Below are 55929 nucleotides of genomic sequence, written 5' to 3'. Positions count from 1 at the left end.
CTCGCGTCCTGCTGGAACCAGCCGATCACCAATCCGGGCCTGATTCCGCTGCAGGACACCAACGACACCTTCATGGCCAACATGCAGAAGAATGGCACCTACTCGATTGTGCCGCGCATCGCCGGGGGGGAGATCACGCCGGAGAAGTTGATCGTGCTGGGGCAGGTTGCCAAGAAATATGACCTCTACACCAAGATCACCGGCGGTCAGCGTATCGACCTGTTTGGCGCCGAACTGCACCAGCTGCCGGACATCTGGGGTGAGCTGATCGAAGCGGGCTTCGAGACCGGTCACGCCTACGGCAAGTCGCTGCGTACGGTGAAGTCCTGTGTCGGCAGCACCTGGTGCCGCTACGGTGTGCAGGACAGCGTAGGTATGGCGCTGACTCTGGAAGACCGCTACAAGGGCCTGCGTTCACCGCACAAGATCAAGTTCGCCGTGTCCGGTTGCACCCGCGAATGCGCCGAGGCGCAGAGCAAAGATGTGGGCGTGATCGCTACCGAGAAGGGCTGGAACCTCTACGTGGCTGGCAACGGCGGCATGCGTCCGCGCCACGCCGAACTGTTCGCGACCGACCTCGACGACGCGACGCTGATCAAGTACATCGACCGTTTCCTGATGTTCTACGTGCGCACGGCGGATCGCCTGCAACGTACCTCGGTCTGGCGCGAGAGCCTGGAAGGCGGCCTGGAGTACCTGCAGGACGTGGTCATCAACGACAGCCTGGGCCTCGGCGCCGAGCTGGAGAGCCAGATGCAACTGGTGGTTGACCGCTACGAGTGTGAGTGGGCAAACGCCATCAGTGATCCGGAGAAACTCAAGCGCTTCCGCACCTTCGTCAACGACGAGCGTAATGATCCGGATATTCACTTCGTCAGGGAGCGCGGCCAGCGTCGCCCGGTCAAGGCTTCCGAACTGCACCTGATTCCCGTTGCCGAGGAGGCCGCGCAATGACCCGTTCCAGCACATCTTCGCAAACCGCTCTGCAGTGGCGCCCGCTGTGCGCCCGTGACGACCTGGTTACCAACTCAGGCGTGGTGGCCTGGCTCGATGGTGAGCAGGTAGCGCTGTTCCACTTGCCGAGCGAGAACCAGCTGTTTGCCATTGCCAACCGTGACCCCAAATCCGGCGCCAACGTGATCGGCCGAGGCATCGTCGGTCAGCTCAAGGGTGAGCTGGTGATTGCTTCGCCGCTGTACAAGCAGCACTTCCGTCTGACCGATGGCCAGTGCATCGAATACCCCGACCAGCGACTGCAAGTGTGGCCCGCCCGCCTGCACGGTGACCGGGTCGAGATTGGGTTGGCGGTCTGAAGCCGTCGGCCAAACTGCGTTTTACCAACTGGAGAGTTGAATCATGTCCTACCTGATCCCAAATGAGTTCGTGACCAAGATGGTCGACTCCGGCGAGTCGAAAATCTTCATGTCGACCCGCGATACCCTGATCCGCGCGTATATGGCCGGGGCGATTCTGGCCCTGGCGGCGGTGTTTGCTGTCACCATCACGGTGCAGACCGGATCGCCGCTAGTGGGCGCCATGCTGTTCCCGGTCGGCTTTGTGATGCTCTATCTGATGGGCTTCGACCTGCTCACGGGGGTGTTTGTCCTGGCGCCGCTGGCGTTGCTGGACAAGCGACCGGGCGTGACGGTCAATGGCGTACTACGCAACTGGGGGCTGGTGTTTGTCGGCAACTTTGCCGGAGCGTTGACCGTGGCATTGATGATGGCGTTTGTCTTCACCATGGGTTTTTCTACCGAACCAGGGCCGATTGGTGAAAAGATCTCGCACATCGGGGAAGCGCGCACCTTGGGCTATGCCGAGTACGGTCTGGCCGGCTGGCTGACCATTTTCATTCGCGGCATGTTGTGCAACTGGATGGTATCGATGGGCGTGGTTGGCGCAATGATCTCGACGTCGGTCAGCGGCAAGGTTATCGCCATGTGGATGCCAATCATGCTGTTCTTTTTCATGGGCTTTGAGCACTCGGTGGTGAACATGTTCCTGTTCCCGTCGGCGATGATCATGGGCGGCGATTTCTCGGTGATGGATTACATGATCTGGAACGAAATCCCCACGGCGCTGGGCAACCTGGTGGGTGGCCTGGCGTTTACCGGTCTGACCCTGTACACGACCCATGTCCGCACCGCACCGACCCGCGCGCTCTGAAGCGGTGTTGCGAGAGTCGATTGCAGATCGTGCCGGCCCGGTGGTGACAACGTTGCGGTTGACGCTGGGGCAGTGCTCCCGCGCTGGCCGCAAGGCGGTCAATCAGGATCATTGTGCAGCGCGGATTCCTGACGGGCCGCAATTGGCCGCCAAGGGCGCAGTGCTGGCGCTGGCCGACGGGATCAGCTCCAGTGCGGTCAGCCAGGAAGCAGCGCAGGCCGCGGTCAATGGATTTGTGCAGGATTACTATTGCACCGCAGACCCCTGGTCGGTAAAGCAGGCCGGCGAGCGGGTGATTAGTGCGCTCAATTCATGGCTGCATGCGCAAGGCAGGCGTAGCCAGTATCGCTATGACCGTGACCGCGGCTATGTCTGCACTTTCAGCGCGCTGGTAATCAAGTCGACCACCGCGCACCTGTTTCATGTCGGCGACGCACGCATCTATCGGGTTCACCGGCGCAGCCTCGAACAGCTCACGGTCGATCACCGCGTCTGGCTCGGCGAGCAGAGTCAGCTGACCCGGGCGCTGGGTATCAGTGACGGGGTGGATATCGACTATCAGACACTGGCGCTGGAGCCGGATGAAGTGTTGCTCATGGCGACTGACGGGGTCTACGAGTTCATCGACCCGGCGCGGGTAAGTGAGTTGGTCGAGGCCTGTAACGGTGACCTGCAGCAGGCCGCCGATGCGCTGGTAGCCGAAGCGCTGGCCAACGGCAGCGACGATAACCTGACTGTGCAATTGCTGCGTATCGACAGCTTGCCTAATGGGCAGGCGGCGGAACTGCACCGCCAGTTTGCCGATCTGCCGCTGCCACCGGTGCTGGAACCGGGCAAGGTGATCGATGGCCTGCGGGTGATCCGTCAGTTGCACGTCAGCGCCCGCAGTCATGTCTATCTGGTGCAGGAGCAGGTCAGCGGTACCCAACTAGTACTCAAGGCGCTGTCGGTCGAGCAGCAGCATGATCGCGCCCAGCTGGAGCGGCTGCTGACCGAGGAATGGATTGCCCGGCGCATCGACAGTCCCCATGTGATGAAAGCGGCGTTGGCGGGCCGACCGCGCACCTGCCTCTATTGCCTGTGCGAATACATCGAAGGCCAGACCTTGGCCCAGTGGATGCGCGACAATCCGCAACCACCGCTGGAGCGGGTGCGCGACATTGTCGAGCAAATTGCCCGCGGGCTGCGCGCCTTTCACCGGCTAGAGATGCTGCATCAGGATCTGCGTCCGGCGAATGTGATGATCGACCCCAATGGCTGTGTGCGGCTGATCGACTTTGGCGCGGTGCGGGTTGCCGGTCTGCTGGAGGCTGGTGTGCAGCACCCGTGTGAGCGTCTCGGCACCGCCCAATACAGCGCACCGGAATATTTTCTGGGCGAGCAGGGTAGTGTGCGCTCCGACCAGTTTTCACTGGCTGTCATTGCCTATCAACTGCTTTGCGGTGGACTGCCCTATGGTGCTGAACTGGCTCGTGCGCAAAGCCGCGCCGCGCAGCATCGGCTGCGTTACCGCTCGGTGCTGGGGCCCCAGCGCAGCCTGCCAGCCTGGCTTGACCCGGTGTTACGCCGTGCCCTGAGCCTGGACCCGTACAAGCGTTTTGACGACCTCTCGGAATTGGTCTTCGAACTGCGTCAGCCCAGCGCTGCCATGCTTGCTGTGGGACGCGCTCCCCTGCTGGAGCGCAACCCGGTGCTGTTCTGGCAGCTCACCTCACTGGGGTTGGGGCTGGCATTGCTGTTCAGTCTGTTGCGCTGAGTCTGCTCGCTTGAGGCTCTGGTCCCATGCCAGCACTGCCTGTGCAACTACTCCGAAGCCGACGCCGACCGCGCAGGTGCCGGCCCATCCGGCGTGGCTCCAGGCACTAACGCCCAGTGCCGAGCCGCTGGACGCTCCGATAAAGTAGCAGGTCATATACACGGCGTTGACGCGCGCCCGCGCTTGCGGCGCCAGCTTGTAAATCACGCTCTGGTTGCTGATATGCACGGCGGGCAGGGCAACATCGAGTACCAGCAGCGCGAGCAGAAAGGTCAGCAGACTACCGCTGCCGAGATACAGACCTATCCAGCCAAGCAGCAATATGCCGATGGCAATCAGGGTGACAGGTTGGCCTAGCCCGCGATCAGACAAGCGCCCGGCCAGGCTCGCTGTGACAACGCCGGCCACGCCAATCAACCCGATCAGGCCGATCTGACTATCGCTCAGGCCGAACGGCGGCGCGGAGAGCAGCAGCGCCATAGTCGAGAACAGGGCACTGACCGAACCAAAGACCAGGCCGCCGAGTACGGAGCGGGTGCGTAGGCGTGGGTGTTCGGCTGCCAGCTTGAGCAGCGAGCGCATCGTCGCGCCGTAGCTCTGAGGGGCGGGATTGCGCGCCTGCGGCAGCACCCGCAACAAAGCGCCGGCCAGCAGCACCATCAGCACCGCGCTGACCTGATACACCGTCTCCCAGCCGCCGATCTCCGACAGCAAACCGGCAGCCGTTCGCGCCAACAGAATCCCGGCCAGCAGACCGCTCATTACCAGGCCGACCGCGCGCCCGCTGCGCAGCGGGTCAGACAGGTTGGCGGCCATCGGCACCAGCGTTTGCGCGGCAACCGAGAACACGCCAGTGATCAGCGTGCCGACAACCAACAGCGAAAAGCTGCCACCCCAGCCACTGATCGCCAGCCCGCTGGCAGCCAATAACATCAGGCCGACGGCCAGTGCGCGCTGCTCCAGTTTGTCGCCCAGCGGCACCAGAAACAGCAGGCCAAGGGCGTAGGCTACCTGGGATAGCGTCACGGTTGTAGCGGCCATCTCCTCACTGATATTCAGTGCATGGGCCATTGAGGAGAGCAGCGGCTGATTGAAGTAGTTGGCGCCTGCGCACAGGCCGGTGGCGGTGGCCATCATCAAGAGGGTTGCGGTCGAGAGGTAGCCGTTTTCGCTGGCGTTTGCCCTAGTGCTCATGCGGCCTGCTCCGGGCTTGCCGGCAGGCAAGCGGTGGCGTCGATCTCGATCAGCATGCCATCCAGTGCCAGTCGCGGCACCGGGATCAGGGTGCAGGCCGGGGCCATATCAGCGCCCGCCGCACTGGCCAGGGCTTCACTGATCAACGCCAATCTGGCTTCGCTGTGGTCAACCACCAGCACTGTCAGCTTGGCGATCTGAGCAAAACGGGCACCGCCGGCCGTCAGTGCCCGCTGTAGGTTGTCCAGACATTGCTGCAGTTGCTCGGCAAAGTCGTCTGACAACGTACCATTGACGTCTTCGCCCCCTTGACCAGCAACGAACAGCCAGCGCGCGTTGGCTGGTGCCAGCATCAGGTGTGAATAACCATTGGCTGAGGGGTCGTACAGACCGATCGGATTGATCGCCTGTAGGCGAGGCATGGTGCGCGTTTGCGGCATGGCAGAGATTCCTTGGAGAGCATCAGTGGAGGAGACCGGCGCACTGTAAAACCTCAGGTTGACTTGATGTCAAGCGCGGTATACTGCAATCGGCTGTCTGCTTTGCAGCTGCGCAGCTGGCTGGTTACACTCGCCGCATACTTACAAGAACACACGCGATCGCAGCTATCTCCGCTGTGGGGCAAGGAATGCCATGGCTCAAGAGCTATTTTTGTATGAAACCCTGTGCGAACAGCTGGCTGCCCGCATCCGCCGGGGCGGCTTTGCGCCGGGCGAACGCCTGCCATCGGTGCGGGTGCTGAGTAAGACCTTCGGCGTCAGTGTCAATACCACCATTCAGTCGCTGCACAAGTTGGAGATGGATGGCTACATCGAAGTGCGGGAACGCTCCGGGGCCTATGTCCGTGAGCAACTGCCCGCGATAGGCCTGAGCGCCAATCTGAGCCATTTCCCGGTGTTGCCGGTCGAGGTGTCGCTCAGCGACGAGATTCTCCACTACATGGAGCCCTATGCACTGTCACAGGCACTGCACCTGGGGATTGCCTTGCCGGATGCCAGTCTGATGCCGGTGGAGAAAGTCATGCGGTTGTGGCGCGATGCCAGCCGGCGTCACACTCGAACCCTATGGGACTATAGTCACCCCAATGGCCTGCCGTTACTGACCCGCCAGTTGGCGTTGCGGAGTATGGGGCACGAAGTGGCAATCGCCGACAACGATATCCTGGTCACCAACGGCTGCATGGAAGCGATTGAACTGGCTCTGCGCGCCGTGACCCGGCCAGGTGACGTGGTCGCGGTAGAGTCGCCAACCTATTACGGCAGCCTGCTGGCTCTGGAAGTGCTGGGGCGCAGGGCGCTTGAGGTGCCGACCCATTACCGCGACGGCATTTGCCTTTACTCGCTGGAGCAGGCCTTCAGGCGCGGGCAGGTCAAGGCCTGCATTGTGTCCTGCAATGTGCAGAATCCGCTGGGATATGTCATGTCCACTGAGCGCAAGCGGCGGCTTGTGCAACTGTCCAGCCAATATCAGGTGCCTCTGATCGAGAATGATATTTGGGGCGACACGGCCTACGGTGGCGACACGCCGCCGGCCAAGGCGTTTGATCACAGCGGGATGGTGATCTACTGCAACTCCTTTTCCAAATCACTGATGCCAGGTCTGCGACTGGGTTGGGTCGCAGGCGGTCGCTTTCACGACCGGCTGCGCGAACTCAAGCAGATCAGTAGTATTACCACAGCTGCCGGTCCGCAACTGGTCATGGCGCGCTTCCTCGAGAGCGGCGGATATGCCCAGCATCTGGTCCAGCTCCGGGCGGCGCTTCACCGGCAGGTTGGCGAGGCGCTGGAACTGGTGCGACAGGCCTTTCCGCCGGGCACCTGGGTACACCCGCCGGAAGGCGGATGCGTGCTCTGGGTGAGGCTGCCCGAGCACCGGGATTCGCGCAAACTGTTCCAGCAGGCGCTCGATGACGGCATTCATATCTTTCCCGGTAGTGTGTTTTCGGTCGGCCCGCGGCATGTTGACTTCATGCGTCTGAACGTCGGCAGCGCCCTGACGCCTGAGGTTCGAGAAAAGATCCGGCGGCTGGGGGGGCTCGCGGCTGAATTGCAGTGAGTGGCAACATCTGTATCAGTGGGATTGACAGATCTGTACCTGTTTGCGACAAACCGGGCTGCCCTAGGATGGGGCGCGCTATATCAACAACAAAAAGCCCATTGTCGGAGAGGGATGATCCATGGCACATCTGCGTACACTTGCACCCATCTTTTCACTCAGTTTATTGACGTTAGCCCTGTCTGGTTGTTTGAGCAGCGGCGGCGGCTCTGACTCCAATGACACAAGCCGTCCTGATCTGTCGCTCGGCGTGCTGTCCAGCGCGGTTGATCAGGTCACCGGTGACGACGTTCTGATTACTATCGAAGGTGATCTTGCACTGGTTGATGCCGAGCTCGATAACCTGGAGCTATGGCTAAACGACACCGAGATCGAGCCCAGCCGGATGGTTGAGCGTAACGGTCGACTGGAAGTTCTGGTTGAAGGTCTCACGTTGGGCGAGAACCGCCTGGAGCTGCACCACAGCAAGCATGGTCAGCTCTACAGTATGACGCTGACGGCTTACCCCGAGACCGGTCCGGTATTTTCCGGACCGCAGCAATACCCCTTCGTCTGCAGTGTGGTACAGCAGGTCGGAGTTCAACCGCTGGTTGATAACCAGGAAGGTGGGTACCCGGTCTATGAAGGCGAAACAGTGGTTGGTTATAGCCGCGACTGCACCATCGAGCCGAAGGTTGAGTTTCTGTATATGAACACCGAAGGCGATTACGCGCCGTTGCCGGAGGACCGCAGCCGTCCGGCGGATATGGCAACGACCACGCTTACCGATGGCCGTACGGTTGACTTCGTCGTGCGCCGTGAAGTTGGCACGTTGAACCGTTTCATCTACAGCTTTGCGACCCTGGCTGATCGGAGCGACGCCGATGATGCCGCTAGCACCGACCTGTGGAATGGCCGCTTGCTGTATCACTTCGAAGGTGGTGTTGGTATCGGCCACAGCCAGGGCCGGATGAGTGATGATGCGCTAACCCCGGAGGTTCTGGGGCTGGGCTACGCGGTGATTTACTCGACCGGCACGCGTGCCGATACGCATTACAACCTGCAGGTGGGCGGTGAGACCGCACTGATGACCAAGGAGCACTTTGTCAAACGCTTCGGCGTGCCCGAATACACGGTCGCTATTGGTGGCTCGGGTGGTGCGATCCAGCAATATGTCTACTCGCAGAATCATCCGGGTCTGATTGACGCTGGGGTGCCGCAGTACTCTTATCCGGATATGGTGACCCAGACCATTCACGTGGGCGACTGCGAGTTGCTCGAGTACTACATGGACGCGACCGACCGTACCAACACGCGCTGGCAGACCACGGAGAACCGCAGCCTGCTGGTGGGGCTGAACGCGACGGATGACTACCCTGATCCGCTTTATGACACCAAGACGCAGCTAGGCTTCGCCAGTGCGCCGGGCTCGACCGAGTGCATCCCGGCCTGGCGCGGGCTGACGCCGCTGACCATGAATCCGCACTTTGGCCAGGCTCCCTATCAGGATCAGATGCAGCCGCCGGAAATCATGGCTGATGTGCACTGGACGCACTTCGATGACCTGCGCAACGTCTATGGCGTTGACGAGCAGGGTGAGCCGCGCACGCTGTTTGACAACGTCGGTGTGCAGTACGGTTTGGAGCCACTGCGCAAGGGGCAGATCACTCCTGCCGAGTTCCTGCGTCTCAATACCCTGATTGGTGGCTGGAAGCAGCCAAGCGAGATGGTGCAGGAGGGCTCACCGTTTCTGCCGCCAAATACGGCGGCTAACTTCGATCCGTGGAGCAGTCGCAACATGAACCTGAGCGCTGATGGCACGACGCCGGCTCCGCGCACCGAGGGTGACCCGCTGGCGATGAATGCTGCGTATGAGCAGGGCATTGTGTTCGATGGTCAGCTCAATATCCCGGTGATCGACTGGCGGCATTACCTGGAGGAAGTGCTGGATATGCATAACAGTCATCAGTCCTTCTCTTCGCGTCAGCGCATCATCAATCGCATGGGGAATGCTGATAATCAGGTGATCTGGTTTACCGACACTAGACCGACTGATACTTCAGACCCTTCCCGTCCGCGCCCGCAGCGCAACTTTGATCAGACCTGGATGGCGCTGGAGGTGCTGGATCAGTGGCTGACCAACATCCGCGAGAACCCGGAACTGAGTATCGGTGAGAATCGACCGGCAACCGCCGTTGACAGCTGCTTCAATACCGATGGCAGCCTGATCGCCCAAGGTGACAGCGTCTGGGATGGCATCATCAATGAGCAGCCGGCCGGGACCTGCACCCAGCAGTTCCCGACGTACACGACGTCGCGCATGCAGGCCGGTGGCCCGATTGAGGGCAGCGTCTTCAAGTGCGCGCTGAAGCCGCTCAGTACAGCGTTGGTTGACGGTACTTATGGCAGCTGGGTCCCTGATACCGATGAGGTGGCGCAACTCAATGCCATCTTCCCGCAGGGCGTATGCGACTACAGTCAGCCTGATCAGGGGCGGCCGGACAGTTGAGGTGATGTGGCGGTCGGGCCTTGGCCCGACCTGGCAAAAAGGGTGCCGTAAGGCGCCTTTTTTGTACGCGCAATTTCCTTCAATACACATCCGGCTATTTGCCGCAGCATGCCCCGATTGACGTAATGAGGGTGCATGATGCTGTCGCTGTGGTTATCGATGTTGGCCTTTACTCTGGTGGGCTCCGTTGCGCCGGGCCCGGTTTGTGTGGTGACGGTCAGCAGCGCGGCGCGCGCCGGCATGCTGCGCGCCATGCCTTATGTGCTGGGTGCGTCGCTTGGCTACGCGCTGATGGTATTGCTGTTGGGGCTTGGCTTGCTCGGCAGCCTGGCGCAGAGCCCGGCGGTGCTGCAGGGGCTGGCCTGGGTCGGCGCGGTGTACCTGTTGTATCTGGCTTGGCGTATTGCCCGTGCTGAACCGGGGCTGCCGAGGATGGCAGATGTCACGGTGCCGGGCTTCTGGGCGGGTGCGCTGGCGCAGTGGCTAAACCCCAAGGCCTGGTTGTTTTCGTTGTCGGGCCTGAGCATGTTCGTCAGCAACCAGGCGCAGCCGCTGGCGATCTTCTGTATCCTGTCACTGTTTGTCTGCCTGTTCGGGGTCGGCTGCTGGGCGCTGTTAGGGCATCTGCTTGGTGGGCGTTTACCGGGTGCGCGGGCAATGCGAGTATTCAATCTGTTGATGGCATTGCTGCTGATCCTTAGTGTGGTGCTGATTCTGTTGCCGTAACCGGTTTGAGGTGAGCATGTTGCAAGAGCAGTTTCTCCAGCGTAGCCCGGCGCTGCCGCTGATTGAGCTGCGGCAGGCCAGCCGCTCCAGCGCCTGTTATCAGGCCCATACTCACGATGAGTTTTCCTTCGGCGTCATTGACCATGGCCATACGGCATATCGTAACCGTCAACGCCTTGAACGCATTGGCGTCGGCAGTATGGTGACGGTTAATCCGGGTGAGGTGCATTCCTGTAATCCGGCGGCAGGCAAATGGTCGTATCGGATGTTGTTTGTTGATGCCAACTGGCTGGGCGCGCTGCAGCGCGAGGCGTTCGGCGGCAGCGCTGACTATCGCTGCTTTCCAGATGTTTGTAGCGCCACCGCGCGTGCCGAGTTTGATGAATTATTTGCCAGCTTGCAGCGCAGTGATGGTGCTTTGGAGGCAGAAGGGCGACTGATCGAGCTGTTGCAGCCCCTGTTTGCTTACCCGCAGGAAAACGCGAATACCCTACACCAGAACGGGCTGCTGCGGGCGAGGGAGCTGATCATGGATCGGCTTGGTTGCAACCTGCAGCTTGATGAACTGGCCGAGGCGGCGGAGCTCAACCGTTATCAACTGATTCGCGGTTTCAAGCGTCTGTACGGGCAGGCACCCCATGCCTTCCAGCTGGATGAACGAATCAAGCAGGCGCGGGCGCGGTTACGGGCCGAACCGGTGAGCCTCAACCATCTGGCGCTGGATCTTGGGTTTGCCGATCAGGCGCATTTTCAGCGCCACTTCAAGCTGCGCACGGCGCTGACGCCGGGGCAGTACCGGGCGTTCCATCAGGCGGCTTGAATGCGTTAGCGCTGCACCAGGACAGGCGGCCGGGCAGGCCGCTGTCCTGTGTACATATCAAATCCGTGGTTCAATCGACCGACAGATCCGCTTCACGAATGTACAGACGACCTGCATCTATGGTCGCTGCATCCAGCATCTTCTGCTCCAGCACACCGCCGGTGGACCAGGTGGCAAAGTCATCGTCGTTGAGAATACCCAGATGACCTTCATCAATGCGCCACAGGCCTTCCATCTTGTCGTGCGGGTAGTTGGCTTCGACAACCATGTCCAATAGCAGGGTCTTGTTTACCGGGTAGATACCGACAGTGGCCAGGGCGTCCCAGCCGCCATCGAGGACGACTTGTTCCAGCGTCTTGCCGTTGATGGTCAGCCCCAGATCCGGGTCCTGCACCATGCCGGCCTGCAGCGTGACAGTTTCCAGGTTGGTGCCGGTGGACAGATCGATGCGGTATACCTGTTTCTGCGCATTCGGGGTGACGCCAGCAGCACCCTTAGGTCCACCGTAGAGGAAACTGCCATCGCGCTCGAGCACCAGAAAGTCGGTATTGCTGAGGCCGACCATTTCCGAGTTTGAGTTGGCGGCTTTCTCTTGCTGATACAGATACTGGCCGATCTCGCCGGTCTCAAGATTCACCGTGACAATGCGGGTGATGGTCTGCGCGCGCACGGCCTTGGTTGGCAGATCCATGGTGGACTGCATCAGGCCGACCAGGGTCTTTTCGTCCGGGGTGATCGCAAGACCTTCCATGCCGCGGTTGGCGCGGCGATAGGCATACTCTGCCGGCAGGTTGATGCGGGTGCGCGTATCTGCCGTAAACGGGTTGATGCGGTCGATTTCGCGGCCTTCGGCATCGAAGTGAACCATGTGTGGGCCGTATTCGTCACTGGCCCAGAAGCTGCCGTCGCGCAGTGCCACCAGCCCTTCGCCATCGAGGCCGTAGTCGTCGAGCTTGATCGGGTTGGTCGCGGCATCGTAGGGCTGCGTGGGGTCAACCACAATCGGCGTGCCATCCGGGTTGTAGGGCGTTTCACCAGTGCCGCCCAGCGCCGAGGTGTTGGGCAGGCCTGTGATCAGGGTGCCGTCCGGGCGTTTGAGCAGGATGGTTGCCAACTGCTCGACACCGCCGTTGGCAGTGATACGGAAGTGACCGATGCGCGGTGTGTAATCGGCGACCGGGAATGACTTGCCAGAGCCGTACGCGCCACCCACAAAGTCCGCGTTGGGGCCGCGGTCGGTCATGGCGTAAAACTCACCCAGGTTGCTCGGGTGCGCAGTCATGGCCGAGCCGTAGCCACCGTTACGCACCTCGAACGGAGCCATGGTCTTGCCGTCGATCAGGTCATCGCGCAGTACGCTGAAGGGCAGCTCAACGCCCTCCTGCGGGAACGCCGCTAGCCGCGCGGCGAGCTCTTGTTGCGGTGTTACTGCCGGTTCGTTGTTGTCGCTGGATGATTTGCAGGCGGTGAGCATGGCGCTGCCAAGCAGCACCGCTGATAGCGTTTTCCAGTTGGTCATCAGTTCATCCTTGTATCGGGAGTGGTCAGTCGCGCGCGGCTGCCGTGCGCGGAGAGCGCGAGACTAGCGAGTCAACGTGACAGGACCACGAAGGAATGGTGACCGTTTGTAGGGTGTTGAGATCGGCGGAAGGGCTGGATGGTGTCAGAGCAGGGGCTGGGAAGTTGTTGATGGGGACGGGGCAGGTGACCTGCCCTGCGTGTGCAGGGCAGAATCCGAGGGTCAGTCTTCGTCGCCCCTGGACAGTTCGATACGGTCAGGGTGGATCAAAATCAGGCCCTTTTTCAGCAGGCCGCCAATGGCCTTCTTGAAGTTGCTCTTGCTGACGCTGAAAGCGTCGCTGATGGCTTCAGGGCTGCTGCGGTCGCTCAGCGCGAGCTGGCCGTCATTGGCGTGCAGGCGTTCGAGAATCTGTTGCTGGAGCAGGTCTGCTGCCTGGCCACCAACCGGTTGCAGGCTGAGGTTGATCTTGCCGTCCGGGCGAATCTCGCGAATGTAGCCTTGCTCTTTGCGGCCCAGCCTGACCGGTCTGAACGCTTCGTTGCGGTGCAGTAGGCCCCAGTGCTCGCTGTTGATAATGGCCTTGTAGCCCAGGTCCGTGCGCTCGACCAGCAACAGGTTGACCGCGTCGCCGACCTTGTAGCGGGCCGGGGTTTTGTCCAGGTAGCGATCGAGCCGGGTGGTCGCGAGCACGCGGCTGGTGTGCTTGTCGAGGTACAGGTAGGCGACGCAGTACTGGCCTTCTTCCAGCGGCTTCTTCAGCTCGGCGAAGGGCAGCAACACATCCTTGGGCAGGCCCCAGTCGAGGAACAGGCCGACCTGGTTGCGGGCAACCACCTTGAGGTTGGCGAACTCGCCGACCTGTGCCCGCGGGCGGACGGTAGTCGCAATGATGCGATCCTCGCTGTCGAAGTAGACAAACACCCGCAGCCAGTCGCCGACCTCGGTGGGCTGGTCCTTCGGTACGTAGCGGTTGGGCAGCAGGATCTCGCCGTCTTCACCGCCGTCCAGGTACAGCCCGAAGCCGGCCTGCTTGATGATCTGCAGTTTGTTGAATCGCCCGATGTCGGCCATGTAATTGCTCCTGAGTTAGCCGCGCATTCTAGGGGCTATCGCGTTCCGATAACAGACCGGACTGTCGGCCGGTCACGGAGCCTCTGCTCCGCGTGCGACAGCGTCCTGCACACTGTTGACTTCAATACGGTCAGAATCGAACAGGGTTTCCAGCTCGGCGCGGGATTGCCGCGCGGTTTGCATGACCGCGGCGGCGTCGTCGTAAACTTTATGCTGAGCTGCCAGCACGCTTTCATCATGGCGACGGAAGCGGGCGATGCGCGAGTCTGCCTGCTCAGGGCTTAGGCCCATGCCGGTCAGAATCTGGCGGCTCATTTCCAGGCTGGAATGGAAGGTTTCCCGCACCGCCAGCACGCCAAGGTCGATCAGCTTATGCACGTGCTGGCGGTTCCGGGCCCTGGCGATGATGGTAATGTTCGGGTAGAGACGACGCACGGTCTCTGCCGTGCGCAGCGTAATCTCGGGATCGCTGCTGGTGATGATAAAGAACTGCGCCTTGTCGACCTGGGCGGCACGGAGAATATCCGGTCGCAGCGGGTCGCCGTAAAAGATCGGCATGTCAGCGCTGAGACTGCGTGACATGTCGATGCTGTCGACCGAGGTATCGAGCGCCACGTAGGGTACCCGCTGGGCGCGCATCATACGGGCGATGACCTGGCCCATGCGGCCCATGCCGGAGATCACCACCCGCGGGCTGTTCGATTCGATCTGCTCATACTCGGGGGGAACCGGTTTCCGAGGGGCGGCGGATGGCTTGATTAGCAATGACAGGCCCAGAATCAGCAGCGGTGTTGCGGCCATCGACAGAGTGATTGCCAGCACCAGCATACCGTGCAGGGGCGGGCTCAGCAGTTGATGCTCGGCCGCGAGCTGAAAGACCACGAAGGCGAATTCGCCGCCAGCCGCGAGAATCAGTCCAAGACGCAGCGCACTGCTCTTGTCGAGCTGGGCAATCTGGCTGCCAACAAGGTAGATCAGCGGCAGCTTCAAACCGATGATCATGCCGGTCAGCAGTGCCACCTGGGCGCCGCTACTGGCCAGCAACGAGAGGTCCGCCTGCATACCGACGGTGATGAAAAACAGGCCCAGCAGCAAGCCCTTGAACGGCTCAATCTGCGATTCCAGCTCGTGCCGGTATTCCGAGTCGGCCAACAGCAGGCCAGCCAGAAAGGCTCCCAGTGCCATGGAAACGCCCACCCGGTCCATCAGCCAGGCGGTGCCGATCACCACCAGCAACGCGGTGGCGGTCGATACTTCCTGTAGCCCGGTGCGAGCTACCACTCGAAACAGGGGGCGCAGCAGATAGCGGCCGCCGATGACGATGACTGCGATGCTGCCCAGCACCTTGCCCGTTTGCAGCAGGGCACTACCGTCGCCTGCGCCGCTAGCCTGATCACCCAGCAAGGGAATCAGCGCGATCAGTGGAATAGCGGCAATATCCTGAAACAGCAAAACCGCAAAGGCCTGCCGGCCGTGCGGTGTGTTCAGCTCGCGGCGTTCGGCCAGCAGCTGCAAGCCAAAGGCAGTGGAGGATAGAGCCAGGCCAAGGCCGAGAATCAGTGCGGTTTTGAAGGCCTGTTCAAACACCAGCCAGGCCAGTAGCCCCATGACGCTGGCACAGATCAATACCTGTGCCAGCCCGGTACCAAAGACTGCGCGGCGCATGACCCAGAGCCGCTTGGGCGACAGCTCAAGACCGATGATGAACAGCAGCAGTACGACACCCAGTTCAGACACATGGCTCATGTCTTCGGGGTGGGCAATCAGGTCAAGTGCGCCGGGCCCGATGACCACGCCCGCGGCCAGGTAGCCGATCACCGCGCCGAGTCGCAGTCGCTTGGCCAGTGGTACGGCAATCACAGTGGCCAGCAGGAGCACAACTACAACCTGCAGGATGCTGCCCGGTTCATGCATGGTGGTGTACCTGAGAGGGGGTGGATGGTTGGCAAGGCGCGGTCCGCGCCGTGATTTTAGGCGCTCTTCGGCATTGGGCTCAATGCGTGGGCGCGGCTTTCGGCGGCAGGAACGAGGAAAAAATCGCGAGACCTGAAGCAAAACTGCTACTGTGCGCGCCGTCTATAGTGACAGCGTCAGACAACAGGGGCGAAGTGGCGAGCAATGGGGATTCTGGACAGCTTCAAGCAGATCGGCGCATGGTTCAGTGGCCGTTTGGCAGGCGAGCAGGAGTGCGAAATCGCGCGCCTGCGGGATGATTTCGGCCTGATCAGGGTGAGCGAGATGGGTGAGTTGCGGTATCTCTATTTCGGTGAAGCGACTGAGCAAAGTTGCGGCTTGATCGATGACCCGGCCTGGCTGGAGTACGACTATACCCGTGCCATGTTGTTGGCCGGATTCTGGCTCGAAGACATCGACCGGGCGCTGGCGCTCGGTTTGGGCGGCGGGTCGCTGGTCAGTGCGGTGCTTGCCCACCTGCAACCCCGGCGGGTTACTGCCGTGGAGCTGCGCCCAGGAGTGGTCGAGGTGGCGCGGCGCTGGTTTGGTCTGCCTGACGACCCACGGCTTGAGGTACTGATCGATAGCGCCGAAAACGTTGTCCCGCATGAACAGGCCAGTGCCGATCTGGTGCTGCTGGATCTTTACATGGAAGGGGGGATTACTGCGCTGCAGCTGCGTATGGATTTTCTCGAACAGTGCCACCAGGCACTGCGTCCGGGCGGCCTGATGGTGGTCAATCAGTGGCAGCTAGGGCACACCGGTAAACCGTATGCCGCAGAGCGTCTGCAAAAGCTGTTTGGTGATCGCTATCTGCAGGCTGAAGTGGAAGAGGGCAACATCATTCTGTTCATTCCTGCTGCCGGCGAATTGCCGTTGGATCAAGCGGCAATGCGCCGATGGGCAGACAGCCTGGAGCAACAGCTCGGTTATAGCCTGCGCCCCTATGTGGAAGTGCTGCGCAGGGCCGAAGACGCTATCCCTGCTGACGACTGCCGGTGAAGTGCAGCTGGCTGCCGCAGCGGCGGCACAGATAGCGCGACCCGCGAGCCACCCGGGCGTGACGCTGGGCGGTAAACGGCATCGGGTCCGGGCAGGCGCAGCGATACAGATAGCGGGTGACGCGGCGGCTGGGCACCGCGTAGTTGTGGCAGCGATTGGCCGGCAGGCCAAACAGGCTGGTCATCAAGCCCTGCCACTCGCGTCCGTGCGGGCGAATGCGGTGGCCATACAGTTGATGGGCAATCAGGTGCGCGACCTCGTGGGCCACGGTGTGCTGTAGAAAGTGCTCCTGGTTTTCGCGGTACATGCGGCCGTTAAAGCGCAGCAGGTTGCGATCCAGATAGGCGACGCCAGCGCGCTGACCACGCAAGTCCAGTTCAATGTCTGGGCGCGGAAAACGGCGGCGAAAGTGCTGCTCGGCCAACTGGTAGCACTCGTCGGTGCGGGCGATCAGACGGTCCATCGACTCAGAACACCCCGTTGTCGAGACCGGCAGCCAGATACAGCCCCAGTTCTTCCACCTGTTGCTCAAATTTCTCCTGCCAGTCGCCGCGCAGGGTCAGGGGTTGCTGTACCCAGTTCCAGCGCAGCCCGGTCACGATCGATTCGACGGCGCGGCGCGTGCCGGTGCCATCCATCCCGGCGCGGATATATAGCGCGCACGGCAGTCCCTGTTTCTCCTCCAGCACCGGATAGTAGCAGCGGTCGAAGAAATCCTTGAGCGCGCCGCTCATGTAGCCGAGGTTTTCCGTGGTGCCGAGCAGGATGGCATCGGCTGCCAGCACGTCGTCAGGTTGCGCCTCAAGCGGCGGTACCCAGCGCGCGTCCACCTGCTCGATATCGGCATGGCTGGCACCGCGCAGCGCCGCTTCAGCCAGTCGTCGGGTATTAGGCGAGGGCGCGTGGGCGACGATCAGTAGCTGCTTGCGACTCATGGCACTCAACCTTGCCGGCTGTTCCACAGGCGGGACACGGCACGATCAGTACCCACCCAGGCGATCAGCAGCCCGAGTAGACCGATCAGGCCGAACACGGCGACCGGAAGCATGAAGAACGGATCGCTGCCGGAGGGCAGCAGCACCGCCAGGCCGATGGCGATCGTCAGGAACAGCGTGCACATGATGACCAGAATCAGGCGGCTCTTGGGTGCGTAGTGAAAGGGCGCATCACCCTTTTCCAACGGCGTCAGCAGCGGGGTGCAGAGTGTGCGAACGTTATCTTTCAGTGTGGCCATAGGGAACTCTGGGTCTCAACGGGTGAACCTTTCGACGAGTGTAACCCGATGGTCCGGGCGCGCAAACCGGCGAATATCACCCTGAGCCCGGCGCTGGTCATCGGGGGCGGATTGGGGTAGGGTGTTTACAGCTGAATATAAATATCCGCGGGTCAGAAAGACCCCTATTTGCACCCACATACCCTGCCTGGAACCGATCCACCATTTGGGAGACGCGGCTCCATGATCAGGCTTTTGTTGCCCATTGCGGCACTGCTCTGCGGCATAGCGTTGCTGCTGCTGGGTACCGGACTGCTCAACACCCTGCTGGCCTTGCGGGGGAGTGCCGAGCAATTCAGTGATCAGACTCTGGGCCTGCTCGGCTCAGCCTATTTCGCCGGGTTCATTCTCGGCACCTGGCTATGTCCGCGGCTGATTCGGCGCATGGGGCATGTGCGTGCATTTACCTTTCTCGCTGCCGCCGAAGCGGCCTGCGTACTGATTCACCTGCTGTGGATTCAACCCGGCCTCTGGTTGCTGCTGCGGGTGATAACCGGTGTCGCGTTGGTGGGTATCTACACTGTGATCGAAAGCTGGCTGAATACCCAGGCTCCGCCGGAGCGCCGCGGGCAGGTGTTTGCCTGCTACATGGCGGTCAACCTTGGTGCGCTGGCGCTGGCCCAGCAGATGCTGAACTGGGACAGCCCGCTGACCTTTACCCTGTTTGCGGTAGCGGCGACCTTTATCGTGCTGGCGGTGATGCCCGTTTCGGCGACCCGGCTTTCGCAACCGCTGATTCAGGACAATCCACCGTTATCGCTCAAGCGCCTCTGGCAGGCCGCGCCGGTGGCCTGCGCTGGCGCGGTGTTATCCGGTCTCGGTATGGGCGGGTTCTGGGGCCTGGGGGCGGTCTATGCCGCGCGCATGGAGATGGACACCGCGCAGATTGCCGGGTTTGTTTCGCTGGTCATCCTTGCCGGGGCGCTGGCCCAGTGGCCGATGGGACGGCTGTCCGACAGCATCGACCGACGTCGGGCGCTGGCGGTTATCGCCAGCGTAGCGGCGGTGGGCGGGGTGCTGATGGCGCTGCTTGGTCCGTTCGGACTGTGGCTGCTGGTCGGTGCGGCGATCTTCGGCGCCGGATCCTTTTCGGTCTACCCGGCGGTGGTGGCCCATCTGATCGATCATTTACACCAGGAAGATATTCTTTCAGGCAACGCCGCGCTGCTGATGCTGCATGGTCTTGGCGCGGCCGTTGGGCCTGCGCTGGCTGGCGCCCTGATGGGCATCACGGCGGCGCAGGCGCTGCCCTTGTTCTTTGCCCTGATGTTCTCGCTGATTGCCGTCTATGCCTTGCGCCAGCTACGCCAGGGCGACGATCGCATCGTTGATGGCGCGGCGCATCAGGTGCCGATGGTCCGTACGTCGACAGCGGTACTGGAAATGATGCTGGAAGAGGCAAGTGGTGAAGAGGTAGCAGGCAGCAATCAAACCGTGGACGGCCGGGAGGTCGCCCGCGATGAATCCGAGCAGCAAGATGGAGATGATGCCCATGATGTTGGCAACCGACCTTGATGGAACCTTTCTGGCAGGCGATCCGGACAACCGGCAGCGCCTGTATCAACTGATCAACGCACACCCGGGTATCACTCTGGTGTTCGTGACCGGGCGAGGGCTGGAGGTCGTGGTGCCATTGCTCTCTGATCCCGCCATTCCACGGCCGGACTACATCATCTGTGATGTGGGTGCGACCGTGGTCGATGGTGAAACGCTGCAGCCGGTCTATCCGGTTCAGAGTGAGATTGAGCAGCGCTGGCCGGGAGAGCAGGTTGTGGCGCAGCGGATGGCGATGTTCCCCGGGTTGGATCGCCAGGAGGTGCCGCAGCAGCGGCGCTGCTCCTGGTTCTGTGAACCGGGCGCGGTGACCGATCGGGTCCGACAGGCGGCGGCCGATTTGGGCTGCGATCTGCTGTTCTCGGCGGGCATGTATCTCGATTGTCTGCCGCTGGGCGTCAACAAGGGCAGCACCCTGCGCCGGCTGGTCGAGCACCTTGGTGAGTCGATGGAACGGGTACTGGTGGCCGGCGACACCCTGAATGATCTGTCGATGTACGAGCAGGGCTTCATGGGCGTGTGTGTTGGCGAGTCCGAGCAAGGGCTGTTGGAAGCCACCGCCGACCGGGCCAAAGTGCTGCATGCGCGCTTGAGTGGTTGCGGCGGGATTCTGGAAGCGGTCTCACACTTCGGCTTTCTTGGCCCGCTGGGGGTGGATTCCGAACTGCGGGATCTGGAGATCAAGGGCAAGGCGGACCTGGTGATGGTCTACCACCGTCTGCCCTACGAAGAAGTCATCGAGGATGGCAAGCTGGTGCGCCGCCCGCCAACCTCACCCAATGGCATTCTGCCGACCTTGCTGAGCTTTTTTGGTGGCGACCAGCCCGGCTCCTGGGTGGCCTGGTCGATTCACGACCCGCGTCAGCGCGAGGCCTTCGAGGTGCATACCAAGGTAGATGCCGAGCGTTACCCGAATCTGGTGGCGGCGCGGGTCGCGCTCAGCAAGGACGATGTGGACGTGTTCTACAAGCGCTTTTCCAAGGAAGCGTTCTGGCCGACGCTGCACACCTTCTGGGAACGAGCGGTGTTCCGCGAGGAAGACTGGGCGGTATTCCTCAAGGTCAACCGCCTGTTTGCCGAACGTACGGCGGCGGAAGCGGCAGAGGGCGCCGTGGTCTGGCTGCATGACTATAACCTGTGGATGGTACCGGCGTTCCTGCGGCCGCTGCGCCCGGATCTGAATATCGCCTTTTTTCATCACACCTACTTCCCCTCGGCCGACGTATTCAACGTGCTGCCCTGGCGGCGCGAGATCATCGGCAGCCTGCTGCAGTGTGACTACATCGGTTTTCACATTCCCCGTCAGGCGGAGAACTTCGTCGATGTCGCCCGTGGCGTGGCACCGCTGGAGGTGCTGGAAGAGAGGGGCTGTGCGCCGCGTTATCTCACCTATGGTTGCGCGGTTGGGCTGGATCGCATGACCTCCCGCATCAGCGTGCATGGTCGGCAGATTGGTCTGGGTGCCCATCCGGTCGGGCTGGACATTGGCCGGGTGCAGAATGTGATCGACAGCGACCACTGCCAACAGCTGATCGCTGAGCTGCGTGATCAGTTGCAAGGTATTCGCGTTGTGTTGTCGGTTGAGCGGCTTGATTACACCAAGGGTACCTACGCCAAGCTGCTGGCTTTTGAAGCGTTGCTGGAGGCGCACCCGGAGCTAGTCGGCAAGGTCAGTCTGATTACCATCTGTGTGCCAGCGGCCCGCGAGATGACCATTTACGACGAGCTGATCAGCCAGATTGAGCAGGCGGTTGGTCGTATCAACGGGCGCTTTTCGCGAGTTGGCTGGACGCCGGTGCAGTTCTTCTACCGCGCGGTGCCGTTCGAGGATCTGGTGGCCTACTACCTGATGGCCGACGTGATGTGGATCACGCCGCTGCGTGACGGCCTCAACCTGGTTGCCAAGGAGTACGTTGCGACCCAGGGCTTGTGTCAGGGCAGCGGTGTGCTGGTGTTGTCGGAGTTTGCTGGCGCGGCAGCGGAGCTGCATGGGGCGCTATTGACCAATCCGCATGATCCGCATGACCTGCGCGATACCCTCTATATCGGTCTGACGCTGGGCAAGGCAGAACGCCTGGCACGGTTGCGCGAATTGTTCGGCGTGGTGCAGTACAACGATATTCGTCGCTGGGGTGATGAGTTCCTGCAGGCGGTGCGACAGGGGCAGGACGGCCAATTGCTGCTGCAGGAAGGAGTAGGAGAGGTGGCCTGAAGCCAGCCCTGCCGACCGCATATCGGGTCGGCAGGGTGTGTTGCGGTGGCCAGAATGCTCCGGCCTTGCCTACTCAGTTCAAAACCTGATTGACCTGATAGACCGCGGTGGTGCCGCTGACTTCGTTGCCGATCACCAGCAGTGCCTCACCGTTCGGTGAATCTTCCGCCGGGATAAACACCAGACCTTCCGGCCCGAGGTCGCCCGCGTTGGCCAGCACGGTGGACGGATCTTCCGTCGTCCAGTCTTCACGGGTGTTCAGGTAGTCAACCAGGAACGGGGCAGCCGGGTCGGTGATATCCCAGGCCATGACGCCGCCGACGCGCTCCAGACCGAGGAACGCGAAGGTCTTGTTGCCGAGCTTACCGACGGTCACGCCCTCCGGTTCCGGCCCCTTGTTATCGCTGCGGTTGTCGAAGGTGTCGCCTTCGTCGTGGGTCGCATTGAAGTAGTCGGTGCAGGGAATGTCGCGGTTGGCCCCGAGCATGCATTCTGCGCTGGCGAAGTACTGTTCAATCTTGTCGGCGGAATCCCAGACCAGTTGGCCGTCGGCGTCACGGATTGAGAACGAACGGGCACCGTAAGCGTACAGGTTGTCGTACATCAGGCGGTCACCCGCGAGGTTTTCGTTGCCTGCGGCATCAAACAGTACCGGATTGCCGTTGACGTCCTTACGGTAGCCGTCGGTCCAGGCCACGGTCAGGCGCCCGAGGTTTTCATCGGCACGGCAGTCGCCCGGATCAGCGGCGGTCGCACCGCAGTAGGCAAAGGTGGTCGGGTTGAGCAGGGCGCCTGCGGCCAGTGCGCGCAGTTGCGGCGGCAGGTCGTCGCCAGCACGACGGTCAAAACCGTTGGCGTGAACTAGATGCTTGACGCGAAACTCCTCGACAAAGCCCTTGCTGTCATCGCCGTCCCAGTAGTCCTGGTTATCTTCACCCCAGGCGCGGGAGTCGCCTTCGTTGGCCGTGACGAGCAGGGTTGCGCCGCCAACCTCATAGGCAGCGATGCTGTCGGGCTGATACATGCCGAGCACGCCTGGCCAGCTCTGAATATTGATGGCGTCGTCGGAGTCACTCACGTCCAGGCCGTTTGCTTCCAGGCCATGGTCTTTGTAGCCCAGTGGCAGGATGTCGGTGACCGTAGCCGTCGCGATATCAACCTTGGCCAGGGCGTTGTTTTCCTGCAGTGATACCCAGGCTGTACTGCTGTCACTGGAGATCGCGATGTATTCGGGCTCCAGATCCTGCTCGACGCTGGCATTCGGACCGTAGATGCGGACCCCGGCACTGCGCAGGGCATCGACCTGGGCATTAAAGGCGCTGAAGTCGGCGGTGCGAACTTGAACCAGCCCTTCGTCGGAGACACTCAGAATGCTGATGGAGCCGACAGGGTCAACGCTGTAGTCATCGTTCGGTTCGCCTTCATTGGCGGTCAGCACGTACTGACCATCCGGGGTAAAGGCGACCATGTCCGGCTGGGCGCCGACCTGTTCATAGCCGAGCATTTCCAGGCTGGTGGCGTCAAACAAGGCGACCCAGCCGTTGTCGGTTTTGGTTGGCGCTTCAACGGCGACCGCCAGATAGCCGCCTTTGTAAGCGATGCTGTTGACCACCGCACCCTGGGTGATGGCCTCGACGTTCAGCTCCTGCAGCAGGGCCGGGTTGGTTGGATCTGCAGCGTCGAGCACGTCGACGGCGCCTTTTTGCGCGTTGACGATGAAAATGCGCTGATTGACCGGGTCGAAGGCCGGGATTTCGGCTGCGCTCTGGCCAAAGATGCCTGCACTGTAGCGGCCCAGGTAACTCAACGTGATGCTCTCGGGGGTCACCACCGCGGGCGCGTCGTTGTTATCACTGCTGCTCTTGCAGCCAGCCAGGGTTGCCAGCAGGGCGGCGCTGGTCGCTGCCATCATCCATTTCTTCATCGTCAACTGCCTGTTGTTGGTTTATAGGGAGATGACATTGATACGTAATGGCGATGACAGGAGATTGTCGTTCTGATGGCAAAGTGATGACAGCGAGTAACGGCCGGAAAAGGGCTCTCTGTTACACTCGGTCCATGATTGAACTGCACCCAGACATGCTCTTACCCGCGGACTTTGATGATGTGTTGCTGCGGCTGCTGCACGCTCATCCGGCCGGGCAGAGCGAATATGCGCTGCTGCAGGCGCTGGCGACAGAGTTTCCGGCGTCGCTGTTTGCCGAACCCGGCGCGCTGCGCGATCCGCTGCAGCTCTTTCGATTGCACTTTCTGCTGTTTCATCAGCTCTATCGGCTGGCCGATCAGGTGGCTCAGCAGGGGCTGGCGCTGGACATTCATGCATTGAAAATTCAGCTGCGACCGCGCTTGCCGGGTATGGCCGGGCTGCAGGTCGATGATCCGCTGCGACGCTACTACCTGGACTGGGATCACTGGCGCGATACCAACCGGGATGATGTGGAGCGGCTGATTGACAGCTTCTGGCGGGGCCGGGTCAGCGTTTCCGAACCCGAGGTCAGCGCCGCGCTGGCTGTCCTTGAACTCGAGGAGGGCGCTGACGCTGCGGCGTGTCGACGCCAGTACCGGCGGCTACTCAGTCAGCACCACCCTGATCGCGGCGGCAGTACCGCTCGCGCGCAGGAGATCAATCAGGCGATGCTAATTCTGCAACGCTATTACGGCAAAAACTGAAGTCGCCAATCTCTCTAAGCAAACCCGCTTACTTCAAACGCTTTTTGACTATAGTCAAGTCAGGGCCCGGGGAAGACCCGCGCCCGCCCTCTCCGGCGGCGGATGCTGCGCGGAGGCGAATAATAATTAGGAGGTCAGACCATGATCCATCACGTAGTGGGGCTGTTCACTCATCCCGACGAGGAGTGGAAAGAAATCAAGGGCGAGGACGAAAGCATTGGGCACATGTATCTTACCCACGTGCTGGTGTTAGCCGCCATTCCGGTCGTCTCAGCCTATATCGGCACCACCCAGGTGGGGTGGGCGATCGGTACGGAAGACGCCGTCAAACTGACGCAGGCCAGTGCGCTGCAACTGACGGTACTGTCGTACGTTGCGATGCTGGCTGGCGTTGCCGTGATGGGCGCCTTCATTCACTGGATGGCGCGTACCTATGATGCTAGCCCGAGTTTCAACGACTGTGTGATCTTTGCGGCCTACACCGCTACGCCTTTGTTTGTTGCCGGTCTCGCCGCGCTCTATCCGAGTTTGTGGCTGGGCATGTTGGTGGGGACTGCTGCGATTTCCTACACGGTCTATCTGCTGTATCAGGGCATTCCCATTTTCATGGAGATCCCCAGTGATGAGGGATTTCTGTTCTCAAGCTCCGTACTCGCGGTTGGGCTCGTGGTGCTGGTCGCCATGATCGCTACCTCGGTGATCTTCTGGGGCTTCGGCGTAGGGCCTGTCTACTTGCGCTGATCGATCCGGCCTGCCTGAGCCAGCAACAACCCCCGTCAGCGCTGCTGTCGGGGGTTGTTGTTTTTATGTACAGCAGATTTCAGTAGAATGCGCGTTTTTGCCGAGCCGGTACCCCGTCCATGAGCCACCTGAGCGTCAACCAGAACAAACTGCAGAAACGTCTGCGTCGCCTGACTGCCGAAGCAGTGACCGATTACAACATGATCGAGGACGGCGACAAGGTGATGGTCTGCCTGTCCGGCGGCAAGGACAGCTACACCATGCTCGACATGCTGCTGTACCTGCAGAAGGTCGCGCCGATCAAGTTCGAGCTGGTGGCGGTTAACATGGACCAGAAGCAGCCGGGTTTTCCGGAAGAGGTGCTGCCCGCCTATCTGGACAGCATTGGCGTGCCGTATCACATCCTCGAACGTGATACCTATTCGATCGTCAAGGAAAAGATTCCGGAGGGCAAGACGACCTGTTCGCTATGCTCGCGCCTGCGCCGTGGCAACCTCTACACCTTCGCCGACGAGATCGGTGCGACCAAGATGGCACTCGGGCATCACCGCGACGACATCGTTGAGACCTTCTTCCTCAACATGTTCTTTGGCGGCAATCTCAAGGCGATGCCGCCAAAGCTGCGCTCGGACGACGGTCGCAACGTGGTGATTCGCCCGCTCTCGTACTGCAACGAAGCGGATATCGAGTCCTACGCGACTCTGCAGAACTTCCCGATCATTCCGTGCAATCTGTGTGGCTCGCAGGAAAATCTGCAGCGCAAGGTGGTCAAGGACATGCTGCAGGGCTGGGAGAAGGCTAACCCGGGGCGGGTTGAGAATATCTTTCGCGCCCTGAAGAATGTCCAGCCGTCGCAGCTAGCCGACACCGCGCTCTTTGATTTTGCTGGCCTGCGTATCGACGAGCAGGCCGCTTCCCGCGTCCTGAATGTAATGAACCTCTGATTTCAGGATTAGCCGATGCAGGATTACCGCTGGTTGCACGAGTATTGCCTCAACCGTTTTGGTTCTGCCGAGGCACTGGAAGCCCGTTTGCCGCAGCCGAAGGCGGCCGAGCAGCTACGTGCGATCAGCGATGACCGCTATCTTTCACTGATCGCCTTGCGTGTCTTTCGGGCAGGCCTCAAGCACAGTCTGGTCGATGCCAAATGGCCCGCTTTTGAAGAGGTGTTCTTCGGCTTCGATCCGGAAAAAGTGGTGCTGATGAGTGCTGAGCACCTTGAGCGTTTGATGGTTGATACTCGGATCATCCGTCACTTGGGCAAGCTGCGGAGTGTGCCGCGCAATGCCCAACTGGTGCTCGATCTGCGCGCCGAGTATGGCTCGGTCGGTAACCTGATCGCCGATTGGCCGGTTGAGGACATCATTGGCCTCTGGCGGTTGCTGGCCAAGCGCGGCGCCCAGCTTGGCGGCCAGTCGGCACCGCGGTTGCTGCGAATGGTCGGCAAGGATACCTGGGTTGCCACCGATGACGTGGTTGCCGCGCTCAAGGCGCAGGGCATTATCGACAAGGCGCCGACCAGTCAGCGGGATCAGGCCGCGGCACAGGCGGCGTTCAACCAGTGGCATTCTGAAAGCGGCAGGCCACTGTGTCAGTTATCAATGATGCTGGCGCTCACAGTAAATCACTGAATCTTCATAAAAGCTGATCGCTTGCCATATGAAGTTAAAGTAAATTCTTGACCTCGGGTCGTTCCCGGTGCATTTTTTGATCAGAACCCCTGTGCTGGAGGTGGCCGGATGCGGCTCGCTGGACTGCTGACATTGCTTGTTGCTGCATTATTGGCAGGGTGCTCCAGTGCGCCCAAGGCGCCGGTCAGCGTCTCCTTGCCAACCCCGGTTCAGTCGCTGCCTGACAGCGATGAAGTGGCACGCAACGATGTGGTATTTCAGGCCTTCAGTCTGGTTGGCACGCCCTACCGCTGGGGCGGCACGTCGCCTTCGACCGGCTTCGACTGCAGCGGCCTGATCCAGTACGTCTACCGCGAAGCAACCGGTGTCAGCCTGCCGCGCACGACGTCTGATCTCTACAACATGAAGGTCTCCAGGCCGCCAGAGAATGCGCTGGCGCCGGGCGATCTGGTGTTGTTTGCAATGAACGGCGGCAGGGTCAACCATGCAGGCATCTACATCGGCGAGGGGCGCTTCCTGCATGCGCCCAGCACCGGTGGTGTCGTGCGGGTCGATGAGCTGGATTCCTCTTTCTGGCAGCGCTCGTTCAAGGGCGCTCGCCGGGTTATCGGCAGCCGCTGATCCGTCTTTCGGGAGTTTGCATGTTTATTCCTTCGGGCCCGTTGCAGGGTCAGCATGTGTTACTTGAGCCCCTTCAGCGGGAGCATACCGCTGCGCTGCAGCAGGCGGTGACCGACGGTGAGGGCTGGAAGCTCTGGTATGCCAGCGTGCCTGAGCCTGCTGCGATGCCTGAATACGTCGAGCGGGCGATGCTGGGCGCAGAGCAGGGCAATCTTGCCTATGCGGTGCGGAGTCTGGCCAGTGGAGAGATTGTGGGTTGTACCCGTTACTATGATGTCGATACCGTCAATCGTCGCGCGTTGATTGGTTACACCTGGTATGCCGATGCAGCTAGGCGTACCCCGATCAATACCGAAAGCAAGCTACTCTTATTGGGGCATCTGTTCGAGAACGCAGGGGCCATCGCAGTCGAATTTCGTACGCATTTCTTCAATCAGGCATCAAGAGCCGCGATAGAGCGTCTGGGGGCCAAACAGGATGGCGTGCTGCGCAGCCATCAGATTCTGGCTGACGGGTCGATTCGCGATACGGTGGTCTACTCGATCATCGCCAGCGAATGGCCGGCGGTGAAGAACAACCTGTTGAGCCGCTTGGCTCGCTGACTCGAGGCGTCAGGGATGGCTGGAAAACTTGCCTGGATTGTGTTGTTTTTTCTGCTCGCCGGCGGAGCGCAGGCGCAAGCGATGTTTGCCGGTTGGGATGCCTTTTGCGGTATCCGCGTCATTGTGACGCCCAATCCACAGATGGCTTCCGCGGCGATGGATGCTCAGGGGCCGGTTATCTATGCCGATCCGGGCATTATGGCGAACTGGACGATGTCCCGCGTATTTACCTTGGCCCATGAGTGTGGTCACCACCGCAGCGGCCACGTGACGCCGCAGGGGATGTGGTTTCGGACTCAGCAGTTCTGGGCTACCCGGGCGCAGGAGCTGGAAGCTGACTGTTGGGCAGCGGCAGCGTTGTCACAGACCCGTGAGTACGCCGATCTGAATCGTACTATCCACCAGTTCGCCAGTCAGGGGCCGCTGATGCAGGGCAACTATCCATCCGGCCTTGAACGCGCACAGACCGTTGCCCGTTGTGCAGGAGTACCCTTTGATTTCACTCCGTATCTGCCGGCCAGTGCTTGTGCGACGCCGATCGGCGCCTGCCACCTGGCTGCGCCTCTGCCACGTAACGCGGCGTGCTTTTGCCCCAGCCCGACCGGACCGGTCAACGGTGTGGCTCGCTAATGAGGGGCAACGCTAACTCCGGTGCGTGTCCATTCTGCGGCGGTAGCAACGCCTGTACAGCGGACAGCGGTGCCTGCTGGTGTTTTACGTTGCAGGTGCCTAAAGCCATGTTGGTACTGGTGCCGGCCGCGCTGCGCAACCGCGTGTGCGTCTGCCAGACGTGCATTCGTGCCTTTCAGGCGGACCCGCAGGGATTTACTGAGCGCTTCAGCCTGCGTTGAGCATCGGTTTACGTAGCAGCACCACATCCGCGCCGATCACCTCCAGCTCTGCCTGCCACCGCGTCGCCAGCCAGCGGAAACTCTGTTCGCTGAAAAAACTGATGTGGGTTGGGTCGCTCTTGTAGTGCCAGGTTCTGAAGGCCTCGGGGTTGCTGACCCGCTTGGTCATCAGGCCGAGCCAGCCACCTGGTTTCAGGCACTGCCACAGCTGCTCAAGCACCTCACGCGGAGCGGCCAGATGCTCGACTACCTCGGTTGCGGTGATGAAATCCCATTGCTGGCGCAGGGCCTCGGGGTTGGGATGGTAGTAGAGATCGTGCAGGGCAACTTGATGGCCGTGCTCGCGCAACATCACGGCCAGCGCGGGGCCTGGGCCGCAGCCGAAATCGAGTCCACTGCTGGCGGCTGGCAGACGCTGCAGTAGCGGCTCGGCCAGCCGGGAGAGAAAACGTCGGTAGCCCGGATCGTCGGGGTGATTCTCGTGGCGGTCGTACTCGGCCTTTTCCTGCTCGGCGCTCAGCTGCCAGCGTTTTGGTACATGCACCATCAGGCACTTTTCACACTGCCAGTAGCTGCGCTTTCGGTCATCCAGCAGCCAGTGAGCAGGTGCCGCGCAGAGCGGGCAGGGCATAGCCTCGTGCGGTTGGCTCACAGCGGTTTGAGTCGGTCGATCAGGCGTCCGGAATCGGCCAGTTCGAGGAACTCTTCGCCCATGCGTTGGCTTTCGCTCATTGCCTTGCGCCAGTACTTCTCGCGGCCGTCGTTGTCATACACGTAGCGGTTGAAGTCCTTGCGGTCCGGCAGCTTGCGGTGGGGCAGGCGTTCCAGATACTCGGGTGAGGGCGCTAGCAGCAGTACGTCTCGCAGTTGCTGGGCGTTGTGCTTGCGCCAGGGAATGGTCTTGTCAAACCAGCCGGGCACCACACGATCGATGAAGTGCGGATAGAGAATAACGCCGGGTGCGGTGTAAGGCAGGTCGAGGTGATAGTCGAGCAGGCCTCCATCGCGGTATACACCGGGCGCGGCACCGGGAATCTCGCGCACCGCTTCCATCACCATTGGAATGGATCCGGACGCCAGCAGCGCCGAGCGCAGGTTATCGGGAGTCAGCTCGACATGTGCGCTGGTGAAGTCATGCAACTCTTCCAGCTCCGGCAACTGCCGCGGGTCGTGCAGGATCACCCGCTCGAAGAAGCGACCAAGGTGACGGCGACCCAGCAGGTTGGCGCCGATCACGCCGCCGAGTCCAAGCGCGAGGCGGGCGCGGGAATCGTGACGCAGTAGGCCAAGACTCTTTACGACAACGATGTTGAGACGGTAGTTGGGGTTGCTGAGGATGGCCTCGAACTGACCTTGCAGCAACTCATCGATCATCTCGCCGCAGGCGGCGCTGATGGTCTGGATGGTCACACCCTTGGGGAAGCGCATGGCGGTATACAGCTCGCCGAGCTGGCGCAGGGTATGCACCGGGTCAGGCATGCAGGCGCTGGCAAAACGCCAACTGCCGATGGACGCGCCGATCAGGCTGCGTGGTTGCGGCGCCCTGGGCAACCATTCGCCAAACAGCGCCAGATCCAGCCCTTGAATACCCAGTGCCTTGGGGCCTCCGGCGGCGCCCGGAATCATGTGTACGTCTGCTGGCTGCAGGCCGTTTGCGCGGATATGCTCGATGGCACGGTGTCCTGCCCGGAGCGTCAATGCCGGAGCAGAAACATGAATAGCTGTCATGTGGTACAGAGTCCCTTAGAGTGCGCGACCAATTTTAAGGTTGGTTTCAGCTCAACGCTATAGTCTGAAACTGTCTAAACGCAACGGAGGAAATCAACATGTACAAACAACTTGTCGCCCTGTCCTGTTCTGCCATCCTGGCTCTTGGCAGCTCTGCGCTGCTGGCTGATGACGATGTGCGTATGGATGAAGTCGGTACGCTGGTAGAACAGGGTACCATTCAATCCTTGGAAAGCCTGAACGAAAAGGCGTTGTCGGTACAGCCGGGTACCATCACTGACACCGATCTGGATAAGCACTATGGCCGTTATGTCTACGAAGTCGAAATCCGCGATGCCGAAGGGCAGGAGTGGGATATTGACCTGGATGCGTCCAATGGCGACGTGCTCGAACACCGTCGCGACGACTGACAGGTCGTTCCTGTCAGCCCTGCTGTTAAGTTCTCTGGCGCTGCTGCCCGCTGTGGCAGCAGCGCGGGACCTCAGTCAGGACGAGGTGCTGTTGCTGACAGAGCAGGGGCGTATTCTGCCGCTGCCACAACTTATCGAAGACGCCCTGATGCGATTTCCCGGCCACTTTCTGGAGGCCGAACTGGAACTCGATGACGGGCGTTTTATCTATGAACTGGAAGTCGTGACCCGTGATCGACGGATCATGGAACTGGAATATGACGCGGTCAGCGGAGAGCTGCTCGATGTGGAAGAGGACGACTGACTGATGCGGCTGCTGCTGGTTGAGGACAATGTCGCGTTGGCAGACAGCCTGAATACGGTGCTCAAGCGCGCGGGTTACGCGGTGGATTGGCGTACAGACGGTCGCGATGCAGCGCTGCTGGGTGAGCAGGAGCCTTACGACCTGGCCATTCTGGATCTGGGACTGCCCGGCCTGGATGGCCTGGAGGTGCTGCGCCGTTGGCGTGCTGCCGGTAGCACCCTGCCGGTGCTGATTCTGACGGCGCGCAGCCGCTGGACCGAGCGAGTCGAGGGCCTGCAGGCTGGCGCGGATGACTACCTGACCAAGCCGTTTCACAACGAAGAGCTGCTGCTACGGGTGCAGGCTCTGCTGCGTCGTGCGCACGGTCGTGAGCCACAAGCGCTGCTGAGTGCGGCTGGTCTGCGGCTGGATGAAGCCCACCAGCAGGTGACCTTGGGCACAGCTGAACCGATCAGTCTGTCGGCCAGTGAGTTCAAGCTGCTGCGTTACTTCATGCTAAATCCGGGCAAGGTGCTGTCCAAGACGCGGATGGCAGAGCACCTGTACGACTATGAGGACGAGCGCGATTCCAATGTCATCGAAGTGTTGATAAACCATCTGCGTCGCAAGCTTGGGCGCGAGGCTATCGAAACCCGCCGCGGCCAGGGCTACGTTCTGGTCGGAGTGGCGTGATGCGGTCAATCAGTCGCCGGCTAGCGGTAACTCTGGTGCCTCTGCTGCTATGCAGTGTGCTGCTGATTGTGCAAGGCAGCGCCTGGTTGTATGACCGGGCCCAGCGCAACTACATCACACTGTTGCTGCAGCGCGAGACCGACAGCTTGCTGGCCGCCTTGACGGAAGGCAGCGACGGCCTTTATCTCGACATGGATAAGGTCGACCCGGATTACCGCAGGCCCTATTCCGGGCGCTACTTCGTGGTGCAGGGGCGGGAGAAATGGCGTTCCCGCTCACTCTGGGATCACCGTTTGCCTCTATCCGGCGACGGCCTGCAAGGTGAGCTGTTACAGGGGCCGCAGGGCCAGCAGCTTTTGGTTTGGTCTGGCCAGTATCGCAAGGCGGGTGAGCTGGTGACCATCAGTGTTGCCGTCGACTACCAACCGCTGCTCAGCGAGTTCCGGCGGGCCAGCTGGTGGATCAGCGGATTGGCGGTGGCAGTGATTCTGCTTGCGGTACTGCTGCAGCAATGGCTGTTACGTCGTTCGCTGTTGCCACTGCGGCGGGTGCAGCAGGAGCTGGCCGAGTGGCGCAGCGGCGAGCGACTGCAATTGACCGAGCAGGTGCCGGACGAATTACAGCCGCTGGTTGCTGAGATCAACCATTTGGGTCGACAGATCGAGGCGTTGCTGACACGTGCGCGCAATAGTGCGGGTGATCTTGGTCATGCGCTGAAAACCCCGCTGGCGGTTATTGAGAGCCGTCTCGACAGTCTCGCTGAGCGACTGCCGGCGGACCAACTGGCGGAACTTCAACAGCAGCTTCAAAGTATGCGTGGCCAGCTGGAGCGCAGTCTGCAGCGTGCTCGGTTGGCTCCGGATCAGTCACGCGGTCAGCGCTTTGACCCCGCTACAGACCTGCCCGCGCTGGTGCAGACGCTGGCCAGCCTTTACCCGAGCACACCTACGGTAACGCTTGATGGTGATTCAGAGGCGCGTTGGCCATTTGATCGAGAGGACATGCTTGAGCTGTTGGGCAATCTGCTGGATAACGCCTGCAAGTGGGCGGCTTCCAGAGTACGGCTGAGCTGGCAGCTGGATGCTGAACAGCTGCGGCTGGAGGTGGCTGATGACGGCCCTGGTATTGATGACGCTGCACGTGAACAGGTGCTGGGGCGTGGCACTCGGCTGGACCAGCAAGCGCCGGGACATGGCCTTGGTCTGGCCATCGTGCGTGATCTTGTCGCTGCCTATCAGGGAACCCTCGGACTGGAGCAGGCACCTGAGGGCGGCCTTCTGGTGGTGCTTTCACTGCCGCGTGAGCGGCAGTGAACGGCGGTCAGAGGAATGACGTGTCGATGTCGACAAGCAGCAGGTGGCGGCTGTCATCGATGAACAGCCCTGAGGTCATGCAATACTGGTTGGTCGTGGCGTCTCGGTAGCGGTTCGATAGGATCACGCGGCTGTCTTCGCCAGCTTCAGCGAGAATCTGATAGAAGTACGGCCGCCATGACCAGTTGTGATCAAGGTAGCGAGGGTCGGTGTGCCAGGCGTCACCGCGCCAATCGAAGTTGGGTGAGATCTGTGTGCCTTCGGCATCGCACAGGAAGCAGCGCAGCAGCCAGGGATAGTTCCGCGGGTTGGGCAGATGTGCAGGCAGGGCGCCGCGACTGAGCCACAGGCGCAGCTCGGCGAACAGCTCGGCCAGCGACGTTCGCAGGCCCGCCAACTTCTCGCGCTCGGCCAACTTGGCATGCACGTAGTGGTCGCGCATGGTTGAAAACTGTTGCTGCACGGCATCGCTGGGCAGAAAGTTCTCTTCCGGGCGGCCAAACAGATAACCCTGCACGTAGCGGGCGCCGCATTCCAGCGCGAAGTGCAGCTCCTGCTCAGTCTCTACCCCTTCGGCGATGATCCAGCAGCCGCTCTTTTCTGCCATCAGCGCAAGCGCACGGACAAAGTCGCCGCTGTTGCTGTTGCCTGCCGCGGCCTGGCGGAACAGCTGGATGTCCAGCTTGAGGATATCCGGTTCCAGAGCCAGCACCCGATCAAGCATCGAGTAACCGGCACCAAAGTCATCAATCGCAATGCGAATACCTGCTGCGCGGTAGCGCTGCACCACATCCCGCAGCTGCTCGATACTGCCTTGCAGCTCGGTGATCTCGAAGACGATTTGATCGGTTGGCAGCCCCAGCTCTTCCAGTAGCTGCAGGCTAGGCAACGGCTGGCCCGGTTCCAACTGACTGACCCAGGCGGGAGAGATGTTCAGGCTGAGGAACCCCTCGGGGGTGTCGCGAAAGCGTTCAAGGGCCTGGCGACGAATGCTGCGGTCCAGTTCCAGCAGCTCGGCTTGGGAGACCTCAGGGTCGGTAAACAGCGGACCAGCACTGCAGATGTTGCCCTCATCGTCGCGCAGGCGTGCCAGCGCCTCGTAGCCGGCGATACGGCCTGTTGCAGTATCGATCAGGGGTTGGAAGTAGGGCAGTGGCTGTCCAGTAAACACGTTCTTCTCCGGGGTCGGGACATCGAGCGCTGATGGTATGCAAGATTATAGCCAAACCACCTGTAACAGCCGGTTTACGGATGTCGGGCCAGCTTCTCGCTGTCACAACACTGTCATTGTGCGCTTTCAGTGCATGATTCTGCGCTTTTGGTATGACGATTGCACTATTGCAGGGAGTTATGTCTTTTCTGTTGCATCAATTTGGTGCTGACTTTATCGGTTCTTGGTCGAAAATGGCATACAACTATTTGAAAAATAAAAATTATTTCAGATTGCTCGGCGTGCGCGCTCGACAGGTCCATCTGCATCGGAAAATTCGATGTGCACTGGATTGGTTCGATATTTGGTTTTGCGCACGTAACGGGTGCATTTTTCTGATTTGATAGAGGCTGCTTGAATGGAAAACCTTAACAGCGCCGTGGAAACCCTGATCCACGGTGCAAACACCCTGTTCATTCTGATGGGCGCGATCATGGTTCTGGCCATGCACGCCGGCTTTGCATTTCTAGAAGTGGGTACGGTTCGGCAAAAGAACCAGGTCAATGCACTGTCCAAGATCATTAGTGATTTTGCAATTTCGTGCCTTGCCTATTTCTTCGTCGGCTACTGGATTGCCTATGGCGCAACCTTCTTTTCCGATGCGGCAACCTTGGCCCAAAACAACGGGTATGCGCTGGTGAAGTTCTTCTTTCTGATGACCTTTGCCGCCGCCATTCCGGCGATCATCTCCGGTGGTATTGCCGAGCGTGCCAAGTTTGCGCCGCAGCTATGCGCCTCGTTGCTGATTGTTGGCGTGGTGTATCCGTTCTTTGAAGGCATCGTCTGGAATGGCAATTTTGGCTTCCAGGGCTGGTTGGAAGCGCAGTTTGGTGCTGGCTTCCATGACTTTGCCGGCTCGGTTGTTGTGCATGCTGTTGGTGGCTGGATTGCGCTGGGGGCGGTATTGCTGCTGGGGGCGCGTAACGGGCGCTATCGCGGTGGTCACGTCGTCGCGATGCCGCCCTCCAATATTCCGTTTCTGGCGCTGGGCGCATGGATTCTGACCATTGGCTGGTTCGGCTTCAACGTGATGTCGGCGCAGACGCTGGAGGGGATCAGCGGTCTGGTGGCAGTCAACTCGTTGATGGCGATGGTTGGTGGCACCCTGGTGGCGCTGCTGGTGGGGCGTGCTGACCCCGGTTTTATTCACAACGGTCCGTTGGCCGGCCTGGTCGCTGTCTGCGCCGGCTCCGACCTGATGCACCCGCTGGGCGCGTTGGCAACCGGTGCGGTCGCTGGTGGCCTGTTTGTCTGGACCTTTATCCTGACCCAGAACCGCTTCAAGATCGATGACGTCCTGGGTGTCTGGCCGTTGCACGGTTTGTGCGGCGTCTGGGGCGGCCTTGCGGCCGGCATCTTTGGCACCCAGGCGCTGGGTGGTTTGGGTGGGGTTAGCTTCCTGTCGCAACTGATTGGTTCGTTGGCGGGTGTTGTTGTTGCCTTTGCCGGTGGCCTGCTGGTCTACGGCGTGATCAAGACGGTTGCCGGTTTGCGCCTCACCGATGAAGAGGAATATCAGGGAGCCGATCTGTCGATCCACAAGATTGGAGCGACCTCGGAGGACTGAGGACTTCGGCAATAAAAAACCGGGCCTTGGCCCGGTTTTTTATTGCCCGTAATGCGGGCTGAGGCTGTAGCCCCTTACTCCTCCAGACCACCCATGGCGGTGATATTGAAACCACCGTCAACGTAGGTGATTTCCCCGGACATGCCGGAGGCCAGGTCGGAGCAGAGGAAGGCGCCGACGTTGCCGACTTCCTCGATGGTGACGTTGCGACGCAGCGGGGTTTGCGCGGCGTTGTGGGCCAGCATCTTGCGGAAGCTCTTGATGCCGGAAGCGGCCAGGGTGCGGATCGGGCCGGCAGAGATCGCGTTGACGCGGGTGCCTTCCGGGCCCAGGCTGGTGGCGAGGTAGCGAACACCGGCTTCCAGGCTGGCCTTGGCCATGCCCATCACGTTGTAGTTTGGCATGGTGCGCTCGGCGCCCAGGTAGGACAGGGTCAGCAGGCTGCCGTTGCGGCCTTTCATCATTTCACGACCGGCCTTGGCCAGAGCGACGAAGCTGTAGGCGCTGATGTCGTGGGCGATACGGAAGCCTTCGCGGGTGGTGACTTCGGCAAAGTTGCCGTCCAGCTGGTCGCCCGGGGCGAAACCAACGGAATGCACGATGCAGTCCAGACCGTCCCACTTCTTGGCCAGCTCGACGAACACCTGCTCGATTTCGGCGTCATCGGCGACATCGCACGGGAAGCACAGCTCAGGACCGGAGCCCCAGCCGGCAGCGAATTCTTCAACCCGGCCTTTCAGCTTTTCGTTCTGATAGGTGAAGGCCAGTTCGGCGCCCTCGCGGTGCATGGCCGCGGCAATGCCGGAGGCAATGGACAGTTTGCTGGCTACGCCAACGATGAGTACGCGCTTTCCGCTGAGAAATCCCATAGTACTTTCCTGTTTAGTGCATGGCCGTATCGGCCCTGTTATCGGTTTGCGGCAGGGCAAAGGCCGCTTCCAGCAGCTGACGGGTATAGTCATGCTGCGGTGAAGCGAAGATTTCGCCTGCCGGTCCCTGTTCGACTACTTCGCCCTGGCGGATCACCATCAATTGATGGCTGAGAACCTTGACCACTGCCAGGTCGTGACTGATAAACAAATACGTCAGATTGTACTTCTGCTGCAGACTGCGCAGCAGCTCAACCACCTGGCCCTGCACGGTGCGATCCAGTGCCGACGTTGGTTCGTCGAGAAGGATCAGCTTGGGCTTGAGCACCAGTGCCCGGGCAATCGAGATCCGCTGCCGCTGGCCGCCGGAAAACTCATGCGGATAGCGGTGGCGGGTCTCCGGATCCAGGCCGACTTCTTCCAGCGCCTGAATCACCATCTGTTCGCGCTCCTCGTCCGTGCCGATGCGGTGGATCTCCAGCCCTTCGCTGATGATCTGACCCACTGACATGCGCGGGCTCAAACTACCATACGGGTCCTGAAACACCACCTGCAGCTCGCGGCGCAGCGGACGAACCTGCTGCTGACTGAGACCATCGATCCGCGTGCCGTCACATTCAATCAGGCCCTGACTGTCGATCAGTCTGAGCAGCGCCATACCCAGCGTCGTCTTGCCCGAGCCGCTTTCGCCAACGATGCCCAGCGTCTGGCCCCGGGGCAGACTGAAACTGATGTCGGTGACGGCCTTGACGTGGTCTACCGTACGGCGCAGCACACCTTTCTTGATCGGAAACCAGACTCGCAACTGCTCTGCACGCAGAATCTCGGCGGCGTCTGGATCAACGGCAACCGGCTCTCCACGCGGGTCGGCTGCGAGCAGCTGACGGGTGTATTCGTGCTGCGGAGAGTTGAACAAGGTAGCGCAGTCATTTTCTTCGACGACGTTACCGCGGTACATGACACATACCCGGTGGGCAATTTTACGCACCAGATTCAGATCGTGGCTGATCAGCAGCAATGCCATGCCCAATTTCTGCTGCAGTTCGCGCAGCAGTTCAAGGATCTTCAGTTGCACGGTCACGTCGAGTGCTGTGGTCGGTTCATCGGCAATCAGCAGTTCCGGCTCGTTGGCCAGCGCCATGGCAATCATCACCCGTTGGCGTTGGCCGCCGGACAGCTCGTGCGGGTAGGCGCCTAATCGCTTGCGCGGCTCCGGAATGCCCACCAGATCCAGCAGCTCCAGTGTGCGTTCACGCGCCTGGAGCTTGTTCAGGCCTTTGTGCAGCGCCAGAACCTCACCGATCTGGCGCTCCACGGTGTGCAGTGGGTTCAGTGAACTCATCGGTTCCTGAAAGATCATCGAGATGCGGTTGCCACGTACCTTGCGCAGGGTTTTTTCGTCTGCTTTGAGCAGGTCTTGTCCGCTGAACTCAATGACGCCGCTCGGGTGTGATGCGGTCGGGTAGGGTAACAGGCGCAGAATGGAGTGGGCGGTTACGGACTTGCCAGAGCCGCTTTCGCCGACCAGTGCCAGCGTCTGGCCCGGACGAATATCAAAGCTGACATCCTTGACCGCCATGGTCTGATCGTTGCCCTGACGGAAGGCGACGCTGAGATTGCGGATACTGATCAACGGTTGTTCGCTCATCTCATTTCCTTGGGTCGAAGGCATCGCGCAGGGCCTCACCGATAAACACCAGCAGGCTGAGCATCAGCGACAGTACGACGAAGGCGGTGATCCCCAGCCATGGGGCCTGCAGGTTGGATTTGCCCTGGGCGATCAGCTCGCCCAGCGACGGCGCACCCGGCGGCAGACCGAAGCCGAGGAAGTCGAGAGAGGTCAGGGTGATAACGCCGCCGGTCAGAATGAACGGGAAGAAGGTCAGCGTGGCGACCATGGCGTTGGGCAGGATGTGGCGGAACATGATGGTCTGATTGCTGGCGCCCAGCGCGCGTGCGGCGCGCACATACTCCAGGTTGCGGCCGCGCAGAAATTCGGCGCGCACCACGTCGACCAGCGCCATCCAGGAAAACAGCAGCATGATGCCCAGCAGCCACCAGAAGTTCGGCTGTACGAAGCTGGCGAGGATGATCAGCAGGTACAGCACCGGCAGGCCCGACCAGACTTCGATAAAGCGCTGCCCGATCAGATCGATGCGTCCGCCGTAGAAGCCCTGAACTGCACCGGCAATCACGCCGATGATGGAGCTGAGGATGGTCAGGGTCAGGGCAAATAGCACCGAAATGCGGAAGCCGTAGATCACCCGTGACATCACATCGCGGGCCTGATCGTCGGTGCCCAGCCAGTTGTCGGTCGACGGCGGTGCCGGTGCCGGGACGCGCAGGTCGTAGTTGATGGTGTCGTAGTGATACGGGATTGGCGGCCAGAGCATCCAGCCGTCGCCATCCTCCGTAATCAGCTGTTTGACGTAGGGGCTGCGGTAGTCCGCTTCGATCGGGAATTCGCCACCAAAGGCGGTTTCCGGGTAGCGCTTGAATACCGGGAAATACAACTCGCCCTGATAGCCGACCGCGAGTGGTTTGTCGTTGGCGATGAGTTCGGCGCCCAGGCTGAGTACGAACAGCACCATAAAGATATGCAGTGACCACCAGCCGCGGCGGTTGGCCCGGAAGCGGGCAAAGCGGCGCTGGTTGAGCGGGGAGAGGGTAAGCAGGCGCATATCAACCCTCCCGGCTGTCAAAGTCGATCCGCGGATCGACCAAGGTGTAGGTGATATCGCCGATCAGTTTTACCACCAGACCGACCAACGTGAAGATGTACAGGGTGCCGAACATGACCGGGTAGTCGCGGTTGATGGCTGCTTCAAAACCAAGCAGGCCCAGGCCGTCGAGCGAGAAGATCACCTCGATCAGCAGCGCGCCGGTGAAGAAAATGCTGATCAGCGCAGAGGGGAACCCGGCAATGATCAGTAGCATCGCGTTACGGAATACGTGGCCGTAGAGTACCCGGTTTTCGGACAGGCCCTTGGCGCGGGCAGTGACTACGTACTGCTTGCCGATCTCGTCGAGAAAGCAGTTCTTGGTCAGCATGGTCAGGGTGGCAAAACTGCCGACCACCATGGCAAAGATCGGCAGCACCAGGTGCCAGAAGTAATCGAGGATCTGCTCTCCGGTGCTCATCTGGTCAAAGTTGTTGGACGTCAGCCCGCGTAGTGGGAACCAGTCCAGATAGCTGCCGCCGGCAAACACCACGATCAGCAGGATCGCGAGTAGAAAACCCGGAATGGCGTAGCCGACGATGATCAGCGAACTGGTCCAGACGTCGAAGGCCGAGCCGTGCTTGATTGCCTTGCGGATGCCCAGCGGGATCGAAATCAGGTAGGTCAGCAGGGTGGTCCATAGCCCCAGCGAGATCGACACCGGCATCTTCTCGATGATCAGGTCGGTCACTTTGGCATCACGGAAGAAACTATCGCCGAAGTCGAACTGCAGGTACCCCTTGATCATCTGCCAGAAGCGTTCGGGAGCCGGTTTGTCGAAACCGTACATGTGCTCAATTTCGGCGATGATGTCCGGGTCCAGGCCCTGTGCACCACGGTAGCTGCCACCGCTGGCAACCTCGCTGCCGCCCCCGGATACGCGGCTGGTGGCACCGCCTTCGAAGCCTTCCAGGTTGGCAATCATCTGTTCGACCGGGCCACCGGGGGCGGCCTGAATGATCAGGAAATTGATCAGCAGAATGCCGAACAGGGTAGGGATGATCAGCAGCAGGCGACGGACGATATAGGCGAGCATGCTTATTCAGCCTCTGCGTCGGGTGCGCTGGCCGGATCAGCCAGCTCCGGGGCCTGCTGTTCGACTTGCTCCAGTTCGCCACGCAGGCGTGCGTCCTTATCCGGGTCGATCCACCAAGTGAACAGGCCTAGGTCGTACTTTGGCGACTGGGCCGGATGGTCAAACTTGTTCCAGTAGGCGACACGGTAGACGTTGGTGTACCAGTTGGGCACCAGCAGGTGGAGTGAGCGCAGGGCGCGATCCAGGGCGCGGGTGTGAGTGATCAGTGATTGGCGTGAGTCGGCCTGTATCAGGCCTTCAACCAGTACATCGACGGCAGGGTCTTTCAGCCCCATCAGGTTGCGGCTGCCGGGATTGTCGGCACTGGATGAGTGCCAGTATTCGCGCTGTTCGTTGCCGGGAGAGTTGGACTGGCCGAAGCTGCTGACCACCATATCGAAATCCCGCGAGCGCAGGCGATTGATGTATTGGGAGACATCGACCCGGCGCAGTTCCATGTTAATGCCCAGCGAGGCCAGATTGCGCTTGAACGGCAAGAGCACGCGCTCAAAGTCGGCCTGAACCAGCAGGAACTCGAATTGCAGGGGCTCGCCTTCGGCGTTTACCAGTTGATCGTCAACGATATGCCAGCCAGCCTCCTGCAATAACGCATACGCCGCGCGCCGCTGCTCGCGGATGGTGCCGCTGGCATCGGTTTTTGGTGGCTCCCAGGCTGGGCCGAAGGCGGCGGCCGGGAGTTGATCGCGCAGTGGTTCGAGTAGGGCCAGTTCGTCAGCCCCGGGCTCGCCACGAGCAGCCAGCTCCGAGTTGTCGAAGTAGCTGGAAGTGCGGGTATAGGCATTGTGGAACAATGCGCTGTTGGACCATTCAAAGTCGAACAGCAGGGCGATCGCCTGGCGCACCCGGGCGTCGGCGAAGTAAGGCTTGCGCATGTTGAAGACAAAGCCCTGCATGCCCTGGGTGTTGTTGTTGGGTATTTCTTCCTTGATGATCTGGCCGGCGTCCAGTGCCGGGCTGCTGTAACCGGTTGCCCAGTTCTTGGCCGCCATTTCCCGGTTGAAGTCGAACTGGCCTGCCTTGAAGGCTTCGAGAGTTACGTTGTTGTCGCGGTAGTAGTCCACGACTACCCGGTCAAAGTTGTAGAAGCCGCGCTGGGCTGGCAGGTCTTTGGCCCAGTAGTCTTCGACGCGCTCGAAGCTGATGCTGCGACCGGGGCGCACCTGGCCGATGCGATAGGGGCCGCTCCCCAGTGGGGGTTCCAGCGAGCCTTTACTGAAGTCGCGGCCTTCCCAGTAGTGTTTGGGCAGCACGGGCAGTTGGCCGAGCACCAGTGGCAGTTCGCGGTTGCCGGTGTGCTTGAAGTGGAAGGTCACGCTGTGTGGGTCATCGGCAACCACGCGGTCCACGCCACCGTAGTAGGCCCGATAAAACGGGGCACCGTGCTCGATCAGGGTGTTGAAGGTGAACACCACATCGTCGGCGGTAATGCCAACACCATCGTTGAAGCGCGCTTCCGGGCGCAGTTTGAAGCGAACCCAGGTGCCGTCTTCGGCCTTCTCCATGCTTTCGGCCACCAGCCCGTATTCGGTAAAGGGCTCGTCCAGCGAGTGGAAGGTCAGGGTGTCGTAGATCAGGCCGAGCTGGTCGGCAGAGGTGCCGCGACTGATATAGGGATTCAGCGAGTCAAACCCACCGAAACCGGGGAGCCGGAGTGTACCCCCCTTGGGGGCGTCGGGGTTGACGTAGTCAAAGTGGCTGAAATCGGCAGGATACTTGGGTGCTTCATCGTAGAGCGTGAGTGCGTGCTGGGGGGCGGCGTGCAGTGCACTGGCACAACAGGCCAGCAGCGCCAGACAGCAGGATTTCAGCGAGTGTTGCATTCAGATCCCTTGTTTTTCTAGTTGCTTGCCGGGTCTTTCCACCAACTGCGAATGGCTAACGTGTACGGCGGTATGTCCGGCGTGCGCAGCCAGTTCCGGTAGGCAATGCGGTGGTAGTTTATATACCAGTTCGGAATTGTATAGTGGTTCCACAGCAGTACCCTGTCGAGGGCGCGCGCCGCGGCAACCTGCTCGCTGCGGCTGCTGGCGGCACCCAGGCGTTCGACCAGTTCATCGACCACCGGATTGTTGATGCCCGCATAGTTGCGGCTACCTTTTACGTTGCGCTGACTGGAATGGAAATAGCCGATTTGCTCCAGTCCGGGCGACAGGCCTTGCGGCAGGGTGGTCAGGATCATGTCGTAATCGAACTGATCCAGCCGTGCCTTGTATTGCGCGCGGTCAACGGTACGTATCTGCATGTCGATGCCCAGTCGAGCCAGATTGGCTCTGTAAGGCTGCAGGATTCGTTCCAGGCTTGAGTTGACCAGCAGCATCTCAAAGCGCAGCGGCTCACCTTCGTCATTTTCCAGCCGGCCTCGGCGCAGCTTCCAACCCGCTTCGGCAAACAGCTCTACGGCCTCACGCAGTGTCTCCCGTGGGATTCCCCGACCGTCGGTCACAGGTAGACTGAAGGGCTGCAGAAAGAGTTCCGGTGGCAACTGATCCCGATAGGGTGACAGGTTCAGGAATTCCTGGCCGGCCGGGACTCCGGTCGCGCTGAAGGGACTGTTGGGGTAGTAGCTGAGTGAGCGCTGGTAGGCACCATAGAACAGCACCCGGTTGGACCACTCGAAATCAAACAGCATTCCCAGCGCCTTGCGCAGCGGCAGACTGTCAAACGGTGTACGTCGCGTGTTGAAAAACATAGCCTGGGTCGGGCTCGGAATTTCGTGGGTTATCTCGCGTTTGAGAATGTCGCCGTTGTCGACCGCCGGAAACTGGTAGGCGTTGGCCCAGTTGCTCGCCTTATGGTCGATATAGAGATCAAACTCCCCGGCCTTGAAGGCCTCGAAGGCGACATTGTTGTCGCGGTAGAACTCGACTTCCATGCGGTCGAAGTTGTACTTGCCGCGATTGATTGGCAGGTCGCGTCCCCAGTAGTTTCTCACCCGTTCGTAGACCACGCTGCGGCCGGGGTCGACGTTGGTTACCCGGTAAGGGCCGCTGTTGAGTCCGGGCTGAAAGGTGGTGCTGGCAAAGTCGCGGTCCCGCCAGTAGTGGGCAGGCAGGACGGGTAGTTCACCCAGGCGCAGAATAAGCAGGGAGTTGCCAGGTCGCTTGAAGACGAAACGGATACGGCGCTCGCCAAGAATGTCGATGCGGCTGACATCCTGCAGTACCGAGCGATAGTTCGGGTGGCCCTGCTCCTTGAGCAGTCGGTAGGAAAAAGCCACGTCCTCTGCGGTGATTGCCTGTCCGTCGTGAAAGCGGGCCTCGGGGCGCAGGTTGAACACGACCCAGCTGCGGTTGTCGGCAAACTCCAGGCTTTCTGCGATCAAGCCGTAGGCGGAGTAGGGTTCGTCGCCGGAAGGGTCGTAAAGGCCACTGCCAGCCATCAACGGCTCGTTCAGCTCGCTGATGCCGAGTTGGGCAAAGTCGCCGGTGTTGATCGGGCTGGTGCCCTTCAGAGTGTAGGGGTTGAGGGTGTCGAAGGTGCCGCTGCCCATCACCCGCAAGGTGCCGCCTTTCGGCGCGCCCGGATTGACGTAATCGAGGTGTTCGAAGTTCTCCGGATAGTGTGGTTGGCCATACAGCGAGTAGCCATGCTGGCGATACAGGGTAGCCCAGCTTGGCAGGGCGGTGACCAGCAGTAAGGTACAGCAGAGAGTTCGGAACAGCAGAGGCATTTAAGTCCGTGCGATACAGGGGCCGTTGGTTGACGGCCCTGGGTATCAGGCGCAGGTGACCGTCAGCGATGTGCCAACGCTACCATTGTGCAGGGCCGGGCGAAAGCCCGGCCGCTCAGCGGACGAACAGCGTCAGTTGCTGGCCAGGTTGCAGATAGCGACCAACCTGGTTCCAGTCGCGAATCTTCTCCACCTGGATGTTGAAGCGTTGCGCGATGGTGTACAGCGAATCGCCTGACTTGACGGTGTAGGCCACACGCCGACCGTCATTGCCGGCGTCATTGCGCTGGCTTGCAGCGTTGCTGGCCAGCATCAGCGTGTGGCCAACGGTCAGGGCGTTGCTTTGCAGATTGTTGTCACGCTTGATGCGGTCGACGGTAGTGCCGTGGGCACGTGCAATGTTCCACAGGTTGTCGCCTGCCTGGACGCGGTAGCTGCGTTGGTTGCTGCTTGCTATCGCTTGCTCGGTGGAGGTGCTGGCCGGTGCATCGCTGAACTGCGGCAGCATCAGTGTCTGGCCTACCCGCAGCAGGCTGCCGTTGATGTCGTTCACATCACGAATGGCGCTGACAGTGAGCTGATGGCGACGGGCAATCTGGGACAGTGTGTCACCGCTGCGCACGCGGTAGTGCTGGTAGTTGATGCGCTGGTCTGCTGGCAGTTCGGCCAGAGCCTCGGTGAACTGGTCAAGACGGTCTACCGGAATCAGCAACTGGTACTCGGCGTTGGGCGCAGTGACCCGCTGGTTGAACGCCGGGTTGAGGCTCAGCAGTTCGTCGGTGGAAACGTCGGCCAATTCGGCGACCTTGCGCAGGTCGATCTGCTGGTCGAGCGTGACCTCGGCGAAGTAGGGCTCGTTGGCCAGGCTGGGAAGCACGGTGCCGTAAGCGGTAGGGCTGTCGACGATCTGCGCCAGTGCCAGCAGCTTGGGCACGTAGTTCATGGTTTCGCGCGGCAACTGCAGGTTCCAGTAGTCGGTTGGCAGGCCGAGGGCTTCATTGCGCTTGATGGCGCGACCAACGCAGCCTTCTCCACAATTGTAGGCGGCCAGCGCAAGCAGCCAGTCGCCGTCAAAGTACTCGTTGAGCAGGCTGAGGTAGTCGAGTGCCGCCTGGGTTGAGGCCGTTACGTCACGGCGACCGTCGTACCACCAGTCCTGGCGCAGGGAAAAGTTGCGGCCAGTAGACGGGATGAACTGCCAGAGGCCAGCGGCCTGTGCGCTGGAGATCGCTTGAGGGTTATAGGCGCTTTCAATAAAGGGCAGCAGGGCGAGTTCCTGCGGCATGTCGCGGCTTTCGAGCTGTTCAACGACATAGAACAGATAGCGCTGGGCGCGAGCTGAGGTCAGTTCGAAGTAACGGGATTGACTGGCAAAGACGATGCGCTGTTGATCAATTCGTGGGTTGTCGATGGCGGCCGGGTCAAGGCGGAAGCCGGCACGAATGCGTCCCCAGAGGGTGTGCGGCTTGGTTTCAGGCACCAGCTCGGGGGGGGCAGGCTCGACGCTGGGCGTCAGGAACGGAGAGGGTACCTTCGGGGTGCTGGCAACGCTGTAGTCAGCATCGCCCTGACGCTGGCCACTGATCTCGGTGGTCTGGCAGCCGGCAATCAGCAGCAGACCACCGAGGGACGCTGCTGACAGCACTCTGGGCAAGATGGCAGATACCACACGACGCATGAACGACCCCCAAAATGAGGTCGATTCTATGGAGCCCCTCAGGGAGGGTCAAGGCACGATTGGTCAGAAGCGATCCTTCCAGGCTCGAATTGCGGCGAAGGTCTCTACCCCGGGAGCCACGGAGACACCGCCTTGATCGCTGGCTGCCTGCGTCACAGCGTCGCAGTTGAAGCGCAGGAAGGGGTTGGTGCGCTTTTCCAATGCCAGATCAGTGGGCAGTGTCATGCGACCTGCGGCGCGTAACTCGTCGACCACTTCCAGGCGCACCCTGATGTCGGCGTTGTCCGGTTCGACTGCACGGGCGAAACGCAGATTGGCCTGGGTGTATTCGTGTGCACAGTAGACGCGGGTGTTATCCGGCAGTGCAGCCAGCCGCGACAGGGAGTGGTGCATCTGCTCAGGCGTGCCTTCGAACAGCCGGCCGCAACCGCCGGCAAACAGGGTGTCGCCGCTGAGCAGCCAGGGGTCACCTGCGTTGTCGCAGAAATAGGCGATGTGACCGAGGGTATGACCGGGCACGGCGATAACCTCAAGCGTCTGGCCAAACAAGTTGATGGTGTCGCCGTCATTGAGCGCTCGGTCGCGGCCGGGAATGGCTTCAGCCTCGGGGCCCCACACCTTGCAGTCGGTGCCGGCTTTCAGAGCATTGACACCACCGACATGATCCGGATGGTGGTGGGTGATCAGGATATGAGAAAGGCTGTATTCGGGGTGGCGTCCCAGCCAGTTGATGACGGGCTTCGCATCGCCGGGGTCGACAGCGGCAACCTGTTGGCGCTGCTCGTCGACCAGCAGCCAGATGTAGTTGTCATTGAAAGCGGGTAGCGCGATAAAGGTGGACATGAGGCAGCTTTTCCTTAACGTGTAAGGCTATCTTAGCGAATTGTGCCGATGGCAAGTACCGTGGAGAGGTAATGGAGATCAGCGAAGCAAAGCGCTCGATCAGTCAGGCCGACATGTTGCGACTGCTGCAGGAGGCGCGACAATGGCTGGAGCAGCCGGCCGGGCAGATGCTGCTGCAGGCTGAGTGCACTACGCAGCGCGAATTGCTGCCCAGTTGCTTTGGTCAGCATCTGGTGCAGTACGGACTGGCGCCCGGCTTGCTGGCACCCGAGGTGAAGGTGCTGCGCCACTGCTGGCATCTGGATATGCTCGGTCAGGGCGAGAGCATTGCCGTTGATGAGGCTTTCTGGCCCTTTGCGCCGCAGGCGCTGGATGTCGTGGTTCTGCATCACGGTCTCGATTTCAGTCTGTCTCCCCGGACCTTGCTGCGTGAGGCCAGTCAGACTGTTCGCGCGGGCGGTCATCTACTTATCTTCGGTTTCAACCCTTGGAGCACCTGGGGCTGGCAGCACTACTTTGGCAGGGGCTGGTTTGGTGAGGCCGGTTTTGTCAGCCCGGCGCGTTTAGTCGATTGGCTTGAGCTGCTTGGCTTTACGGTGGAGAAACGCATTGATGGGTGCTATCGTCCGCCGCTCGCTTCCGGCACCTGGTTACAGCGACTCGATTTCATGGAGTCGCTGGGGCAACGTCGTTGTCTGCCGGGTGGTGGGTTCTATTGCCTGCTGGCGCGGCGCCAGATGCTCGGCGTGACACCCCAGCGCGAGCGTGGAAGGGGGTTCCCGACGCTGGTGATGCCGCCTTTGGCTGCGGGGAGTCGGCGGGCGCATAAACGGGATGGTAGATGAGTCAGACAATCGAAATTTATACCGATGGGGCGTGCAAGGGTAACCCTGGGCCCGGCGGTTGGGGGGTCTTGCTGCGCTTGGGCCCGAATGAAAAGCGTCTTTATGGTGGCGAGCTGGAAACCACCAATAACCGAATGGAGCTGACGGCTGCCATTCGCGGCCTGGAAGCGCTCAAACGGCCTGCTGCCGTCGTTCTGACGACAGACTCGCAGTACGTGATGAAAGGTGTCCGTGAATGGATGCCGAACTGGAAAAAACGTAACTGGCAGACCGCCAGCAAGCAGCCGGTCAAGAATGTGGATCTCTGGCAGCAGCTGGACGCGCTGGTCAGCCAGCATGAAGTGGAATGGCGCTGGGTGCGCGGCCATACCGGGCACCCGGAGAACGAGCTGGCCGACCAACTGGCCAACCTGGGTGTCGAACACGTCTTGAACGAGCGGAAGGGCTAAGCATGCGTGAAGTGGTACTGGATACCGAAACCACGGGTATCGAGCACAAGGAAGGCCATCGGATCATCGAGATCGGCTGCGTCGAGGTCATTGATCGCCGTCTGACCGGCCGGCACTACCATGTCTACATCAATCCTGAGCGCGATATTGATGAAGGTGCGCAGGCGGTTCACGGGATTTCGCTGGATTTTCTCGCCGACAAGCCGGTGTTCGCCGACATCGCCGACGATTTTATGAACTTCGTTACCGGCTCGCGCCTGGTCATCCATAACGCGGCCTTCGACGTTGGATTCCTCGACAGTGAACTGACCCGGCTCAATCGCGGGCATGGCCTGATTGCCGATCACTGCAGCGTGCTCGACACTCTGGCCATGGCGCGGGAGAAGCACCCGGGGCAGCGCAATAGTCTGGATGCCCTGTGCAAGCGCTACGGGGTAGACAACTCTCAGCGTGAGCTGCACGGCGCCTTGCTTGATGCCGAGATTCTGGCTGATGTCTACCTGATCATGACCGGTGGCCAGACTGCGCTGTCACTGGCTGCGCATGGTCAGGGAGAGGGCGGAGATGGCAACGCCGTAAGTGCGATTCGGCGCATCGACCCGGCACTGCGTGAGCAGCTGCGGGTGCTGCGCGCCAGCACTGAGGAGCTGGAAGCGCATGACCAACGTCTGGCGGCGGTAGAAAAGTCAGCCGGGTTTGCCCTTTGGCGCGGCGCGCCCGAGCAGTGATCTGAGCGACCACGCCAGCAGCAAAAAGCCCCGCTGATTTCAGCGGGGCTTTTTGCTTTCTAGAGCCAGTAAGTAACCGCAAGCAAGCCGACACCACCCAGTACCAGAGTGTAGGGCAGCGCCATGAAGACCATGCGCCCGTAGGACAGTCGAACCAGCGGCGCGATCGCCGAGGTCAGCAGGAACAGGAACGCCGCCTGACCGTTTGGTGTGGCGACGCTTGGCAGGTTGGTGCCGGTGTTGATGGCAACGGCAAGCCGCTCAAATTGCTCCAGCGTGATCTCGCCAGCGTCCAGGCTCTGCTTGACCTCGCTGATGTAGACGGTAGCGACGAAGACGTTGTCGCTGATCATCGACAAAACGCCGTTGGCAATGAAGAACATGCTGGGCTGCTGCTCAGGCGGCAGCGCGAGCACCGCATGGATGATTGGGCTGAACAGGTGTTGCTCGTGGATGACCGCGACAATGGCGAAGAACACCACCAGCAGCGAGGTGAAGGGTAGGGCCTCCTGGAAGGACTTGCCGATCTGGTGTTCATCGATGATGCCGTTGAACGAGGCGATAAGAATGATGACCATCAGGCCGATGAAGCCAACTTCGGCCAAATGCAGCGCCAGACCGATCACCAGCAGAATGGCGGCAATGGCCTGCACCATCAGGGCGGCTTTCTGTTGTGCCTTGCGTTTGGCCTGTTCTGCTGTGGCGAAGTCCTCGAGGACTTTGCGAACCGGGCGTGGCAGGCGGGCGCCATAGCCGAACCAACCGGTTTTTTCCAGCAGCAGGCAGGTCAGCAGACCCGCGGCCAGAACCGGCATGCTGACCGGTGCCATCAGTTTGAAGAACTGAATGAAGTCCCAGCCTGCTACCCCCGCGATCAGTAGGTTCTGTGGCTCGCCAACCAGGGTGCAGACGCCGCCGAGTGCCGTGCCTACGGCACCGTGCATCAGCAGGCTGCGCAGAAAGGCGCGGAACTCTTCCAGGTGCTCGCGGTGCAGCGGGTTCTCATCGGGGTCTACGCTGGCGCCATCGCTCGGCCCGGCTGAGGCGACCTTGTGGTAAACGCCGTAAAAGCCGACCGCCACGGTGATGATGACTGCCGTTACCGTCAGGGCGTCGAGGAAGGCAGACAATACCGCGGCAACCAGGCTGAATAGCAAGGCCAAGGCTGACTTTGATCGTACACCGAGAATCAGCTTGGTGAAGGTCAGCAGCAACAGATCCTTCATGAAGTAGATGCCGGCGACCATGAACATCAGCAGCAGAATCACCGGGAAGTTACCCAAAACCTCTTTGTAGAGTGCTTCAGGCGAGGTCATGCCGATGGCCAGGGCTTCCATGGCAAGCAACCCGCCGGGTAGCAGCGGATAGCACTTGAGCGCCATCGCAAGCGTGAAGATGAACTCGATGATCAGGAGCCAGCCCGTCAGGTAGGGGCCAAGCAGCCACATCGCCAGTGGATTGAGCAGCAGGAAGGCGATAATCGTGCGCTTATACCAGCCGGGCGCCTGGCCCAGAAAGTTGTGCGCCAATGCCGGTAGGATGGCTTCAGACATGTTGAAAGTCCTGTTTCAATGGGGAAAGTGCGTCGAACAACTCCCTGCGTACCGCTCCTGGCGGCAAGGGGCTGTTCGACGTGCTCTCATCGGCTCGCGGCAAGCATAAACCACCCGTGCCGTAATGGCTGCCCCGTCGCAGGTCTTTGTTAGCCCTACTTTGGGCGCGGCCCAGTAGTCCAAGCGCGTCGCATTTTCAGTATCTTAGGCGCGCTTGCTGAGTATTTGGTTATGGAGTTTAACTGTTAGCTTGATATAGTCATGTTAATGCAATTATTCCAAGGAGGTGTCTGACCTGGATCAGATTCGGGTCGGACGCCTGTTGTTACCTACAAGAAAAAGGTCGCATATGCCGGATTACAAGACGCTGCTGGTGGAACAGGTGGGCAAGGTCGCTCATGTTCAGATCAACCGTCCGGAAAAGATCAACGCCATGAATCGTGAGTTCTGGCTGGAGATCATCGAGGTGTTCAACTGGATCGACGAAACCCCGGAGGTGCGTTGTGCCGTCATTTCCGGCGCCGGCAAGCACTTCTCGGCGGGTATCGATCTGCAGATGCTGGCCGAGGCCTCCAGCGGCATGGACCAGGATATCGGGCGCAAGGCCGAGGCGATTCGCCGCAATGTGCTGCAGTTGCAACACTCTTTCAATGTCATTGATCGTTGCCGTAAACCGGTGATTGCCGCCATTCATGGCTATTGCATCGGCGGCGCTATTGACCTGATTTCTGCCTGCGACATGCGTTACAGCACCGAGGACGCCAGCTTTTCGATCAAGGAGATCGATATGGGAATGGCGGCTGATGTGGGGACGCTGCAGCGTTTGCCGCGCATCATTGGCGATGGCATGATGCGGGAACTGGCCTATACCGGTCGCGCGGTCGATGGCCACGAGGCTGCTCGTATCGGCTTGGTCAATCGAACCTGGAGCGATCACATTCAGCTGATCGCCGGGGTCATGGAGTTGGCACAGACAATTGCCTCGAAGTCGCCGCTGGCTATCCGCGGCACCAAGGAAATGATTCGCTTCAGCCGTGACCACAGTGTTGAGGATGGACTGAACTATATCGCCACCTGGAACGCCGCGATGTTGCAGTCCGATGACCTCAAGGCTGCGGTCATGGCGCATATGAGCAAGCAAGCCCCCAAGTTTGCAGACTGATCGACAATCGCGCTACGCAGGGATGGTGGGAGACTGAATGCCATGTTGACCGGTACCACTTCACTGGATCTTGTCAGGGACGAACTCTTCGCCAGCATGGGTGAAGTGGAAAACCTGCTGCAACAGTTCCTCGAAGATCGCCAGAACGGCAGCCTGCTGCAGCAATCAATAGAAGGGCTGCAGCAGCTGCGCGGTACGCTGGCGTTGATCGAACTCAAAGGAGCAGCGCTGCTGCTCGACGAGATGATTGGCTTGGCGATGGACATTCCTGTCCATGACGGCGATGAACGCAATGCGCCGTTATCCGCCCTGTGTGATGCGCTGTTTCTCTTGCAGCGCTATCTGGATCAGGCACGGCAGCAAGGGGGCGAACGCCCCGAGCTGCTATTGCCGATGATCAACCAGATGCGCGCACACCGCTCGGGTGTACCGCCGCTGCCTGACGGTCACTTTTATCCATTGCCGGTTGCTGGCCTGCCTGCCGGGTTCCGTCCAGGCTCGAATGAAGCTGGTGATGCCAAGGTGTTCGGCCGCCTGCGGCAGATGTATCAACTGGGTTTGCTGGGGTTGCTGCGTGATGACGGGCTGGCTGCTTCGATTCCGCTGATGCAGCGCTCGTTGTCTCGTTTCGAAGCTGGCCTGAACTCGCGTATGGCGACATTGTGCTGGGTCGCTGGTGCGGCGTTGGAAGCACTTGAGCAGACGCCATTGAATCTGACGCCGATGCGCAAGAAGCTGTTTGCTGCGCTGGATCGCGAGATTCGCAATGCACTGGCTTCCGGTGCCAGTCACCGACTGAATGAGGGGTTGCTGCGCGAGCTGCTCTATATGGTGGCGCTGGCGGATCCCAGCTGTGATCGCTGTGTCGAGGTCAGTACGGCCTACCAGCTGCCTGATCCCGGATTTACCGAGTATGAGCTGAACGAAGCCTTCGCCCGTCTCCATGGTCCCGGTATTGACGTGATGCGCTCGGTAGCCGAAGCGCTGCGAGAGGAAGTTAACGCGATCAAGGATCTGCTGGATCTGCTGGCGCGCAATGCCGGCGATTCCGATCAGTCTCTGGAGAGCCTGTCTTCCGGCCTGGATCGGCTCTGGAAGACACTGGCGATGCTTGATCTCAAGGCAGAATCGGACGCCATCAGTGCGATCAGCGGCCGCCTTGATGACTGGCAACCGGGGCGGCTTGATGTGCTCGAGCAGGTTGCTGATGCAGTGTTGCGTGCTGAAACGGCGGTGAATCGACTCGACTCTTCGCTTTTCGGCGGCGAGTCGACGTCGGGTGATAAGAGCGAATTTGGCGAGCCGCTGGAGCTCAAGGAAGCCCGGATTGTGCTGATCGAGGAGTCTCAGGCCGGGTTGGCACTGGCCAAGCGGGCTATTACCGCGTACATGGAATCGGGCAACGATGCCATGCACCTGCTCAATGTTCCGCCGTCACTGGAAACGGTGCGCGGTGGTCTGGTGTTTCTGGGCATGGGCCGTGCCGCCAGGATCATCAACATGGCGGCACGCTTCATTCGCGAAACGATGCTTGAGCGCAAACAGGTGCCTGCCGACGCTCAGCTTGAGGTGCTGGCCGATGCGCTGACCAGCATTGAGTTCTATCTGGAGTCCGCCGAGCGCGCGACCGTGACGACCGCTGATGTGCTTGCGCTGGCGGAAGAGAGTATGGCCGAACTGGGATACGCTGTATCGGGGAATGCGTCCGAATGAGATCTTTTCGTGTGTTTCAACCTGCCACCCAGCTGAGTGTTGAGTCGCAGCGCGATGGCATTGTTGTGGTTTTTTACCAGAACCAGTTCGCGATGTACGACGGCAGTCTGCTGCACGACCCCGACCAGGCCATGTACTTCGGTGACGTCGAGCATCGCCTGCCGCTTGGGCTGGTGGATGGTCGGCCCTGTCAGCTGATTTACCTGAGCGATAGCCTGGATACGCCCGGTCTGAGCTGGCATGGCTTGCGTACGTTGGTTGGACAGGTAGACGACCAGTTGTTTCGTCTGCTAGGTGTTGCTCAGCAACTTAACGCCTGGTACCAGAGCCACCGCTTCTGCGGCTGCTGCGGCGACCCGATGCAGCCGCGCGAAGAGGAGCGGGCGATGGAATGCGTGCGCTGCCAGCGGCGTGAGTATCCTAAGCTGGCGCCCTGCATCATCGTCCTCATCACGCGTGGCCGTGAGGTGTTGCTGGCGCGTTCGCCGCACTTTCCGCCGGGTTTCTTTAGTACCCTGGCGGGCTTCATTGAGCCGGGTGAGTCGGTGGAAGAGTGTCTGCACCGTGAAGTGAAGGAGGAAGTCAATCTTGAGGTCTGCAACCTTGAATATCTTGGCAGCCAGAGCTGGCCGTTCCCCAATTCGTTAATGCTGGGCTTTCACGCCGAGTATGCCGGTGGTGAGATTATTCCCCAGGAAGGAGAAATCGAAGAAGCCTACTGGTGCTCGATTGATGACCTGCCGAAGATTCCGCCGCGCGGCACCATCTCGCGATGGCTGATCGATTGTTATCTTGCACGTCAGGCGGGCGTCGATCAGCCGCCGGTGCCGGCCTGATTTCGGCGAGGAGCCAATATGCAATTCCTAGGACTGGCCCTGATTGCTGCTGTTGTTGCCGCGCTGCTGGTATTGCTGGCGCTGAGACAGGGCTGGCGAATGAACTGGCTGGGCGGATGGCTGCGCGGCAACCTGTTGCTGGCGTTGCTGGCACTGGCGGCGGTTGTCGGTCTGGCTGCGTGGGACGTCCAGCACTTTCGGGTGATCGAGAGCAAGGTGACTGCGGGCACCCTGACATTTACCCAAGTCGCGCCTCAGCACTATGAAGCGGTGATCTCCGGGCCTGAAGGTGAACAGAAAGTCAGTCTGGCTGGTGATCTGTGGGAGATTGAAGTGCAGGTGTTGCGCTGGCAGGGTTTGGCTTCGGTGATTGGACTGGAAGATGGCTACCGTTTGCACCGGCTACTGGGCCGCTACCTGGCGCTGGAGCAACAGCGCGATGCCAGCAGTGGACTGTCCGCGAATCTAAACCCGACACCGGCGTGGCGCGATGTCTGGGTTTGGGCGGATCGGCTGAGCGGGCGCTCGCTGGTTCAGGCCGATGCGTTTGAGGTGCGCTTTGTGCCGCTGGTTGATGGAGCTCGTTTCTCGCTCGATATCGGCCCTACCGGGCTGACGCCGGAACCCTTGAATGCGCAGGCCAAGGCGGCGATGAAGCGCTTTCAGTAAGCGCTGTGTGGTGACAAAAAAGGCTGCCCGAGGGCAGCCTTTTTTAGTGTCGCCGGTGGATCAGGCAAGCATGCCGCCGTCGACGTTGATTGCGGCGCCAGTGGTGTAGCTGGAAGCATCGCTTACCAGGTACAGAACGGTGCCTGCCATTTCAGATGGGTCAGCGGCCCGTGCCAGCGGGATGCGCTCCAGCGCGGGCTTGAGGATGGCGTCGTTGGTAGTCAGGGCTGAAGCGAACTTGGTGTCGGTCAAGCCCGGCAGCAGTGCGTTGCAGCGGATACCGAACTGGGCGGTTTCTTTTGCGAACACCTTGGTCATGTTGATGACTGCGGCTTTGGTGATGGAATAGATGCCTTGCAGTTGGCCAGGAACCACGCCGTTGACCGAGGCAACATTGAGGATGTTGCCGCCGCCATTTTCGCGCATCAGCTTGCCCGCTTCGACCGACATGAAGAAGTAGCCACGGATGTTGACGTCAACAGTCTTCTGGAAAGCGCCCAGATCGGTGTCCAGCACGTTGCCGAAGTAGGGGTTGGCAGCGGCGTTGTTGACCAGAATGTCCAGCTTGCCGAACTGCTCGCGGATGGCTGCGACGGTAGCCACGATCTGATCCATGTCACCAATGTGGCAGGCCAGTGCAGAAGCCTTGCCGCCGGCGGCAACGATCGCGTCGGCAACCGCCTGGCAGTCGTCGATCTTGCGGCTGGAGATGATCACGTGTGCACCCTGTTGGGCCAGCAGCTTGGCGATGGCCTCGCCGATACCGCGGCTGGCGCCGGTTACCAGGGCAACTTTGCCGTCCAGATCGAACAGTTGGGTCTTTTGCATGGTGGTTCCTTGTTGTCTTGCTGCCCCGGCTCACGAGGCTGTCAGTGGGTGCCGGTCAGTTGCTTATGGCAAGCTGTCTGCGACACGGCGTGACCGCCTAATCTAATGCAGTGGCAGGGTGCGAACAAGAGAACCGCGGATCAATCAGGGGTGGTGTT

Annotated in this window: 53 protein-coding genes (1 of these 53 running past the window's edge); 31 read left to right on the top strand and 22 right to left on the bottom strand. The window is 60.6% G+C overall.

Annotation, left to right across the window (positions count from 1 at the left end; all coding sequences use genetic code 11):
- The 4 genes in view from nirB to C1949_RS06905 are tightly spaced (at most 43 nt apart) and all read left to right on the top strand, a layout consistent with a single transcriptional unit that may run on beyond the window.
- On the top strand, positions 1 to 954 hold the 3' end of the coding sequence (gene nirB / locus C1949_RS06920; RefSeq protein ID WP_104737736.1) for a nitrite reductase large subunit NirB. It extends 1608 nt beyond the left edge of the window; the window shows 954 of its 2562 coding nt (coding positions 1609–2562); its start codon lies off the left edge, out of view; the stop codon is at positions 952 to 954.
- Positions 951 to 1313, top strand: a complete 363-nt coding sequence (gene nirD / locus C1949_RS06915; protein ID WP_104737735.1) for a nitrite reductase small subunit NirD — start codon at positions 951 to 953, stop codon at positions 1311 to 1313. The genes nirB and nirD overlap by 4 nt, the downstream gene beginning before the upstream one ends.
- Before the next feature lie 43 nt (positions 1314 to 1356).
- Positions 1357 to 2166, top strand: coding sequence for a formate/nitrite transporter family protein (locus C1949_RS06910; RefSeq protein WP_104737734.1), 810 nt, complete (start codon positions 1357 to 1359; stop codon positions 2164 to 2166).
- On the top strand, positions 2135 to 3922 hold the full coding sequence (locus C1949_RS06905) for a bifunctional protein-serine/threonine kinase/phosphatase (protein WP_104737733.1): 1788 nt from the start codon (positions 2135 to 2137) through the stop codon (positions 3920 to 3922). Before C1949_RS06910 ends, C1949_RS06905 begins: the two co-directional genes overlap by 32 nt.
- Here the strand turns inward: C1949_RS06905 and C1949_RS06900 are convergent.
- Together C1949_RS06900 and C1949_RS06895 are read right to left on the bottom strand one after the other, a co-directional pair.
- Positions 3878 to 5116 (bottom strand): MFS transporter, encoded by a 1239-nt coding sequence (locus C1949_RS06900; RefSeq protein WP_104737732.1) that lies wholly within the window; start codon positions 5114 to 5116, stop codon positions 3878 to 3880. The genes C1949_RS06905 and C1949_RS06900 overlap by 45 nt on opposite strands.
- The gene (locus C1949_RS06895; RefSeq protein WP_229744338.1) at positions 5113 to 5556 is read right to left on the bottom strand and encodes a RidA family protein; all 444 of its coding nucleotides are present in this window, start codon (positions 5554 to 5556) and stop codon (positions 5113 to 5115) included. Before C1949_RS06895 ends, C1949_RS06900 begins: the two co-directional genes overlap by 4 nt.
- 193 nt (positions 5557 to 5749) lie before the next feature.
- Between C1949_RS06895 and C1949_RS06890 the strand changes: the two genes are divergently transcribed.
- From C1949_RS06890 to C1949_RS06875, 4 genes are all read left to right on the top strand, one after another.
- Positions 5750 to 7171 (top strand): aminotransferase-like domain-containing protein, encoded by a 1422-nt coding sequence (locus C1949_RS06890; protein ID WP_104737731.1) that lies wholly within the window; start codon positions 5750 to 5752, stop codon positions 7169 to 7171.
- 121 nt (positions 7172 to 7292) lie between these two features.
- Positions 7293 to 9659, top strand: coding sequence for a DUF6351 family protein (locus C1949_RS06885; protein WP_104737730.1), 2367 nt, complete (start codon positions 7293 to 7295; stop codon positions 9657 to 9659).
- Positions 9660 to 9794: 135 nt separating this feature from the next.
- Positions 9795 to 10385: a LysE family translocator gene (locus C1949_RS06880; RefSeq protein WP_104737729.1), complete on the top strand. Its 591-nt coding sequence runs from the start codon at positions 9795 to 9797 to the stop codon at positions 10383 to 10385.
- Positions 10386 to 10401: 16 nt separating this feature from the next.
- Complete coding sequence (locus C1949_RS06875; protein ID WP_104737728.1) at positions 10402 to 11205, top strand: helix-turn-helix transcriptional regulator; 804 nt, start codon at positions 10402 to 10404, stop codon at positions 11203 to 11205.
- Positions 11206 to 11275: 70 nt separating this feature from the next.
- On the opposite strand, the gene C1949_RS06870 is transcribed toward C1949_RS06875, so the two are convergent.
- The 3 genes from C1949_RS06870 to C1949_RS06860 form a co-directional block, all read right to left on the bottom strand.
- Positions 11276 to 12724, bottom strand: a complete 1449-nt coding sequence (locus C1949_RS06870; RefSeq protein WP_104737727.1) for an esterase-like activity of phytase family protein — start codon at positions 12722 to 12724, stop codon at positions 11276 to 11278.
- A 222-nt stretch (positions 12725 to 12946) separates the two neighbouring features.
- A complete protein-coding gene (locus C1949_RS06865) occupies positions 12947 to 13798 on the bottom strand; it encodes a CvfB family protein (RefSeq protein WP_104737726.1) in 852 nt (283 codons plus the stop codon).
- Between the two features lie 72 nt (positions 13799 to 13870).
- Positions 13871 to 15712: a monovalent cation:proton antiporter-2 (CPA2) family protein gene (locus tag C1949_RS06860; RefSeq protein WP_104737725.1), complete on the bottom strand. Its 1842-nt coding sequence runs from the start codon at positions 15710 to 15712 to the stop codon at positions 13871 to 13873.
- Positions 15713 to 15916: 204 nt separating this feature from the next.
- On the opposite strand from C1949_RS06860, the gene C1949_RS06855 reads away from it, so the two are divergent.
- On the top strand, positions 15917 to 16753 hold the full coding sequence (locus tag C1949_RS06855) for a methyltransferase domain-containing protein (protein ID WP_104737724.1): 837 nt from the start codon (positions 15917 to 15919) through the stop codon (positions 16751 to 16753).
- Here the strand turns inward: C1949_RS06855 and C1949_RS06850 are convergent.
- Genes C1949_RS06850 through C1949_RS06840 form a run of 3 tightly spaced genes read right to left on the bottom strand, consistent with a single transcriptional unit; the run spans position 16728 to position 17987 of the window.
- The gene (locus C1949_RS06850; protein ID WP_104737723.1) at positions 16728 to 17216 is read right to left on the bottom strand and encodes a SprT family zinc-dependent metalloprotease; all 489 of its coding nucleotides are present in this window, start codon (positions 17214 to 17216) and stop codon (positions 16728 to 16730) included. The two genes, C1949_RS06855 and C1949_RS06850, sit on opposite strands and share 26 nt — an antisense overlap.
- A gap of 4 nt (positions 17217 to 17220) precedes the next feature.
- Complete coding sequence (locus tag C1949_RS06845) at positions 17221 to 17688, bottom strand: flavodoxin family protein (RefSeq protein WP_104737722.1); 468 nt, start codon at positions 17686 to 17688, stop codon at positions 17221 to 17223.
- A gap of 5 nt (positions 17689 to 17693) precedes the next feature.
- On the bottom strand, positions 17694 to 17987 hold the full coding sequence (locus C1949_RS06840; RefSeq protein WP_104737721.1) for a hypothetical protein: 294 nt from the start codon (positions 17985 to 17987) through the stop codon (positions 17694 to 17696).
- Between the two features lie 222 nt (positions 17988 to 18209).
- Here C1949_RS06840 and C1949_RS06835 point away from each other — a divergent pair, with 222 nt between their 5' ends.
- Both C1949_RS06835 and ggpS read left to right on the top strand, forming a co-directional pair.
- Positions 18210 to 19541, top strand: a complete 1332-nt coding sequence (locus tag C1949_RS06835) for an MFS transporter (protein ID WP_104737720.1) — start codon at positions 18210 to 18212, stop codon at positions 19539 to 19541.
- On the top strand, positions 19519 to 21792 hold the full coding sequence (gene ggpS / locus C1949_RS06830) for a glucosylglycerol-phosphate synthase (protein WP_104737719.1): 2274 nt from the start codon (positions 19519 to 19521) through the stop codon (positions 21790 to 21792). Before C1949_RS06835 ends, ggpS begins: the two co-directional genes overlap by 23 nt.
- 73 nt (positions 21793 to 21865) lie before the next feature.
- Here the strand turns inward: ggpS and C1949_RS06825 are convergent, their stop codons facing one another.
- Positions 21866 to 23716 carry a choice-of-anchor I family protein gene (locus tag C1949_RS06825; protein WP_104737718.1) on the bottom strand — a complete coding sequence of 617 codons (1851 nt, stop codon included), beginning with the start codon at positions 23714 to 23716 and terminating at the stop codon, positions 21866 to 21868.
- A gap of 155 nt (positions 23717 to 23871) precedes the next feature.
- Between C1949_RS06825 and C1949_RS06820 the strand changes: the two genes are divergently transcribed.
- The 8 genes from C1949_RS06820 (at position 23872) to C1949_RS19755 (ending at position 28908) form a co-directional block, all read left to right on the top strand.
- Positions 23872 to 24462, top strand: a complete 591-nt coding sequence (locus tag C1949_RS06820; RefSeq protein WP_104737790.1) for a DNA-J related domain-containing protein — start codon at positions 23872 to 23874, stop codon at positions 24460 to 24462.
- Between the two features lie 141 nt (positions 24463 to 24603).
- The gene (locus tag C1949_RS06815) at positions 24604 to 25203 is read left to right on the top strand and encodes a Yip1 family protein (protein ID WP_104737717.1); all 600 of its coding nucleotides are present in this window, start codon (positions 24604 to 24606) and stop codon (positions 25201 to 25203) included.
- A 119-nt stretch (positions 25204 to 25322) separates the two neighbouring features.
- The gene (gene ttcA, locus C1949_RS06810; protein ID WP_104737716.1) at positions 25323 to 26147 is read left to right on the top strand and encodes a tRNA 2-thiocytidine(32) synthetase TtcA; all 825 of its coding nucleotides are present in this window, start codon (positions 25323 to 25325) and stop codon (positions 26145 to 26147) included.
- A gap of 15 nt (positions 26148 to 26162) precedes the next feature.
- The gene (locus C1949_RS06805; protein WP_104737715.1) at positions 26163 to 26834 is read left to right on the top strand and encodes a DNA-3-methyladenine glycosylase I; all 672 of its coding nucleotides are present in this window, start codon (positions 26163 to 26165) and stop codon (positions 26832 to 26834) included.
- 108 nt (positions 26835 to 26942) lie between these two features.
- Positions 26943 to 27455: a C40 family peptidase gene (locus C1949_RS06800; RefSeq protein WP_104737714.1), complete on the top strand. Its 513-nt coding sequence runs from the start codon at positions 26943 to 26945 to the stop codon at positions 27453 to 27455.
- Between the two features lie 20 nt (positions 27456 to 27475).
- The gene (locus tag C1949_RS06795; protein ID WP_104737713.1) at positions 27476 to 28057 is read left to right on the top strand and encodes a GNAT family N-acetyltransferase; all 582 of its coding nucleotides are present in this window, start codon (positions 27476 to 27478) and stop codon (positions 28055 to 28057) included.
- Positions 28058 to 28072: 15 nt separating this feature from the next.
- Positions 28073 to 28687, top strand: a complete 615-nt coding sequence (locus C1949_RS06790) for an ImmA/IrrE family metallo-endopeptidase (protein WP_104737712.1) — start codon at positions 28073 to 28075, stop codon at positions 28685 to 28687.
- Complete coding sequence (locus tag C1949_RS19755) at positions 28687 to 28908, top strand: cysteine-rich CWC family protein (RefSeq protein ID WP_104737711.1); 222 nt, start codon at positions 28687 to 28689, stop codon at positions 28906 to 28908. The genes C1949_RS06790 and C1949_RS19755 overlap by 1 nt, the downstream gene beginning before the upstream one ends.
- Here C1949_RS19755 and C1949_RS06780 read toward each other — a convergent pair.
- Both C1949_RS06780 and C1949_RS06775 read right to left on the bottom strand, forming a co-directional pair.
- Positions 28895 to 29560 (bottom strand): class I SAM-dependent methyltransferase, encoded by a 666-nt coding sequence (locus tag C1949_RS06780; RefSeq protein WP_211287095.1) that lies wholly within the window; start codon positions 29558 to 29560, stop codon positions 28895 to 28897. The genes C1949_RS19755 and C1949_RS06780 overlap by 14 nt on opposite strands.
- Positions 29557 to 30636, bottom strand: a complete 1080-nt coding sequence (locus C1949_RS06775; protein WP_104737709.1) for a patatin-like phospholipase family protein — start codon at positions 30634 to 30636, stop codon at positions 29557 to 29559. Before C1949_RS06775 ends, C1949_RS06780 begins: the two co-directional genes overlap by 4 nt.
- 98 nt (positions 30637 to 30734) lie before the next feature.
- Here C1949_RS06775 and C1949_RS06770 point away from each other — a divergent pair, with 98 nt between their 5' ends.
- Genes C1949_RS06770 through C1949_RS06755 form a run of 4 tightly spaced genes read left to right on the top strand, consistent with a single transcriptional unit; the run spans position 30735 to position 33335 of the window.
- Positions 30735 to 31046 carry a PepSY domain-containing protein gene (locus tag C1949_RS06770; protein ID WP_104737708.1) on the top strand — a complete coding sequence of 104 codons (312 nt, stop codon included), beginning with the start codon at positions 30735 to 30737 and terminating at the stop codon, positions 31044 to 31046.
- Positions 31012 to 31350 carry a PepSY domain-containing protein gene (locus C1949_RS06765; RefSeq protein WP_146040298.1) on the top strand — a complete coding sequence of 113 codons (339 nt, stop codon included), beginning with the start codon at positions 31012 to 31014 and terminating at the stop codon, positions 31348 to 31350. Before C1949_RS06770 ends, C1949_RS06765 begins: the two co-directional genes overlap by 35 nt.
- Before the next feature lie 3 nt (positions 31351 to 31353).
- Positions 31354 to 32022: a response regulator transcription factor gene (locus C1949_RS06760; RefSeq protein WP_104737707.1), complete on the top strand. Its 669-nt coding sequence runs from the start codon at positions 31354 to 31356 to the stop codon at positions 32020 to 32022.
- Entirely contained in the window at positions 32022 to 33335 is a 1314-nt protein-coding gene (locus C1949_RS06755; protein ID WP_104737706.1) for a sensor histidine kinase, read from the top strand. Before C1949_RS06760 ends, C1949_RS06755 begins: the two co-directional genes overlap by 1 nt.
- 7 nt (positions 33336 to 33342) lie before the next feature.
- Here C1949_RS06755 and C1949_RS06750 read toward each other — a convergent pair whose 3' ends face one another.
- Positions 33343 to 34506, bottom strand: coding sequence for an EAL domain-containing protein (locus C1949_RS06750; RefSeq protein ID WP_104737705.1), 1164 nt, complete (start codon positions 34504 to 34506; stop codon positions 33343 to 33345).
- A 397-nt stretch (positions 34507 to 34903) separates the two neighbouring features.
- On the opposite strand from C1949_RS06750, the gene C1949_RS06745 reads away from it, so the two are divergent.
- Complete coding sequence (locus tag C1949_RS06745; protein ID WP_104737704.1) at positions 34904 to 36112, top strand: ammonium transporter; 1209 nt, start codon at positions 34904 to 34906, stop codon at positions 36110 to 36112.
- Between the two features lie 74 nt (positions 36113 to 36186).
- On the opposite strand, the gene fabI is transcribed toward C1949_RS06745, so the two are convergent.
- The 8 genes from fabI to gloB all read right to left on the bottom strand — a co-directional run bounded on the left by fabI (position 36187) and on the right by gloB (position 46988).
- Complete coding sequence (gene fabI, locus C1949_RS06740; protein ID WP_104737703.1) at positions 36187 to 36981, bottom strand: enoyl-ACP reductase FabI; 795 nt, start codon at positions 36979 to 36981, stop codon at positions 36187 to 36189.
- Between the two features lie 13 nt (positions 36982 to 36994).
- A complete protein-coding gene (locus C1949_RS06735; RefSeq protein WP_104737702.1) occupies positions 36995 to 38629 on the bottom strand; it encodes an ABC transporter ATP-binding protein in 1635 nt (544 codons plus the stop codon).
- A 1-nt stretch (position 38630) separates the two neighbouring features.
- Positions 38631 to 39662, bottom strand: a complete 1032-nt coding sequence (locus C1949_RS06730) for an ABC transporter permease (protein WP_104737701.1) — start codon at positions 39660 to 39662, stop codon at positions 38631 to 38633.
- A gap of 1 nt (position 39663) precedes the next feature.
- Complete coding sequence (locus C1949_RS06725) at positions 39664 to 40737, bottom strand: microcin C ABC transporter permease YejB (RefSeq protein ID WP_104737700.1); 1074 nt, start codon at positions 40735 to 40737, stop codon at positions 39664 to 39666.
- Between the two features lie 2 nt (positions 40738 to 40739).
- Positions 40740 to 42617, bottom strand: coding sequence for an extracellular solute-binding protein (locus C1949_RS06720; protein ID WP_104737699.1), 1878 nt, complete (start codon positions 42615 to 42617; stop codon positions 40740 to 40742).
- A 17-nt stretch (positions 42618 to 42634) separates the two neighbouring features.
- Positions 42635 to 44467, bottom strand: a complete 1833-nt coding sequence (locus C1949_RS06715; RefSeq protein WP_104737698.1) for an extracellular solute-binding protein — start codon at positions 44465 to 44467, stop codon at positions 42635 to 42637.
- A 115-nt stretch (positions 44468 to 44582) separates the two neighbouring features.
- The gene (locus C1949_RS06710) at positions 44583 to 46145 is read right to left on the bottom strand and encodes a lytic transglycosylase (protein ID WP_104737697.1); all 1563 of its coding nucleotides are present in this window, start codon (positions 46143 to 46145) and stop codon (positions 44583 to 44585) included.
- A gap of 63 nt (positions 46146 to 46208) precedes the next feature.
- Entirely contained in the window at positions 46209 to 46988 is a 780-nt protein-coding gene (gloB, locus tag C1949_RS06705; protein WP_104737696.1) for a hydroxyacylglutathione hydrolase, read from the bottom strand.
- Positions 46989 to 47059: 71 nt separating this feature from the next.
- On the opposite strand from gloB, the gene C1949_RS06700 reads away from it, so the two are divergent.
- The 3 genes from C1949_RS06700 to dnaQ are packed head-to-tail and all read left to right on the top strand — an operon-like array spanning position 47060 to position 49010.
- On the top strand, positions 47060 to 47833 hold the full coding sequence (locus C1949_RS06700; protein ID WP_104737695.1) for a class I SAM-dependent methyltransferase: 774 nt from the start codon (positions 47060 to 47062) through the stop codon (positions 47831 to 47833).
- On the top strand, positions 47830 to 48282 hold the full coding sequence (rnhA, locus tag C1949_RS06695) for a ribonuclease HI (protein WP_104737694.1): 453 nt from the start codon (positions 47830 to 47832) through the stop codon (positions 48280 to 48282). Before C1949_RS06700 ends, rnhA begins: the two co-directional genes overlap by 4 nt.
- Before the next feature lie 2 nt (positions 48283 to 48284).
- Positions 48285 to 49010, top strand: a complete 726-nt coding sequence (dnaQ, locus tag C1949_RS06690) for a DNA polymerase III subunit epsilon (RefSeq protein WP_104737693.1) — start codon at positions 48285 to 48287, stop codon at positions 49008 to 49010.
- Between the two features lie 59 nt (positions 49011 to 49069).
- Here the strand turns inward: dnaQ and nhaB are convergent, their stop codons facing one another.
- Positions 49070 to 50563 carry a sodium/proton antiporter NhaB gene (nhaB, locus tag C1949_RS06685; protein WP_104737692.1) on the bottom strand — a complete coding sequence of 498 codons (1494 nt, stop codon included), beginning with the start codon at positions 50561 to 50563 and terminating at the stop codon, positions 49070 to 49072.
- A 349-nt stretch (positions 50564 to 50912) separates the two neighbouring features.
- Here nhaB and C1949_RS06680 point away from each other — a divergent pair, with 349 nt between their 5' ends.
- The 4 genes from C1949_RS06680 to C1949_RS06665 are packed head-to-tail and all read left to right on the top strand — an operon-like array spanning position 50913 to position 54943.
- Complete coding sequence (locus tag C1949_RS06680; protein ID WP_104737691.1) at positions 50913 to 51725, top strand: crotonase/enoyl-CoA hydratase family protein; 813 nt, start codon at positions 50913 to 50915, stop codon at positions 51723 to 51725.
- A gap of 42 nt (positions 51726 to 51767) precedes the next feature.
- Positions 51768 to 53438 carry a FimL-related protein gene (locus C1949_RS06675; protein WP_104737690.1) on the top strand — a complete coding sequence of 557 codons (1671 nt, stop codon included), beginning with the start codon at positions 51768 to 51770 and terminating at the stop codon, positions 53436 to 53438.
- A complete protein-coding gene (nudC, locus tag C1949_RS06670; RefSeq protein WP_104737689.1) occupies positions 53435 to 54274 on the top strand; it encodes an NAD(+) diphosphatase in 840 nt (279 codons plus the stop codon). Before C1949_RS06675 ends, nudC begins: the two co-directional genes overlap by 4 nt.
- An 18-nt stretch (positions 54275 to 54292) precedes the next feature.
- A complete protein-coding gene (locus tag C1949_RS06665) occupies positions 54293 to 54943 on the top strand; it encodes a hypothetical protein (protein WP_104737688.1) in 651 nt (216 codons plus the stop codon).
- 60 nt (positions 54944 to 55003) lie between these two features.
- On the opposite strand, the gene C1949_RS06660 is transcribed toward C1949_RS06665, so the two are convergent.
- The gene (locus tag C1949_RS06660) at positions 55004 to 55771 is read right to left on the bottom strand and encodes an SDR family oxidoreductase (protein WP_104737687.1); all 768 of its coding nucleotides are present in this window, start codon (positions 55769 to 55771) and stop codon (positions 55004 to 55006) included.
- Positions 55772 to 55929 lie beyond the last annotated feature (158 nt).

The sequence above is a fragment of the Halopseudomonas oceani genome, assembly GCF_002903165.1.
Classification (GTDB): Bacteria; Pseudomonadota; Gammaproteobacteria; order Pseudomonadales; family Pseudomonadaceae; genus Halopseudomonas; species Halopseudomonas oceani.
The sequence above is the reverse complement of the archived record's forward strand: the minus strand, read 5'-3'. Positions and strand labels throughout refer to the sequence as shown.

Excerpts from the sequence above, each read along its gene's own strand:
- C1949_RS06835 (WP_104737720.1), top strand. The coding sequence starts at position 18,210 with ATGATCAGGCTTTTGTTGCCCATTGCGGCACTGCTCTGCGGCATAGCG.
- C1949_RS06815 (WP_104737717.1), top strand. The coding sequence starts at position 24,604 with ATGATCCATCACGTAGTGGGGCTGTTCACTCATCCCGACGAGGAGTGG.
- C1949_RS06840 (WP_104737721.1), bottom strand. The coding sequence starts at position 17,987 with ATGGCCACACTGAAAGATAACGTTCGCACACTCTGCACCCCGCTGCTG.
- nirD (WP_104737735.1), top strand. The coding sequence starts at position 951 with ATGACCCGTTCCAGCACATCTTCGCAAACCGCTCTGCAGTGGCGCCCG.
- C1949_RS06720 (WP_104737699.1), bottom strand. The coding sequence starts at position 42,617 with ATGCAACACTCGCTGAAATCCTGCTGTCTGGCGCTGCTGGCCTGTTGT.
- C1949_RS06680 (WP_104737691.1), top strand. The coding sequence starts at position 50,913 with ATGCCGGATTACAAGACGCTGCTGGTGGAACAGGTGGGCAAGGTCGCT.
- C1949_RS06675 (WP_104737690.1), top strand. The coding sequence starts at position 51,768 with ATGTTGACCGGTACCACTTCACTGGATCTTGTCAGGGACGAACTCTTC.
- C1949_RS06700 (WP_104737695.1), top strand. The coding sequence starts at position 47,060 with ATGGAGATCAGCGAAGCAAAGCGCTCGATCAGTCAGGCCGACATGTTG.
- C1949_RS06850 (WP_104737723.1), bottom strand. The coding sequence starts at position 17,216 with ATGGACCGTCTGATCGCCCGCACCGACGAGTGCTACCAGTTGGCCGAG.
- C1949_RS06910 (WP_104737734.1), top strand. The coding sequence starts at position 1,357 with ATGTCCTACCTGATCCCAAATGAGTTCGTGACCAAGATGGTCGACTCC.
- nhaB (WP_104737692.1), bottom strand. The coding sequence starts at position 50,563 with ATGTCTGAAGCCATCCTACCGGCATTGGCGCACAACTTTCTGGGCCAG.
- C1949_RS06770 (WP_104737708.1), top strand. The coding sequence starts at position 30,735 with ATGTACAAACAACTTGTCGCCCTGTCCTGTTCTGCCATCCTGGCTCTT.
- C1949_RS06895 (WP_229744338.1), bottom strand. The coding sequence starts at position 5,556 with ATGCCGCAAACGCGCACCATGCCTCGCCTACAGGCGATCAATCCGATC.
- ttcA (WP_104737716.1), top strand. The coding sequence starts at position 25,323 with ATGAGCCACCTGAGCGTCAACCAGAACAAACTGCAGAAACGTCTGCGT.
- C1949_RS19755 (WP_104737711.1), top strand. The coding sequence starts at position 28,687 with ATGAGGGGCAACGCTAACTCCGGTGCGTGTCCATTCTGCGGCGGTAGC.
- C1949_RS06795 (WP_104737713.1), top strand. The coding sequence starts at position 27,476 with ATGTTTATTCCTTCGGGCCCGTTGCAGGGTCAGCATGTGTTACTTGAG.
- rnhA (WP_104737694.1), top strand. The coding sequence starts at position 47,830 with ATGAGTCAGACAATCGAAATTTATACCGATGGGGCGTGCAAGGGTAAC.
- C1949_RS06805 (WP_104737715.1), top strand. The coding sequence starts at position 26,163 with ATGCAGGATTACCGCTGGTTGCACGAGTATTGCCTCAACCGTTTTGGT.
- dnaQ (WP_104737693.1), top strand. The coding sequence starts at position 48,285 with ATGCGTGAAGTGGTACTGGATACCGAAACCACGGGTATCGAGCACAAG.
- fabI (WP_104737703.1), bottom strand. The coding sequence starts at position 36,981 with ATGGGATTTCTCAGCGGAAAGCGCGTACTCATCGTTGGCGTAGCCAGC.
- C1949_RS06730 (WP_104737701.1), bottom strand. The coding sequence starts at position 39,662 with ATGCGCCTGCTTACCCTCTCCCCGCTCAACCAGCGCCGCTTTGCCCGC.
- C1949_RS06755 (WP_104737706.1), top strand. The coding sequence starts at position 32,022 with ATGCGGTCAATCAGTCGCCGGCTAGCGGTAACTCTGGTGCCTCTGCTG.
- C1949_RS06860 (WP_104737725.1), bottom strand. The coding sequence starts at position 15,712 with ATGCATGAACCGGGCAGCATCCTGCAGGTTGTAGTTGTGCTCCTGCTG.
- C1949_RS06800 (WP_104737714.1), top strand. The coding sequence starts at position 26,943 with ATGCGGCTCGCTGGACTGCTGACATTGCTTGTTGCTGCATTATTGGCA.
- C1949_RS06660 (WP_104737687.1), bottom strand. The coding sequence starts at position 55,771 with ATGCAAAAGACCCAACTGTTCGATCTGGACGGCAAAGTTGCCCTGGTA.
- C1949_RS06665 (WP_104737688.1), top strand. The coding sequence starts at position 54,293 with ATGCAATTCCTAGGACTGGCCCTGATTGCTGCTGTTGTTGCCGCGCTG.
- C1949_RS06825 (WP_104737718.1), bottom strand. The coding sequence starts at position 23,716 with ATGAAGAAATGGATGATGGCAGCGACCAGCGCCGCCCTGCTGGCAACC.
- C1949_RS06820 (WP_104737790.1), top strand. The coding sequence starts at position 23,872 with ATGCTCTTACCCGCGGACTTTGATGATGTGTTGCTGCGGCTGCTGCAC.
- ggpS (WP_104737719.1), top strand. The coding sequence starts at position 19,519 with ATGATGTTGGCAACCGACCTTGATGGAACCTTTCTGGCAGGCGATCCG.
- nudC (WP_104737689.1), top strand. The coding sequence starts at position 53,435 with ATGAGATCTTTTCGTGTGTTTCAACCTGCCACCCAGCTGAGTGTTGAG.
- C1949_RS06885 (WP_104737730.1), top strand. The coding sequence starts at position 7,293 with ATGGCACATCTGCGTACACTTGCACCCATCTTTTCACTCAGTTTATTG.
- C1949_RS06875 (WP_104737728.1), top strand. The coding sequence starts at position 10,402 with ATGTTGCAAGAGCAGTTTCTCCAGCGTAGCCCGGCGCTGCCGCTGATT.
- C1949_RS06725 (WP_104737700.1), bottom strand. The coding sequence starts at position 40,737 with ATGCTCGCCTATATCGTCCGTCGCCTGCTGCTGATCATCCCTACCCTG.
- C1949_RS06775 (WP_104737709.1), bottom strand. The coding sequence starts at position 30,636 with ATGACAGCTATTCATGTTTCTGCTCCGGCATTGACGCTCCGGGCAGGA.
- C1949_RS06880 (WP_104737729.1), top strand. The coding sequence starts at position 9,795 with ATGATGCTGTCGCTGTGGTTATCGATGTTGGCCTTTACTCTGGTGGGC.
- C1949_RS06710 (WP_104737697.1), bottom strand. The coding sequence starts at position 46,145 with ATGCGTCGTGTGGTATCTGCCATCTTGCCCAGAGTGCTGTCAGCAGCG.
- C1949_RS06870 (WP_104737727.1), bottom strand. The coding sequence starts at position 12,724 with ATGACCAACTGGAAAACGCTATCAGCGGTGCTGCTTGGCAGCGCCATG.
- C1949_RS06865 (WP_104737726.1), bottom strand. The coding sequence starts at position 13,798 with ATGGCCGACATCGGGCGATTCAACAAACTGCAGATCATCAAGCAGGCC.
- C1949_RS06855 (WP_104737724.1), top strand. The coding sequence starts at position 15,917 with ATGGGGATTCTGGACAGCTTCAAGCAGATCGGCGCATGGTTCAGTGGC.
- C1949_RS06905 (WP_104737733.1), top strand. The coding sequence starts at position 2,135 with ATGTCCGCACCGCACCGACCCGCGCGCTCTGAAGCGGTGTTGCGAGAG.
- C1949_RS06845 (WP_104737722.1), bottom strand. The coding sequence starts at position 17,688 with ATGAGTCGCAAGCAGCTACTGATCGTCGCCCACGCGCCCTCGCCTAAT.
- C1949_RS06790 (WP_104737712.1), top strand. The coding sequence starts at position 28,073 with ATGGCTGGAAAACTTGCCTGGATTGTGTTGTTTTTTCTGCTCGCCGGC.
- C1949_RS06715 (WP_104737698.1), bottom strand. The coding sequence starts at position 44,467 with ATGCCTCTGCTGTTCCGAACTCTCTGCTGTACCTTACTGCTGGTCACC.
- C1949_RS06765 (WP_146040298.1), top strand. The coding sequence starts at position 31,012 with ATGGCGACGTGCTCGAACACCGTCGCGACGACTGACAGGTCGTTCCTG.
- C1949_RS06760 (WP_104737707.1), top strand. The coding sequence starts at position 31,354 with ATGCGGCTGCTGCTGGTTGAGGACAATGTCGCGTTGGCAGACAGCCTG.
- C1949_RS06900 (WP_104737732.1), bottom strand. The coding sequence starts at position 5,116 with ATGAGCACTAGGGCAAACGCCAGCGAAAACGGCTACCTCTCGACCGCA.
- C1949_RS06890 (WP_104737731.1), top strand. The coding sequence starts at position 5,750 with ATGGCTCAAGAGCTATTTTTGTATGAAACCCTGTGCGAACAGCTGGCT.
- C1949_RS06735 (WP_104737702.1), bottom strand. The coding sequence starts at position 38,629 with ATGAGCGAACAACCGTTGATCAGTATCCGCAATCTCAGCGTCGCCTTC.
- gloB (WP_104737696.1), bottom strand. The coding sequence starts at position 46,988 with ATGTCCACCTTTATCGCGCTACCCGCTTTCAATGACAACTACATCTGG.
- C1949_RS06745 (WP_104737704.1), top strand. The coding sequence starts at position 34,904 with ATGGAAAACCTTAACAGCGCCGTGGAAACCCTGATCCACGGTGCAAAC.